The following is a 57,671-nucleotide window of genomic DNA, read 5'->3' on the forward strand; positions in this document are numbered from 1 at the left end:
CATCGTTTCTACCACCAGTTGCTTGAATTCTGGTGTATATCGTTTATTTGGTACTCCTTTTGGCATAAAAATCACCCCACTTGTTATTCAGTATATCATACTGTCTAACAAATGGGGTGCAGTTCATTATGACAAAGGATTTGGGCTTTCTTACTTTATTAAGATTTTATTTGTTATGTTTTCTTCCGAAAACAGCAATTCCCCTTAAGAAATCAAAAAAGGCAAATCAATATTTTCTTAAGGGGAAATTGCTTTTGTGATCTTCCTTTTTTGCTTGATGGAAAATATGATAATATTGGAAAAAACGATTTCAGGCATTAATTGTTGAGATTTTCATAGTCGTTTCTTCCAATACATCTAACAAAACTTTTACTGTATCCAGTGCTGTTAACACTGTCACGTTATTCTCGCAGGCACAAGCTCTGATTGCAATGCCGTCCGCATCCTGTGTTCCTGCTGTGATGGATCTTGTATTGATCACGTAGCTGACATAACCGGAACGGATAGACTGCAGTACCTCATCGCTGCCTTCACTTGGTTTGTGGAGTGCATGTGTACGGATACCATGCTGTTTTAAGAAATCTGCTGTTCCTTTTGTAGCTTCCAGATTGAATCCCATCTGATAGAAACGGCGGATCAAAGGCAGACCTTCTTCTTTATCCGCATCTGCCAAAGAAACCAGCACTGTGCCATAATTCTGCAAATGCATGCCGGAGGCAACCATTGCTTTATACATTGCCCGATGGAGTTTGGCATCATAACCAATGGCTTCCCCTGTGGATTTCATTTCTGGTGACAGATAAGCATCCATACCGTGCAGTTTGGAGAAAGAGAATGCGGGAGCTTTTACATACCAACGTTTTTTCTCATCGGGATACAGCTGGCAAATGCCCTGCTCTTCCAAAGAAATACCCAACATAACTCTCGTAGCGATATCTGCCAGAGGATAGCCTGTGGCTTTGGAAAGGAAAGGTACTGTACGGGAGGAACGAGGATTTACTTCAATGATATATACATCATCATTGCCATCTACAATGAACTGGATATTGAACAGACCTCTGATACCAATACCCAAGCCCAGCTTTTTCGCATATCCCAAAATAACGCCTTTTACTTTATCAGAGATGCCAAAAGGCGGATATACGCTAATGGAGTCACCAGAGTGTACCCCCGTACGTTCTACCAGCTCCATAATGCCCGGAACGAATACACGAGTACCATCACAGATAGCATCCACTTCTACTTCTTTGCCTTGGATATATTTGTCGACCAATACAGGTTTATCTTTATCCACTTCTACTGCTGTTTCCAGATAGCGGCGCAGCTGTGGCTCATTTGCCACAATCTGCATAGCTCTGCCACCCAATACAAAGCTTGGTCTAACCAAAACAGGATAGCCAATTTCTGCAGCAGCGGCAACGCCATCTTCAATATTTGTAACCGCTTTCCCTTTGGGCTGAGGAATTTCCAGTTTTTCCAGCAACGTTTCAAAGGATTCTCTGTTTTCTGCCCGTTCAATGGCAACACTGTCTGTACCAATGATCGGCACGCCTCTTTTTTGGAGAGGTTCTGCCAGATTGACAGCAGTCTGTCCACCCAGAGAAGCAATAACTCCTTCTGGTTTTTCCAATGCGATAACGTTCATAACGTCTTCTACACACAGTGGTTCAAAATACAGTTTGTCAGAAGTGGTATAGTCTGTGGAAACGGTTTCCGGGTTATTATTGATGATGATGGCTTCATATCCCGCTTCCTGAATGGTTTTTACAGCATGAACAGTGGAATAGTCAAACTCTACCCCCTGACCGATACGGATAGGACCAGAACCCAATACCAGTATCTTTTTCCGATCAGAAACAACAGATTCATTTTCATCTTCATAAGTTGCATAGAAATAAGGAATGTAGCTGTCAAATTCCGCCGCACAGCTGTCGATCATTTTATAATGAGGAACAATGCCTGCTTTCTGACGCATCTGGAACACTTCCTCTTCTTCCATCTGCCACAGTTTTGCAATGGCAGCATCGGAAAAGCCCATTTTCTTCGCAGCATATAAAGCCGCTTCATCTCTTACATGTTCTCTCAATTCTTTTTCTTCTAAAATGATATTCTGCAATTTGCGGATGAAGAAAATATCAATTTTTGTTGCTTCCGCAATTTTTTCCGGCGCACATCCCTGACGCAGTAATTCTGCAATGGCATAAATTCTGTCATCGGTGCCTTTTGGAATGTATGCCATCAATTCTTCCTGACTCTGAGCATCAAATTTCGCCATATGCAAATGATTCACACCAATTTCCAAAGAGCGGATGGCTTTCAGCAAACTTTCTTCCACTGTTCTGCCGACGCCCATAACTTCACCGGTGGCTTTCATCTGCGTGCCCAGACGATTATCGGCATCTGCAAATTTATAGAACGGAAATCCTGGCATTTTTGTAACCACATAGTCCAATGCTGGTTCAAATGCCGCAGGGGTATTGGCAAGAGGAATCTCATCCAATGTCATGCCTACACCAATTTTTGCGGAAACTCTGGCAATGGGATAACCGCTGGCTTTGGAAGCCAATGCAGAAGAACGGGAAACGCGTGGATTGACTTCAATCAGATAATACTGGAAAGAATGTGGATCTAATGCAAACTGTACGTTACATCCGCCTTCAATCTTCAGGGCACGAATAATCTTCAGGGCACTGTTTCTCAGCATCTGATATTCTTTATCTGTCAAAGTCTGAGAAGGACATACAACAATGGAATCCCCTGTATGGATACCAACAGGGTCTAAATTTTCCATATTACATACAGTAATAGCGGTATCGTTTTTATCACGAATTACTTCGTATTCGATTTCTTTATAGCCTTTGATGCTTTTTTCTACCAGAACCTGATGGGTAGGTGACAAAGCCAAAGCGTTTTTCATCAATTCACGGAAACCTTGTTCATCGTCAGCAAATCCGCCGCCAGTACCGCCCAATGTAAAAGCAGGACGCAATACAACAGGGTAACCAATGGATGCAGCAATTTCCAGACCTGTTTCTATGGAATCCGCAATGCCGGAAGGCAATACAGGTTCCCCCAGTCTTTCGCAGAGTTCTTTGAATTCTTCTCTATCCTCTGCCTGACGGATACTGTCGCTGCTGGTACCCAAAAGTTCCACCTGACATTCCTGCAGGATGCCTTTTTTCTCTAACTGCATAGCAAGGTTCAAACCTGTCTGTCCGCCAATGCCCGGCAGAATAGCATCCGGTCTTTCATGGCGTACAATTTTTGCCACATATTCCAATGTCAAAGGTTCCATATATACTTTATCCGCAATAGTGGTATCGGTCATAATGGTAGCCGGATTGGAATTGCAGAGCACGACTTCGTAGCCTTCTTCTTTCAGGGCAAGACATGCCTGTGTGCCCGCATAGTCAAACTCCGCCGCTTGTCCAATGACAATGGGACCAGAGCCAATGACCATAATTTTATGAATATCAGTTCTTTTCGGCATGTGCCTTTCCCTCCTTCATCATCTGTATAAAACGATCAAACAAATATCCGCTGTCCTGTGGACCAGGTGCGCTTTCCGGATGATACTGTACGCTGTAGATAGAATCTTTTTCACAGGCAACACCTTCTACGGTTTTGTCCAGCAAGTTCATATGGGTAATGGTCAAGTCTGTACCTTTCAAACTGCTTTCATCCACTGCATAGGAATGGTTCTGAGAAGTAATTTCCACTTTTCCAGTTGCAATGTTCTTTACAGGGTGGTTGCCGCCATGGTGACCAAATTTCATTTTATAAGTTTTTGCGCCATAAGACAGGGAAATGAGCTGGTGTCCCAGACAAATGCCAAACATGGGCACACTTCCCCGCAGCTGCTGAATCATTTCAATAGCTGGCTGCACTGCGGCAGGGTCCCCCGGTCCATTGGAAAGGAATACACCATCCGGCTGGAGTTTACGAATTTCCTCAGCAGATGTGTTCCAAGGAACAATAGTCACATGACATCCTCTCTTTTTCCACGCCTTCAAGATGCTGTGTTTAATGCCGAAATCAACAGCTACAATATGGAATTTCGGTTCTTCTGTTTCATATTCCCAGCTTTCCTTACAACTTACGATTTCTGCCATATTTCCGGGAATGGTGGTTTCTTTCAAGATTTCCAGACCTTTTTCCAAAGGTGTATTTACGCTGGTAATCAATGCTTTTCTGCTGCCGAAATCTCGAATAGATCTTGTCAGTTTTCTGGTATCAATGCCAGAAATCCCCGGCACATCAAACTTTTTCATCATTTCAGACAATGTTGCTTCTGCACGGAAATTGGAGGGATGGTCTTCATATTCCCGCACAATCATAGCGCCAATGGTCGGATGGAATGTTTCATAATCATCCGCTGCCATACCATAGTTCCCAATCAAAGGATATGTCATGACAACCCCCTGATAGGTATAAGACGGGTCAGAAAAAATTTCCTGATACCCAATGACGCCTGTATGGAACACCAATTCAAAGACTTTGTCTGTATCTGCACCAAAGCCATAACCATAATACTGGCTGCCATCTTCTATAATCAATTTTCTGTCATACGTTCTAATCATATGTGCTCCTTTCTTCCCATACTCCATGTCCATAAAACAAAATCAATCTTTTTTCTGGGAAAGCGCAAAAGCTGCGCCGATAAATCCATAAAACAGCGGATGCGGACGGTTGGGACGGCTCTTGAATTCGGGATGATACTGGACGCCAATGAAAAATGGATGGCCTTTCCATTCTACCGCTTCCACCAGATTTCCGTCAGGAGAAATGCCGCTGCAAATCAGTCCTGCATTTTCCAGTGTTTCCCGGTATTGGTTCTGATATTCATAGCGATGGCGATGACGTTCCTGTATCTCTCTTTTGCCATAGCATTTTTCCATCAATGTATCTGGCTGAATGATGCAGGGATATGCGCCCAGACGCAGTGTACCGCCTTTGGCAATCTCGTCACTTTGTCCCGGCATGAAGTCAATAACTTTCTGTGGACAATCTGGTGCAAATTCCCCGGAATTTGCCTGTGAAAGCCCGGCTACATTTCTTGCAAATTCAATGACTGCAATTTGCATGCCCAGACAAATGCCGAAATACGGAATTTGTTTTTCTCTTGCTACACGAGCCGCTTCGATCATGCCAGAAATACCACGGTCACCAAATCCACCGGGAACAATGATGCCATCCAGACCAGAAAGCTTGTCTTCCGCATTTTCTTTGGTAATTTCTTCTGCATCAATCCACTGAATGTCCACATGGGTGTTCCAAGCATAGCCTGCATGGCGCAGGGCTTCTGCTACGGAAAGATATGCGTCATGGAGCTGCACGTATTTCCCTACCAATCCAATACGAACATGATATGGTCTTTCTTTGATGCGTTTGACGGTTTCCTCCCATTCTGTCAAATCGGCAGCAGGTACTTCCAGTCCCAGTTCTCTGCAAACAACAGCAGAAAAATTGGATTTCTCCAGCATCAGCGGTGCTTCATACAATATGGGCAGTGTTCTGTTTTCAATGACGCAATCGGGTCTTACATTACAGAACATGGAAATTTTCTGGAAAATGGCTTCTTCCAGTGGTTCATCGCAGCGCAGTACAATAATATCTGGATGAATCCCCATTCCCTGCAATTCTTTTACAGAATGCTGAGTAGGTTTAGATTTATGTTCATCAGAACCACGCAGGAAAGGCACCAAAGTTACATGGATAAACAGGCTATTTTCCTTTCCTACTTCCAGAGAAACCTGTCTTGCCGCTTCCAGAAACGGCTGGGATTCAATATCACCAATGGTGCCGCCAATTTCTGTAATGACAACATCCGCATCAGTCTTTTTCCCTACCTGATAGACAAATTCCTTGATTTCATTTGTGACATGGGGAATGACCTGAACGGTGGAGCCAAGATATTCCCCGTTTCTTTCTTTATTCAATACATTCCAATAAACTTTCCCTGTGGTCAGATTGGAATAACGATTCAAATCTTCATCAATAAAGCGTTCATAATGTCCTAAGTCCAAATCCGTTTCCGCGCCGTCTTCTGTGACATACACTTCACCGTGCTGATAAGGACTCATGGTACCTGGGTCTACATTAATATAAGGGTCTAATTTTTGGGGTGCCACTTTCAATCCTCTGGCTTTCAGCAGACGCCCCAAAGAAGCCGCAACAATGCCTTTTCCCAAGCCGGACACGACGCCGCCTGTTACAAAAACATATTTCGTCATGTTCTCCGCTCCTTTTTTCTTCTTTGCGCAAACATACCAGCCGATTTTCTGACGAAAACCAGCTGGCTCTATATCATACATTGATTTCAGTTTTTTCCTGTTTCAAATCCTTGAATAAGGGTGTGATTTTTTCTACAAAAGCATCCACTTGTTCAGGACATCTTCCGATATAATCTTCCGGTTTCAGCAGTTCTTCCAAGTCCTGCCCATTCAATTGGAATGCCGGTTCTGCTGCAAGTCTTTCCAGCAGGTCACAGGATTCGCCTTCTTTCATTCTGGCAGTTGCCTCCATGGAACATCTGCGAATGACTTCATGGAGTTCCTGTCTGTCGCCGCCACGTTTTACGGCTTCCATCAAGAGGTTCTCTGTTGCGATAAAAGGAAGGTATTCCCGAACGGTTTTGGCAACAATCTTTTCATTGACATGAAGTCCGTCTGTAACATTCTGTGCCAAACGCAAAACCGCATCGGCACACAAGAAACCTTCCGGCATGGAAATACGGCGGTTTGCGGAATCGTCCAATGTCCGTTCCAGCCACTGTACAGAAGCAGTCATTGGCGCATTTGCTGCATCTGCCATCAAATAACGGGACAGGGAACAAATTCTTTCGCAGCGCATGGGATTGCGTTTATATGCCATGGCAGAAGAACCGATCTGATTCTTTTCAAAAGGTTCTTCAATCTGTCTGTCATGCTGCAGCAAACGAATATCATTAGCCATGCGGTAACAGCTCTGTCCGATTGCAGACAAACACTGCAAAATGCGGCTGTCCAGCTTTCTAGGATAAGTCTGTCCGCATACATCGTAACATTCAGAAAAACCAAAGGTCTTACCGATGCGTCGATTCATTTCGTCAATTTTTTCTGTATCTCCGCCGAAGAGATCTAAAAAGCTGGCTTCTGTTCCCGTGGTACCACGGCAACCCAAAAACTTCATATGCTCCAGTACAAAATCAAGTTCTTCCAGATCCATCAGGAAATCCTGAAGCCAAAGGGTTGCTCGTTTCCCCACTGTTACCAGCTGCGCCGGCTGATAATGGGTATACCCAAGGGTTGGTAGAGCACGATACTGTTTTGCGAAAGCTGCCAGATTCTGCATCACAGCCAGCAGCCCTTTCCGAAGATGCAAGAGTGCATCCCGATATAAAATCAAATCACCGTTATCGGTAACGTAACAACTGGTAGCCCCCAGATGAATGATGCCGGCAGCCTTTGGTGCTACTTTTCCGTAAGTATAAACATGTGCCATAACATCATGGCGAACTTCCTTTTCTCTGGCTGCAGCGCAGGCAAAATCGATGTTTTCCACCTGTTCTTCCAATTGCTGTACCTGTTCTTCTGTAATGGGCAGTCCCAATTCCATTTCCGCCTTTGCCAAAGCCACCCATAATTTTCGCCATGTCTGGATACGAGTTTCCATGGAAAAAAGCTTCAGCATTTCCGGAGAAGCATAGCGGCTGGACAAAGGGGATTCATAACGATCATACATAATCAAGCACTCCTCTTTCTTATTGCTGCAAATGTTCTTCCAACCGTTTCATGACTTCTGCATAAGCGTCTTCTACGCCGCCCAAATCTCTGCGGAAACGGTCTTTGTCCAGTTTTTCTTTTGTTTCTGTATCCCAAAGGCGGCAAGTGTCAGGGCTGATTTCATCTGCCAGTACAATACTGCCATCAGAAAGCTTCCCAAATTCCAGTTTGAAATCCACCAGTGTCACGCCGCAGGTTTTCCAAAAAGCAGAAAGATGTTTATTAACGGCAAAAGCATAAGACTTGATGGTTTCGATTTCATCCCATGTGGCAAGTCCCATAGCAACCGCATGATATGCGTTCAGAAGGGGATCTCCCAGAGCGTCATTTTTATAAGAAATTTCAATGGTAGGTTCCGCAAATACGGTGCCCTCTTCTACACCATATCTCTTGGAGAAAGAACCTGCTGCAATATTTCGGATAATGACTTCCAGGGGAACAATATCCACACGTTTTACCAGAGTGTCCCGTTCATTGCATTCTTCAATGAGATGTGTCGGAATGCCTTTGCTTTCCAGATACTGCATCAAACGGTTGCTCATCTGATTATTGATGATGCCCTTGCCGGAAATGGTACCTTTTTTCAAGCCATTGAAAGCTGTGGCATCATCCTTATAAGCAATGTATAACACTTCTGGATCATCAGTCCGATATACTTTTTTTGCTTTTCCTTCATACAGCAGATCTTTCTTTTCCATTTTTTGTTCCTCCAATTCTTATTTACCGCTATCTCCATAGTTTGCCAGTACACGTGCGGAAGGGTCATCTACCTGACAGCCTTCCCAATCACGGTTTGGCATCCAAAAATCAACGATCATTTCTCCCTGACCGGGATAATATTTTTCAAAAATTTCCCGATACAGCAGGGATTCTTTTGTAAATGGTGCCGCATGGGTATACTTGCGGGCTTTTTCCTGAAATTCTTCTTCTGTATATTTCTCTTCTGCGTAAGCTTTCAAATAATCTACCATAGAGTGACCAACCGCATCAGAAAATGCTGCTTTTTCTCTCCACAAAATTTCATGAGGCAGATAATCACCTTCAAAAGCATGGCGCAGAAGGTATTTTCCTTTGCCATAAGTATTGATTTTCTTTTCCGGATCAACGGACATGACATACTTTACGAAATCCAGATCCCCGAAAGGCACCCGGGCTTCCAGAGAATGTACCGAAATGCAGCGGTCTGCCCGCAGAACATCGTACATATGCAGTTCATGCAAACGTTTCTGCGCTTCTTTCTGGAAGGCATCCGCATCAGGTGCATAGTCTGTATATTTATATCCAAAGAGTTCATCGGAAATCTCACCAGTCAGCAATACGCGAATGTCTGTGTTTTCATGGATGGCTTTGCAAATCAGGTACATGCCCATGCTGGCACGAATAGTAGTAATATCAAAGGTACCCAATGCCTGAATGACTGTTTCCAGAGAATCCAGAACCTGTTCTTTTGTCATATAGAATTCTGTATGGTCACTGCCGATATAGTCAGCAACCTGTTTTGCATATTTCAAATCAATGGCATCTTCGCTCATGCCGATGGCAAATGTACGAATAGGCGTTTTTGATTTTTTGGCTGCAATGGCGCATACCAAAGAGGAATCCAGACCGCCAGAAAGCAAAAATCCTACTTTTGCATCTGCTACCAATCTTTTTTCCACCCCTGCAACCAACTTATCATGGATGTTTTTGCAAACAGTTTCCAAATCGTCATGACAAACTTTATCTACTTTTGCAATATCGCAATAGCAAATGAATTTACCATCCTTATAATAATGCCCCGGCGGAAATGGCATGATACGTTTTGTCAAGCCCACCAGATTCTTCGGTTCACTGGCAAACACAATGACACCGTTTTTATCATAACCATAATATAAAGGACGAATCCCAATAGGATCTCTGGCAGCAATAAAAGATTTTGCTTCTGCATCATAGAGAATCAAAGCAAATTCTGCATCCAGCATGGCAAACATATCTGTGCCAAATTCCCGATACATGGGCAGCAGCACTTCACAGTCTGATTCACTCTGGAAAGTGTATTTTTCTGCCAAAACCTTTTTGATTTTCTCGAAACCATAAATTTCCCCATTGCAGACAACATAACTGCCATCCAATGCAAAAGGCTGCATGCCAGATGGAGTCAAACCCATGATTGCCAATCTGTGAAATCCCAAATATCCATTTCCTGTATCTACAATGCGGCTGTCATCAGGACCACGAGAGATGGTACGGTCAAATCCTTCCTGAAATAATGCCAAATCCACACTGCTGCCGCAATATCCCATAATTGAGCACATCAGCCTTACCTCCTTTTTTATCCACAGAAAACGAAACCAGAAACGGTTTCGCTTTCTGCTTCTCTTTCCTCTTTTGTTTTTTATTTCACGCCAAACAGCAATTCACCATATGTAGGGAATGGCCAATATTTTCTTGCAGTGATGGTTTCTGCTTCGTCACAAGGCACCCGCAGTTCCCGCATTTTTACCAGTACCTGATCCCGAATAAAAGCGGATTCTTCACAAACTGTTTCTGTTGATTTCAAGGAAATCAGAGATTTTTTCAGTTCCTGTATTTTCAGTGCAATTTCATCTGTCAAAGCAGACAGGGTTTTCACTCTCTCGCATTCAAATGCACAGGTAATCTGTTCGTTCAAAGCTTTTTTCGCGGCTGCTGTTTTAGCAAGTTCCATTGCATATGCAGTGATTGCCGGCAGAATTTCTTTTTCCGCCATATCCACCATGGTATTTGCTTCGATGACAATGGACTTACAGTAGTTTTCCAGTACAATTTCATAACGCGCACGCAGTTCTGGTTCTGTGTAAATCTTCTGCCCTGTCAGCAGTTCCACATTTTTCCGATCCAGAATATGAGGTACGCAGTCGGGTGTAGAAGGATAATTGCTCAGACCTCTTTTCAGCGTTGCTTCCTGAATCCATGCATCATCGTAGCCGTTGCCGTTAAAAATGATACGTTTATGTTCTTTAATTGTATTTTTCAGCATTTCCTGCAGGGCTGACTGGAAGTCAGGTGCCTGTTCCAGATAGTCGGCATAAACCCGTAGGCTTTCTGCTACAGCACTGTTCAGCATGATATTTGCGCAGGCAATGCTGTCCGCAGACCCAACCATACGGAATTCAAATTTATTGCCTGTAAACGCAAAGGGTGATGTACGGTTACGGTCTGTGTTATCTTTTGTAAATTTGGGCAGTACGTCAACACCCAATTTCATTTTTGTCTTTTTCACACCGCAGTAAGGTGTATCATTTTCCAGAGATTCCAAAACTGCATTCAGTTCATCGCCAAGGAAAATGGAAACGATTGCTGGAGGTGCTTCCTGGGCACCCAGCCGCAGGTCATTTCCGGCTGTTGCAACGGAAATACGCAGCAAATCCTGATAATCATCCACCGCTTTGATGACCGCACACAAGAACAGCAGGAACTGTGCGTTATCATGCGGTGTTTCACCGGGAGAAAGCAGGTTTACGCCTTCATCCGTGGAAATAGACCAGTTATTATGCTTGCCGCTGCCGTTGACACCAGCAAAGGGTTTTTCATGAAGCAGACAAACCAAACCATGTCTTGCCGCAACTTTCTGCATAATTTCCATTGTCAGCTGGTTGTGGTCTGTTGCAATATTAGTTGTTGTATAGATAGGTGCCAATTCATGCTGTGCCGGAGCAACTTCATTGTGTTCCGTCTTTGCCAGTATACCAAGCTTCCATAATTCTTCATTCAGATCTTCCATGAAGGCGGCTACTGTAGGTTTGATGGCACCAAAGTAGTGATCGTCCAATTCCTGACCTTTCGGCGGTTTTGCACCAAACAAAGTCCGTCCAGTAAAAATCAGGTCGCGGCGTTTTTCATACATTTCTCTGTCTACCAGGAAATATTCCTGCTCCGGTCCTACAGAAGTACGGACACATTTTACATGGTCATTGCCAAACAGACGCAGGATACGCAGCGCCTGACGGTTTAATGCTTCCATGGATCTGAGCAATGGTGTTTTCTTATCCAGTGCTTCCCCTGCATAAGAACAGAAGGCAGTGGGAATGCACAGGGTTTTTCCTTTGATGAAGGCATAAGATGTAGGATCCCATGCGGTATATCCTCTTGCTTCAAATGTGGCACGCAAGCCTCCTGAAGGAAAAGATGATGCGTCCGGTTCACCTTTGATCAGTTCGGAACCAGAAAATTCCATAATCACTCTGCCATCAGGCGCTGGTGTAATGAAGCTGTCATGTTTTTCCGCTGTAATGCCAGTCAGTGGCTGGAACCAATGGGTGTAATGGGTTGCACCATTGGCAATTGCCCAATCTTTCATGGCTGTTGCCACAGCATTGGCAACGGAAAGATCCAACTTCGCTCCCTCATCAATTGTTTTTTTCAGGGACTGATATACTTCACTTGATAATCGTGCTTTCATTACCCTGTCGTCAAAGACCAGGGAACCAAAATAATCCGATACATGTTTCATAGAAAAACCCCCTCTTTTGTAAAATAAAAAAGGCAAAGGGGACTCTGAGGGTATGACCTCAAAGACGCCTTTGCCTTTGACTCATATTTTATACACCCATAATTCATTTTTGTCAATGGGTCTTTTATAAATTTTTTCAAAAAATTATTATGTTTTCCATAAAATTACAAAAATTCAAATTTGACCATGTTATGCGCACATATTTTTCTTTATACAATTTTTTATGGAAAATCTGTGGGAACTGTGTTATATTACTTTTTATAAATGTTGCAAAGTTCGAAAAAAATGTTGAAAATGAGAGGAAAGCAGGTGGAATTCATGAAATATTCCAAGCAGGAAGTATTACAATATGTCCAGGAAGAAGATGTCAAATTCATCCGTTTGGCATTTTGCAACGTTTTTGGCAAACAGAAAAATATCTCCATCATGCCAGATGAACTGCCTCGGGCTTTTTCCTATGGCATTGCCATTGACGGTTCTGCCATTGCAGGCTTCGGCGATGAAGCCGAATCTGATCTGCTGCTCCATCCAGAACCTGATACCCTGATGGTACTTCCCTGGCGACCAGAGCATGGCAGAGTTGTTCGCATGTTCTGCAGCATTTCCTACCCGGACGGACGTCCTTTTATCTGTGATACTAGAAGCCTGTTGAAAAAAGCCATTTCTGATGCGGAATCTGCTGGCATTTCCTTTGCCTTCGGTCCTGAAATGGAATTCTATCTTTTCCAATTAGATGCGGAAGGACAGCCCACAAAAACGCCATATGATAACGCGGGATATATGGATATTGCACCAGAAGACAAATGCGAAAATGTTCGACGGGAAATTTGCCTGATTCTGGAGCAAATGGGCATTTATCCTGAAAGTTCTCACCACGAAGAAGGTCCCGGACAAAATGAAATTGACTTCCGTTATTCCGATCCTCTCACTGCCGCTGATAATACCCTAACCTTTCAAGCTGTTGTAAAAACAGTTGCAGAACGGAATGGGCTTTATGCGGATTTCAGTCCAAAACCATTGCGCCATCAGCCCGGGAATGGATTCCATATCAATATTTCTGTCAAAGGCGGAAACTGTGAAGATCCCCTATCCCATATGATTGCTGGTATTCTGGCACATATTTCAGAATTGACTGTTTTCCTGAATCCCACAGTTGCTTCTTATGAGCGTTTTGGCGGTCCCAAAGCGCCTGAATACATTTCCTGGTCAAACCAGAACCGCTCTCAGCTTATTCGTGTTCCTGCTGCCGTAGATGCATATCGTCGTGCAGAGCTGCGTTCTCCAGACCCTACGACCAATCCATATCTGGCATTTGCTCTTTTGATCTACGCCGGACTGGATGGCATCCAGCAAAAACTGCCGTTGCCTGCGCCTACGGACCTGAACCTGTTTACGGCTAGTGCGGATATTTTGGCTGGTTTGCAGAGACTGCCACTGACTTTACGGGAAGCGGCAACATTGGCAGCCAACAATTCCTTTGTATCACAGTATCTGCCAAAAACCATCGTGCAGACATATTATAACCAGCGATAAGAAAAGGACTTTTGAAAGGAGGGGAGCATTTTGAGTTTAAAAGAACGTGTTTACAGCGTATTGGTCATATCTGCAAAAGAAAAATTCAATGCATCTCTGCAATCTCTGCTCCCTGAATCCAAATATGCTCCCGTACAGATGGTTTCCAGTGTTAGCTTGGCAAAACGAGTTTTGCTGGAACGCAGTTTTGACTTTGTGTTCATCAATACACCCCTGCCCGATGATTTCGGCACAAGATTTGCCATTGAGATTTCTGGAAACAAAGGCACCGTCATTCTTTTACTAGTACGGAACGAAGTCTATGAAGAAGTTTGCGATAAAGTAACGGAATACGGCATTCTAACATTGCCAAAACCCGCTTCCAAACAGATGGTTGCACATACCTTAAATTTCATGGCTGGTATCCGGGAGCGTCTGAGAAAATTGGAAAATAAATCCCTTTCCATGGAAGAAAAAATGAAAGAAATCCGTCTGGTAAACCGTGCCAAATGGGTACTCATTGACGAATTGAAAATGTCAGAAGCAGATGCCCATCGCTATATTGAAAAACAGGCAATGGATCGCTGTGTTTCCCGCAGAGAAATTGCCGAGGAAATCATATCCACTTATCTTTAATCAAAACAATCCTATCTATAAAATCAAACAGGCAGACATGGATACGCCACATCTGCCTGTTTTTTATATTTTTTCAAAAAATTATGGCTGTTTTATTTTAGGAAATTATACTTCTTCTGTCAGGGTAACCGCTGTAATTTCTTCAGGATTTACCTGTTCCATTTCTACAACTGTTGCTTCTTTCACATCAGATTCCTCTTCTGTCAAATGTTCATTTTCCACAACTGCTACTTCCCAAGCAGAACCATTCCAGTTATATGTGCTGCCAGCTGTAAAAGTATCTGTACCTACTGCACCTTCTGCGATAGTAACAACAGAAGTTGCGTCTGTACCTGTTACTTTACCCTTTGCTGCTGTTGTGATGGTTCCATTTACAGCCAGAACTGCATTTTCTTTTAACAGCAGTTCACTGCCTGTACTGTTGGCAGAAACAACTTTCAATGTACCATCTACTGTCATATTGCCATTCAAAATCATTTCAATACCAATGGCTTCTGTTGCAGAGTCAAACATAGTATACCATGTCTGGCCGGCAGGAATGGTAACGTCCCCTTCAATTTCCATTGTAGGGTGTGTACCGGAATAGCTGTCTGCAAAGCCGAATGTAACTGTGGCACCATTTGTCTGAATACGTGCATCACTAGATACTCCAACAAATGTTGTTGCTTCTTCGCCGCCATCTGTTGTCATAGACTGCAATGCACCGCCAGACTGTACTTCGATTTTTGTTACAGTAGGAAGCATACTGTCTGCACCATTATTGTAGTTGGCATTGATTTTCAGCACAGCGCCATCTGCAACAATCACTTGACCTGTGCCTGCCAATTTGCCTTCGTATGTATCAAAAGAACCATTGTTTGTCATAGTACCGTTATTTGTAATGGTGCCTTTATTGATAAGAGTTACTTTTTCTCCAATGGAAAAACTGTCGTTCAGGTTCAGCTGTGCGCCTTCGTTTACTTCAATTGTTACCTGACGATCCACATTTACTGCTTCATCCAAAGTAATGTCACCGCTTACTTTCACAGTTTCAACACTGGGATTTGCCAATGCCGCTTTCAGTGTATCGCTGTTGTTCGCTGTTACTTCACCAACGATAAATCCATACTGCAATGTAAGTGCAGAACCATCTGTTCCTTCCAATGTAAATGTAATTGCATCCTGGATTTTTCCAGCCTGGAATTCATCGACAATGACGGATACCAATGTATTTCCTTCTGCTTCAGATGCTTCTGGATTTTTTACCCAGTTAGAACCTTTCAAAGCGGGGTCAAGGTTGTCGCTCCATGTGTATGTTTCCTGATTATAAGTAATGGATTTTACAGTAGCGCCATTGTCAAAACGATACAATGCACCCAGATAACGTGCCATATCATTCATAGACGCACCAGACAGTACAGTTTCCATGGTGTCATATCTGCCAGATACCACAGCGTTTTTGCCATCGACAGTATGTGTCAGCTGACTTGTGTACTCATAGTCATCGTACTGATAAGCAATAGCGGATTTTGTTGCTTCCATCAGTGCTTTTGCTGTTTCATCCTCTTTTACTGTGAAACCATAGCGCAACGTAATGGTAGAACCGTTGGAACCTTTCAGTGTCAACTGGATTGCATCCTGAATCTTTCCAGCCTGGAAATCATCTACAATGATAGACACCAATGTATTTCCATCTGTTTCTGTTCCATTAGGATCTTTTACCCAGTTAGAACCTTTCAATGCAGGATCAAGATTGTTGCTCCATGTAAATTCTGTATCTCCATAAGTAATGGATTTTACGGTTGTACCATTGTCGAAACGATACAATGCACCCAGATAACGCGCCATATCGTTCATAGCAGCACCAGACAGAATATCCTCAGCTGCATATTCACCCATAACAATTGCATTTTTGCCATCTTTTGTATGTGTCAGCTGACTCGTATAGGTATAATCTTCGTACTTGTAGCTGATTGCAGAACTGGTTGCTGTAAGGAGTTTATCTGCAACAGATACACTGCTGCCTCCGCTGGAGCTGCCGCCGCCACCACCGCTGGAACCTGTGCTTGTGCTGGGCTTATCTACGCCATCAGCCACTTCTGTGTCTTTTACATCTGTGCTGCTGGAAATGGTAATACCATCGGCATTTGCTTCCAGTTTTTCAATCTGACCGGAACCTGTGATAGAAACTTTTGCATCTGCTACTACTGTTTTCACAGTTGCATCTTTTGCCACTTCAACTTTTGAAGATGCCGCATCTTCAGAAATAACTAATTTCTTCACATCTTCTTTTACAACAACACTTGCTTTTGCATTGATTTCTACTCTGTTTGTGGGCACTCCAATGGTCACTTTATTGCTTGTGTCAATTTCATTTGTAATAGAAATGGTATCTACAGTACCTGTAAAGTCTTTCCCCTCAATGTTGCAAGCTTCTTTTACTTCAATAACAGAAATATCTGTATCACCCTTCAGCTGCAATCTGACATTTTCTTTCTCTACAGAAACTTTTCCTTTGACACTAACATTATCAAAGTAAATGGAATCATCTCCGCCACCTCTTACAATCACATCACCTTTGACCGTCGTATCATTCACATAAACTTCGCCTTCACCAACAGCTTTGTCAATGATCAAATTGCCTTCGATGGTCTGACCTTCAATGACTGTATCATCTTCTGTTACAACAACATCTTTTGCTTCCTCATCTGTTTCTTCTTTTTCCATTGTTCTGTCCAAAGAAGATACTGCTTCTGCTCTAGTGATGGTGTTTGTCGCATCAAATGTACCATCTGTACGTCCGGTCATAAATCCTGCCGCACTAACAGCACCAACGGAACCCTTTGCCCATGCAGGAATACGAGAAGCATCGGTAAATTTATCTGCTGCTTCTGTATTTGCAGTTAATTCTTTCGCCTTTGCAATCATAACAGCCGCTTCTGCTCTGGTAATAGTTGCATTGGGTTTGAATGTTCCATCTTCATAACCGGCACAATATCCAGCTTCCACTGCAATAGCCACTGCATCATAGTACCAAGCATTGGCGGAAACATCGCTGAATGTCACATTGCCTTTCTGTGTAAAGCCAAGGGCTTTATTTAACATAATCACAAACTCTGCACGCGTAACGCTATTGTCAGGTTTGAATGTTCCATCTTCATAGCCGGAAATCAATCCTTTTTCCTGCCACTGTGTAATGACTTTTTCTGCCCAATGACCTGAAATGTCAGTTGCAGGCGCAGCAAATGCCTGTGCAGGCGCAAACGCTAATGCCGCAGCCAAAGCCATAGATAATGTCATTTTTCCAACTTTTTTGTTCATTTTTCCTATCACCTCTCCTAAACTTTTAAAAACCTAGTTCTCGACTATTATATCATGCAAAAAATATTATGCAATACAAATTATATAATTTCCATTATTTACATGTATTTACTATGTTTACATCAATATTATTCAAGTTAGCTCTGGGGTAACATTATGAAATTAATTTAAAAATACCGTTTTTATGCTAAAAAATTAACAGTACACACCCAATATAAAATTCAATATTTATGTATTTTTTTACATTCTATCAAAAACAGAATTTCATGTGTCCATATACAAAAAAACATTTCTTTTACCATTTCTGTATAATATACTTTCAAAAATAAATTCCAGTTTTTCAAATAAAAAGAAAACAGATGGTGAATGCATTCCATCCACCATCTGTTGGGAAATACTTATATGTTATTCCTCTTTTACATGTCGCATTTCTTCCAATGCCGCAAAAGCTGTGCGCATTTCCTCCCGCACCAATTTTGTTTTTCTTTCATATACTTTACGATAAAAAGCAGTCCGTTTGGGGTCCGGCACAAAAGATTTATTTTCTATCAGATTCGCTTCAAACGCTTCCTGTAAATCAGGAATATCCCCTATGGCATAAGCTGCTGTTGCCGCATTGGTCATAACAGCGCCCTGCGCTGTCTTTAATGTTGTTACACGACAATTCAGCATGTCCGCTTTGATCTGGTTCCATAAATCCGAACGGCTTCCGCCTTCTGTTACAACAATACGATTCAAATCAACGCCAGCTGCACGATATACATCTGTAACACCAATATAATCATAAGCAATGGCTTCCAAGACCGCGCGCCACAACACCGCTTGATCTGTATCCATGGTCATATTCAGAAAACAACCACTTGCCGCTGAAATATCACCAAAGCCACCAGTCAGATATGGCAGGAACAAAACGCCATTGGCACCTGCCGGAACCTGTTTTGCCCGTTCTGTCAGCACATCAAAATAAGCACCTTCCCCTTCTTTTCCGCAAATATTGTCCCGGAACCAGCGCAGTGCCAAACCGCCTGTACGGATAAATCCCCAATAAAAATATGTATTTTCCAGTGTACCACTATTGAAAATCAAGTCTGTTCCCGGTCTGCTCAATTCTGGCTTGATACCATCTACTGCAATACAGAACATAGCACATGTCCCAGCAACATCTGCCGCTCTATTGACAGCTGTAACACCGCATCCAATCATGCTCTGCATGGTATCCCCTGCACCAGCACAAATGGGAATACCGACTGGCAGACCTGTTTTTTCTGCGTATTCTTCTGTGAGATGACCAATAATATCCCAAGGTTTCACGATTCTTGGCAGATATTCTTTGGACAGCCCCAATATTTCCAGCTGTTCATCGCTCCATTCCTTTTTTTCAACCTTATACCCAAGTCCCCAGCCGGACATAGTACCCCAGTCAATGAAAGCGTCCTTTGCTTTACATCCAGCAAGATGAGACAAAATGTAAGGAGCATTATGCAGGAATTTCTTTCCTCGTTTCTGAAATTCTACATTATTTCTCAGGAACCATCTTGCAAATAACGCTGGAAACATACAGTTTGGCAAAGGATTACCCGTTTCTTTCGCCCAGATATCCAATCCCAAAGCCGCCAGTTCCTCCGCATCTGCCTGTGTACGAGAATCCAGATAATTGATATATGGTGTTATGGCGTTTCCGTCTTCATCAACACCCACAATACCCAAAATGACACCATCCCCAAAGATTGCCCGAATGTTCTCCGGTGACAGTCCTTTTTCCCGCATTTCTTTTGTACAAGCCGCAATACTGGTCACTGCTGCCTCCACATACTGATCTGCATCCATTTCCACCCAACCAGGATGTGGATAGCGAAGCACTGTCGGTGTGCTGTGCTCTGTGATGCACTGCATGTTGCTGTCATAAACAGCTGCTTTCACACTCTGGGTTCCTGCGTCAAAACCAAGGTAATACTTTTCCATACAATTTAGCCTCTTTTCTGTATTGGGGGCAATAAAAAAACCCCGTATATTTCTGACTGCCATAAGCAAGTCATCTTACAGGGCAATGTTTCTTTTCTGCACGAAAAAAACCGCAGAACAAAAAAGCATATCTTCTCTCATCCAGACTATACTGTCGGCTTCGTAATTTCAACGAATCCTGCCACCAAAAGCGGCTCGCGGGCTATCACCGCCGGTAGGGAATTTCACCCTGCCCCGAAGACACTTTTTTCCTACGCATACATTATACCGCTCTTGCACATAGTCTACAAGCGCAAAGGTGACGATAATCCACCCCTTTTTTCTGTCATGTTTACTAATGGCATAAAAAACAGGCAGCCACATATATGGCTGCCTGTTTATCAGGAAGTCATCCACGAAACTTCCTGAAAGAAAGGGATTTCCAAACTATTTTGCAATTATGCAAAGGGATTTTCTGTAGGATAAGGCAAAGATTTAGGCTGGTTGTAAGCGATATCTGTTACGCCCAGATATTTGAATACTTCAAACAGCGCTTTGCCGTGGTGACCGAATGTAACTGCACCATGGTGAGGATACTGTTTTTCGATCAGAACATGACGATAGAATCTGTTCATTTCGGGAATTGCGAAGATACCGATAGAACCGAAGGAACGTGTAGGAACATCCAGAACTTCACCCTGTGCTACATAAGCGCGCAGCTGTGTGGAAGCTGTTGTCTGCAGACGGAAGAATGTGATATCCCCTGCTTTGATGTCGCCTTCCATGGTACCTCTTGTGATATCGGGTTCACCATCGGGTTCCAGCTGACGTTTCATAATAAGCTGATAGCTCATATGAGGATTGCACAGCAGGCTGGAGCATGTGTTGCCGCAGTGGAAGCCCATGAATGTTTCATTCAGGCGGTAATCGCATTTGCCTTTGATATCTTCGTTGTAGATCTGTGCAGGTACGGAGTTGTTGATATCCAGCAGTGTTACAGGTGCGTTGGATACACACAGACCAATGTATTCGCTCAGTGCACCGTAAATATCTACTTCACAGGAAATGGGGATACCTCTGCCTGTGAAACGAGAGTTTACATAGCAAGGAACGAAGCCGAATTCAGTCTGGAATGCAGGCCAGCATTTGTTTGCAAATGCAGCGTATTTGGAGCAGCCCAGATTATCTTTCATCCAGTCTTCCAGTGTCAGTTCATACTGAGCCAGTCTAGGCAGAACACCTGCATAAGGATTTTCGTTGCCCAGTTCTGCTGCCATTTCTTCTACTTTAGCAGGGATACGAGGGTCGTCTTTATGTTTGTTGTAAGCTACCAGCAGATCCAGTTCGGAATGTTCTTCCACTGCTACACCCAGATCATACAGGGCTTTAATAGGTGCATTACAAGCCAGGAAGTCATTGGGACGAGGACCAAATGCAAAGATTTTCAGACCTTTCAAACCAACCAGAGCTGTTGCAACGGGAACAAATTCACGAATCTGCTGTGCAACTTCTTCTGCTGTACCGCAAGGATATTCAGGAATGTATACTTTTTTGCCTCTCAGACCCAGGTTGTAAGAAGCATTCAGCATACCACAGTAAGCGTCACCACGACCATTCATCAGGTCGCCATCACCTTCTGCTGCACATGTGTACATCAGAGGACCATCAAACATATCAGCAATCATTGTTTCAGGTGTTTCAGGACCGAAGTTACCCAGGAAAACAACCAGTGCGTCAACGCCAGCAGCTTTTACATCTTCTACTGCTTTTTTTGCATCCAGTTCTGTTTCTACACAGATGGGGCATTCATACAGATCAGCACCATAAGCATTTACAACATTGTGACGGCGCATTTCAGACAGTGCAACTGGGAAGCAGCTGCGGCTAACGGAAATGATACCCATTTTTACTACAGGAATATTCTGCATATTAGATTACCTCTCTTTCAAAATATGTCTTCTCTTTAAATTTCATTTGCAATGTCAATGTTGACTCCGTCCAGGCCAACGAATGCGCCATCAGCGGCTTCGCTGGCATCGGCATGGGCGATGAGCCATTTATTTCTTGCGCGCAGGAGGGGATCTTCTGCGTTCAGTGTTGCAATTTCAGGTTTATCTGTGTTTGTGCCTTTGGGCAGTACCACAGCTACGCGGAAGCCTGCATCTTTCTTTGCATTGCAAGGTGCGTAGTGCAGTGTTGTTGCATATACTTCCACTGCTGTTCCGGCAGGCACCAGAAAAGCACGAATGGTTGCTGTATCCAGATGATAGTCTGGCGTAATATCAGTCTGTTTGCCAAGCAGAAGAATCATATCTTCACAAGGAATATTGATTTCGCTGTCGCGATGATATTCCACACAGTTCAGTTTTGTATTTGTACCATTGCAGAAACCAATCTGAATGGGCATACCGCCATATACATTATCTTCCAGTTCTTTTTTAGCGGGTGTGTTTTCCAAAGAATCATCACCGGGAACATAGATGACACCATCTGCGGGTTTTTCTGTTTTGGAAAGAGCTGTCAGCAGTTCATCCAAATGCAGTCCTTCCACTACCTTTCCGTACTGACGGAAAGATGCATCGAATACAGATTCGATTTTCATATTTTCACCTTCTCTTTATAATTCTGCCAGTTCCTTCCAGCTATCCTTCAATGCAGGATACAGACCACGGTAGATTTCATAAAATTTATCATATTCTGCCACATGTTCTGCAACAGGGTCCTGAGAAGCATTGACGCCAACAATCTGTCTGCATGCTTCTGGTACAGAAGGATACAGACCTGCGCCAACACCTGCCAAGATTGCTACACCCAAAGCGGGACCTTCTTTGCTGATGGTGGTTGCCACAGGGCATCCCAGAATATCTGCCATCATCTGACGCCAGAAAGCGGAGGAACCGCCGCCGCCACAAGCCAGAATCACATCAGACTGTACACCCATACCACGAAGGATTTCTGCACAGTCACGAAGGCTGAATGTAACCCCTTCCATAACGGCACGCACCAGATCATATCTTGTATGCATGCCAGACAGACCAACGAAAGCACCACGGCAATCAGGGTCCAAATGAGGTGTTCTTTCACCCATCAGGTAAGGCAGATAGATCAAACGGTTGGAACCGATAGGTGTTTTTGCAGCTTCTGCTGTCATCAGATCGTAAGGATCTACGCCCTGTTTTTCTGCTTCCACTTTATCTGCATCACAGAAATTGTCGCGATACCATTTCAGAGACTGACCAGCTGCCAATGTAACGCCCATCACATGCCATGCGCCAGGCACTGCGCAGCAAAAAGTATGTACTCTGCCCTTAGGGTCGATGGAAAGTTTATCTGTGTGGGCAAATACCACGCCAGAAGTACCGATGGTAGCAAAAGCTCTACCATCTTCTACAACACCTGTACCAACAGCTGCCGCTGCGTTATCGCCAGCACCGCCTACAACGATGGTACCTTCTTTCAGTCCTGTCAAAGCAGCCGCTTCAGCAGTGATGGTACCTGTTACTTCAGGACTTTCATATACTTTTGCAAGCATTGCAGGATCAATATCCAGTTTTTCCAATACTTCCTGAGACCAGCAGCGATTCGGCACATCCAGCAGACCCATACCGGAAGCATCAGAAACTTCTGTCGCAAATACATTACAAAGTTTATAACGAATATAGTCTTTTGCCAGCAAAATGTGGCGTGCTTTTGCATAAATTTCAGGTTCGTGTTTTCTTACCCAAAGGATTTTACCAGCAGTAAAACCTGTCAGTGCAGGGTTGGCTGTGATTTCGATGTAGCGTTCTTTGCCGCCCATCAAAGCATGAATTTCTTCACATTCCACAGCGGTTCTCTGGTCACACCACAGGATAGAGGGACGAAGGACTTCGCCATTTTCATCCAACAGTACCAAAGAATGCATCTGACCGGATAAACCAATGCCACGAATTTCTCCTGCGTCAATGCCGCTCTTTGCAAGAACAGCGCGGATGCCGTCTACAACAGCTTTCCACCAATCCGCAGGATCCTGTTCTGCCCATCCATTTTTCGGCTGTGCCATAGGATATTCCCCTGTATAGGAGGCAACCCCATGACCTGCTTCATCAAAAAGCACCGTTTTGGTACCAGAAGTACCAATGTCGATACCAAGCAAATAATTCATTGTAAAGCCTCCTTAAAATCAGGATTTGGAACGTTTTTTACTTACAACGTCAAATACTACGGCAAACAGCAGTACCAGACCTTTGATCATTTTCTGCCAGTTTGCGTCGATACCCAGAATAGACATACCATTGTTCAGGATACCCATGAAGATCGCACCGATTACGGCACCGCCTACAGTACCAGTACCGCCGTATGCGGAAGCACCACCGATGAAGCAAGCGCCGATGGCATCCATTTCGTAGTTAGTACCAGCGGAAGGAGCTGCGGAGTTGAAACGTGCTACGCAGACCAGAGCAGCCAGTGCGGACAGGAATGCCATATTTACATATGCGCCAAACATAATCTTACGTGTGTCGATACCAGACAGCTGAGTTGCTTTTGCGTTGCCGCCCAGTGCATACAGGTGACGACCAGGAACAGTACGTGTTGTCAGGTAGTCATATACCAATACAACGATTGCCAGCAGGATCAGTACAACAGGGATACCTTTGTTTTTGCCCAGCAGATAGCATGCAGCCATAATAACAACTGCGATGATTGCCAGTTTGATGATCAGCATTGTTGTATTACCTGTTTCGTAGCCTTTTCTGCGTTTTTTCGCCTGTGCATACAGAGAAATTGCAAACATGACTACACAGCATACAGCACCAATTACCAGAGAGATGATCAATGTGCTGTTAGCATCGCCGCCGGAGATGTAAGATGTGAAGTATTTCAGATAGTTATCGGGATAAGGAGAAATGGTAGTACCATTCAGAAGGACTGTTGCCAGACCACGCCATACCAGCATACCAGAAAGGGTTACCAGGAAAGGCGGAATATTCATATAGGCAATCCAGAAGCCCTGCCAAACACCGATTGCAAGACCAACTAACAGACATGCAATCATTGCAACATAAATATTCACGTGCATATTTACGATAAGGATACCGGAAACAGCACCTACCAGAGCAACGATGGAACCAACGGACAAGTCGATGTTACCACCAGTCAAAATACACAGCAACATACCGGTTGCCAGAATTACAACGTAACTGTTCTGCATGATCAGGTTGGACACGTTTGTCGGCGCAAACATGGAACCTTTGCCATTAATTGTGATTAAGATTTGGAATAAGACCGTGACGATTACCAATACAAACAGCATGGTATTTTTCTTCATGGCCGCTTTTACTTTATTCATACGGAGAACGCTCCCTTCATTTTCTTATTTCTTCGCACTGGACTGCAGGATTTTAGACATAATCACTTCACTGGTAGCTTCTTCAATAGGCAGTTCAGCTACCATACGACCTTCGTTCATAACATAAACACGGTCACTCATACCCAAAATTTCGGGCAGTTCGGAAGAAATCATGATAACGGATTTTCCTTCTGCAACCAGATCATTGATGATACAGTAGATTTCATATTTTGCCCCAACGTCAATACCTCTTGTGGGTTCGTCCAGAATCAGAACATCAGGGTCGGCAAACATCCATTTTGCCAGCAATACTTTCTGCTGGTTACCGCCGGAAAGATTGCCAACATTCTGTTCAATACTGGGGGTTTTTGTGTGCAGTGCATTTTTATAATCTTCTGCTACACTACGTTCTGCGTCAAAGTCAATGACACCATGACGAGATACTTTTTCCATACGTGCCAGTGTTGTATTCACACGAATAGGATTTGACAAAACCAAACCATTGCCTTTACGGTCTTCTGTTACATAAGCAAGACCTGCTTCAATAGCCTGTTTGATTGTTTTCAGATGTACTTCTTTTCCGTGCAGTTTTAAAGTACCGCTGATGTCTGCGCCGTAACTGTGACCGAACATACTCATGGCAAGTTCTGTACGTCCTGCGCCCATCAGACCGGAAATCCCGACAACTTCGCCCTTGCGGACATTCATGGAAACATTGTCGCAGACCTTTCTGCCTTCAAACTGGGGATGATATACTGTCCAGTCTTTGACTTCCAGCATAACCTCACCAATATGTGATTCTCTCTTAGGGAAACGGCTGGACATATCACGACCTACCATTCCTTTGATAATACGTTCTTCAGAGAAGTCGTCTACGCCTTTTACCAATGTTTCAATGGTGGAACCGTCACGGATGATGGTGATTTTATCTGCTACATAAGAAATTTCATTTAATTTATGAGAAATAATAATGCTTGTCATTCCCTGGCGCTTGAACTGCAGCAGTAATTCCAAAAGCGCCTTACTATCAGATTCATTTAATGATGCTGTGGGTTCGTCCAAAATCAGCAACTTAACATCTTTAGACAATGCTTTCGCGATTTCTACCAGCTGCTGTTTGCCGACACCAATATCTTTAATCAATGTGTTAGAAGATTCATGCAGACCTACTTCCTTCAGCAGTGCATCTGCTTTGTTATAAGTTTCGTCCCAGTCAATGTGGAATTTGCCACCCCGTTCATTGCCCAGATACATATTTTCACCGATAGATAAGTATGGTACCAGTGCCAGTTCCTGATGGATGATAACAATACCTTTTGCTTCACTGTCTTTGATGACTTTGAACTGACAAACCTCACCTTGATAAATAATATCGCCCTCATAAGAGCCGTAAGGATAAATACCGCTGAGCACGTTCATCAATGTGGACTTGCCCGCGCCATTTTCACCTACCAAAGCGTGGATCTCCCCTTCTTCCACCTGCAGATTAACATTGTCCAGGGCTTTTACCCCAGGGAATGTTTTTGTGATATTGCGCATTTCCAATATAGTTTTTGCCACTGAAACCCCTCCTTTCATATTCTTTTGCAAAATAAACGGGCGGCAGTTACTCTGCCGCCCGCCCTCATCAGCGGCTTTTACCCTGTTGAGAGTCTTGATTGGGTCTTAAGCAATGTCTGCTTCGGTATAGTAACCGGAGTCAATCAACATTTCTTTGTAGTTATCAACTGTTACTACAACGGGGTCACACAGGTAAGAAGGAATTACGCCTGTGCCATTGTCGTATGTTTCTGTATCGTTGATTTCAGGTTCTGTGCCTTTCATGATAGCATCAACCATACCTACAACTTTTTCAGCCAGTGTACGTGTATCTTTGAATACGGACATAGACTGCAGACCGGAAACGATGTTTTTCACATTGGGTTTATCACAGTCCTGACCAGTGATGATAGGCATGTTGTCTGCTGTGTAGCCAGCTGCCTGCAGCGCATTCTGTGCGCCGTAAGAAGTGGAGTCGTTAGAGCAAAGAACTGCATCCAGTTTCACGCCGTTAGGACCATAGCCAACGGAAGAAATGATGTTTTCGAAACGTTTCTGAGCTTCTTCAGTAGACCAGTTAGCTGTTGCACACTGAGCTTTTTCTGTCTGACCGGAAGGAACTACCAGTTTACCGCTGTCGATGTAAGGCTGCAGAACATCCATAGCGCCGCCGAAGAAGAAGTTTACGTTGTTGTCGTCAGGTGCACCTGTTACCAATTCAATGTTGAAAGGACCTTCTGCGTTTTCCAGATCCAGAGCGTCAACGATGTACTGACCCTGCATCTGACCTACTTTGTAGTTGTCGAATGTTGCATAGTAAGAAACTGCTTCGGAATCCATGATCAGACGGTCATAAGCGATTACAGGGATGCCTTTTTCAGCTGCGCCCTGCAGAGCTGTTGTCAAGGAAGAACCGTCGATTGCAGCTACAACCAGAACTTCGCAGCCGCCTGCGATCATGTTTTCAATCTGAGATACCTGTGTAGGAATGTCGTTGTCACCTGCATACTGCAGATCAACTTCATAGCCTGCTGCTTCCAATTCAGCTTTCATGTTAGAGCCGTCCTGGTTCCAACGCTGCAGGGACTGTGTAGGCATAGATACGCCGATTTTGCCGCCTGTGCCACCTTCAGCTGCATCGCCTTCAGTTGTGGTAGTATCGCTAGAACCACCGCAAGCTGCCAAGCCGAAGACCATAACCATTGCCATCAAGGAAGCGAAAAATTTCTTTTTCATGTTTGATACATCTCCTCTCCATATTGATAACCTTTTTTAAGAAAGCCAAAATAGTTTTATAAATGTGCTTTCTCTAAGTTATGTGCATATTGTATCAATTCCTATTCCCAATGTCAATATACCTAGCGGAAGTTACCATATTTCGTGTATTACAATAAAAACTTATTCATTTTTTTGTTCACTTTTCTAAGACAATTCTAACTTGTATTCTAATATGCACAAAAAAAACCAGTCTATATTTATTCAAAAAAAGCCTCGTTATTTCCTATGTTTTAAATAAAAAAAATGCACTGTTGAAAAGATATTTCTTTCTAAACAATGCATTCTTTTTCTCATTTCTTTTTAAATCTGTTCCAAAAAATCAGCAATAAAATGTAACGCGACGCCAATGCAGTTTGCTTTTCCTTGACATCTTCCTAAATGAATATATCGTTCTTCATCAGGGAAGAATGATTTCTCCTTCAAACGTTTGCGAATCATTGGCATATGATCTTCCAAATATGGTGTCAAGATACCACCAATTACAATTTCACAATCCAATACCATATGGATATTGTGAATAGCTGTTACAAGATGGGAAACATACGTATCCCAGATTTCCATATAATACGGGTCTTCTTCCTCCAAATGCTGGAAGAAATCCTTAATGTCCATTCCAAGATCATCGCTCAACACCGAAGATGAACAATAAGATTCAAAACAGCCTTGACGTCCACAATTGCAGTTTTTTCCGCCTGGATGGATGCACATATGACCAAATTCTGCACTACGTCTGTTCAAACCTTCAAACGGCTTTCCATCAATCATGAGTGCACCGCCAACACCCTTACCCAGGAACACATATGCCATTGCAGAAGGTCCGTCATAATTCCACCATTCTGCCACACCACCCGCAGAAGCATCATTCTGTACATATACAGGATATGGAATCACTTCTGTCAAAAGCGAAAGTTTCATATGGTGCAGCTGTAATACTGGCGCAATTTCTACAATTCCCTCTTGTTCATTAATGATGCCAGGCATAGTAATGCCAACGCCCAATAAACGTTCTCTGGAAAAACCGAACCGATCCAAAAATTCCTCCAATTTTTTCGCATATACCATCCGATATTCTGGTGTATTGCTGAAGGGATACTCCAGTTTTTCATAAGCTAGTTCTTCTGCCTTCAGATTAATCGCAATAAAACGAATATGCTTCGGCGAAAGTTCAATGCCCACGGAAAAATACACGTTTTTATTCAGTTTGATCAGACGCGCCTTTCTGCCGCCTGTTGACTCATCTGCCCCAGCATCTGTTAAAATATTCTCGTCAAAGAGTTCCTTGAGGTTTTGTGTCACCGTTGGTAGACTCATATGCAGCCGTTGTGCAATTTCCTGTTTTGTCAGCGGTCCATCCGCATCATAAATGATGCGAAAAACCTGATTTCTATTTTGCTTGCGTAATTCGGTTGTTGAGATACGTTTTCGTTCCATTGAATGTTCACCCACTTTTCCACATTCGCCCCAAAAAGAAAGACCATCACCATAACGCCATGAAAAAAGAACATTTTCTTCATTCTTTTTGCAATGACATCGGAAGCAATGGTCAGAAATATCATATCCAATTGACTGTCTGCGCTCACATGCCATTGTACCCATGGCCTGTACATTTGTTTCTATATATTAACATACAGCGGATATATTTGCAACTACTTTTCTAAAACTATTTACATTATGGTAATTGATAAAATCCATCTTTCAGAAAATACAGAAGTGAACCCAATAATTTTCCTAGAGCGAATGAAACAACAAACCATGTAATGCCCTTGTTCAACCTTGCCCTACGCATAAGAATCGGCATTACATTCAGCACTTCGGCCAGTGCCATAGCCAGTACGCCAACAAAAATGCCGCAAAGCAATGCATGTATCAGCGCAGGAACTCCCTGTAAGCCAATTTTCCAATCCAAACAAGACATAAGGCAGCCAAACAGCCCACCCAGCAATATAGTATCTTCGTAAAAAGGAATATACTGTTTTGTATTGGTTCTTTGTGCCATTCGCGGCACAATTCCAATGGCAGCAATAAATGCAAAGGTACCAGCAGCCACCACTACACCAGATGCGAAACCTGCAAGCACCAGCAACGGTATCCTCATCATTGTTTTTCCTCCCGTTTTTTCCGTCCCAACCGCTCAATAGTACTGGTGATGGTTTCTTTTTCATAAGTCGTCATTTCTACTTCAATGGGTGTTGGATCTTTCGATAATGCGAATTTTGAAAAATGGTTGAAGAAGACCAGGATACCTACTACTAAACCAATACTATACGGTATTGTCACCAATTTAGGCAATTCTGTATTCTCACCATAAGCCATGGCATAATAATTTTGAAAAATTAAAGGAAGCTGCGTGTCTGAATGAAAACACATGATGGTTGTTGCTGCGCCGCAAAACAACACCGCAGAAACAAAGAGGATTTTACTCCATAAAATCAATTTGTTTTCTTTTTTGGGATAAGGTGCGTAAGAAAGCAAGATGTCTGACTCCCCTACGTTGGACACCGTTGCTTTTGGGTATAATGCAGTAATCGCCTGTACCAATTCCAATACGGAAATCAAGTACATATTCTCTGTATTCTCCGGCACTTGAAATACAGGAAGCTTTTCTAACGCTCCTTGGCATGAATCTCCTGCATAAACTTCTGCCACATCTGATAGGTAGATGATCTTTCTGCCAACCATCTGCACCTTTTCCATAGGCTTGATGTAAATATCCATACTGCATTCCTCCTTATAAATACAGTATGGATGCCCTCATCAAAAACTATTCATCGGATTGATTTCGCTTTAAGAAGAAAAAATCTCTCCAAAAAATCTTTTGGAGAGATTTTTTAATAGCAATATACAGTCAAATGATTTTATCTGACAGTTGCAAAACCGATTTCTGCCAGATAATTCAGGACTTCACCGCAGTTTTTCACAGGATATGTTTTATCCGCAAAAGAAATCATACCAAAGTTGGTATCTTCCCCTGCGTCATATACAGTTACTCCTACAGTTACCGCAGGGTCTCCGCCTGTAACTTCTACCAAAAACTGAGGATTTTCCAGAACCGCTGACAAATCTTCTCCTGATGCATCTGCCACTGTAGAAGCAATCAGTTCTGCCAGCATAGTCTTACTGTCGCCATCCAATTCCTGTTTTTCGCCGGATTCGTCAGTCACAGCAACGGTATATTCACCTGTTTCCACAATCGCCTGCAATGCAGCAATGCCGGATTCTGCGGTATTTTTTCCGCTGTTTTGATAAACCAGAATCACAACAATCACAACCACTACTAATCCGATCAATGCGCGCAAACCACTTTTTTTCATAGTGCTTCCCCCTTTCCTACAGTTCACCTTTCAGTCGCTTCATATGCTCTTTCATACGGCGTTCTACGCCATTATTGCTCATATCATAATAAACCGTTCCAACCAGTTCATCGGGCAAATACTGCTGTTCTACATAATGATTGGGATAATCATGGGCATATTTATATCCAATGGCATTGCCCAAATCATGACTGCCGCTGTAATGCCCATCCCGCAGATGGGGCGGCACCCCTTTAATCTGCACATTCCGCACATCAGCTAATGCCTTATCAATTCCTAAATATGCTGCATTGCTCTTTGGTGCACAGGATACATAGGTCACTGCCTGTGCCAAAGGAATCCGTCCTTCCGGCATCCCGATAAAGTTCACCGCCTGCATGGCTGACACTGCAACCTGTAACGCATGTGGATCAGCATTCCCCACATCTTCCGCCGCGCAAATGACAACGCGACGAGCAATAAACTTCGGGTCTTCCCCAGCATAAATCATTTTTGCCAGATAATACAGTGCCGCATCAGGGTCAGAGCCTCGCATGCTTTTGATAAAAGCAGAAATGGTATCGTAATGATTATCGCCGCCTTTATCATACTGCAACGCTCGTTTTTGGATGCAATCCTCTGCTACAGAAAGGGTGATATGGATGATACCATCATCGCCCGGATCTGTTGTCAGCACTGCCAGTTCCAAAGCATTGAGCGCTGCTCTTGCATCACCATTTGCTGTATTGGAAAGAAAATCCAGTGCATCCTCATCCATTTGTGCATGGTAACTACCCAGACCTTTTTCCTCGTCTGCCAACGCACGCTGCAAAAGAGATGCAATATCTTTCTGCTGTAATGGTTCCAAAGAAAAAATCACAGAACGAGAAACAAGCGCACGATTCACTTCAAAATAAGGATTTTCCGTTGTGGCACCAATGAGCACCAGCGTACCATCCTCCACATGGGGCAGAAGTGTATCCTGCTGTGTTTTATTGAAACGATGGATTTCGTCGATAAAAAGGATGGTCTTTTTGCCAAACATACCAAGGCGTTCTTTTGCCGCTGTCACCGTATCTTTGATGTCTTTGATGCCGGCAGTGGTAGCGTTGATCTGGACAAACTCACTTTTCGTAGTATTGGCAATAATTTTTGCCAGTGTGGTTTTTCCTGTTCCCGGCGGACCGTAGAAAATCAAGGAACCCAGTCTGTCGCCCTTAATGGCACGGTAAAGCAATTTATCTTTCCCAACAATCTGCTCCTGCCCCACAAATTCTTCCAAAGTTGTTGGACGCATTCTTGCAGCAAGTGGTGCATCCTGTGTACCTCTCTTTTGTAGATTATATTCAAAAAGGTCCATGTTGCTCACCTCTTTTTATTTTGTCAGGAACAAGCAGGCATCCCCAAAGGAGAAGAAGCGATACCGTTCTTTGACAGCTTCTTCATAGACACGCATGATGAAATCTTTCCCCATCAGAGCAGAAACCAACATAATCAATGTGGATTCCGGCAGATGGAAATTGGTAATCATGCAATCCACTGCTTTGAATGTATAACCAGGATAAATGAAAATCTTTGTCCAGCCGCTTCCTGCATGAACAACGCCGTTTTCATCTGTGACAGATTCCAGTGTTCTGGTGCTGGTGGTACCAACAGCAATGATTCTGCCGCCATTTTTTCTGGCTTCATTCATAATTGCCGCCTGATCTTCTTCCACCACATAATATTCAGAATGCATTTCATGATCCAGAATATCTTCCGCTTTTACAGGACGGAAAGTACCCAGACCAACATGGAGTGTCACATGAGCAATCTTTACACCCATTTCTTCGATTTCTTTCAGTAGTTCCGGTGTAAAGTGGAGACCTGCTGTAGGAGCTGCCGCAGAACCATCGTGTTTTGCGTATACAGTCTGATAGCGTTCCTTATCCTCCAGTTTATGTGTGATATAAGGAGGCAAAGGCATTTCACCCAGCTCATCCAAAATATTTTCGAAAACACCTTCGTAATAGAATTTAATGATACGGTTGCCGCCTTCGATGGTTTCCAGTACTTCCGCTGTCAATCTGCCATCACCAAAGGAAATCTTATCCCCGGGACGGGCTTTTTTACCGGGACGCACCAGCACTTCCCATGTGTCGATACTTTTGCGCACCAAAAGCAGCACTTCAATATGTGCGCCGGTGCCTACACGTTCCCCATGGAGTCTTGCAGGCAATACTCTGGTATCATTGATAACCAGACAATCTCCCGCTTTCAGATATTCTTTGATATCCCGAAAATGTCTATGGGAAATAGATTCTGTATTCTTATCAGCCACCAACAGCCGGGAAGAAGAACGATCTTTCAAAGGTTCCTGGGCAATCAGTTCTTCCGGTAAATCAAAATAAAATTCACTTGTTTTCATGTTTCTTCCTCATTTTCTTAATAAATAATTTAGTGCATAATCTATGCCGAAAAATTCCAGCATCTTTTTTCGATAAATCTTTGTCGCATCATCGGGCAGGAAATCAAATCCTTCGATGTCATAGTCATGGAGCACATAATGTTCCTCCATATCCTGAGACAACACAGTCACTTCAGGGTCTGTATAAGGACGGCGGATATCTGTCACTTCCGCATCTGGGTCGGAAATCACACGCATGATATCTGCAATCTGATGGTCTTTCAGTTTTTTTACATACATTGGCTTCCCTCTTTTCTCATTCCTTAATGTTCCAGCAAAAAGTCAATGGCATATTGGTCGCCAAAGTATTCATACATCTTTTTCCGGTAAATATATTCGGAACCGGCACCGGCACGGTGGAATCCCTGAATATGATAGTCATAAAGGCGATAAGTTTCTTCTGTTTCCTGAAACATTGCCTTTACCTCAGGTACCTTAGACCAGTTGACACAATCCTCAAAACTGGAATTGTATGTACGAATCTGCACAATCCGCACACTGCCGTCATCGGAAATCAGGTTCATGATCTCACGAATCTGTTCTTCCGTCAATTTCTCTGCATACATCTATACCCGCTCCTTCCAGATCATTTTCAACCATTTGCCAGAGTGTATCCTTTCGGCAGCCCAAAAGCGCATCTTTTACTGCCGCCAAGCTGACGGGAATGAGACGATGCATGCCGCCGCAGCGAAGCCCCTCGTCCAGATAAATCCAAAGTACGCCCTCTTTTTTCTTCCCGTTTAAATCACAGTCGGAAAAGCAGAGGGTATTCCCCTCATCATCCCGCCATCCCTTCTGGGAAATCAGAAAGGTCTGCCAGTCCATATCCTCACCCCTCAATGGTTACGCCTGTATAATAATGTTTGATGATTTCTTCATAAGAATAGCCCTGTTGTGCCATACCCTGGGCGCCATTCTGGCTCAAGCCAACACCATGACCATTGCCACTGCCTTCAAATACAAAAGTGCCATTTTCCACAGTGCTGATATTTACATCATAAATCTGATAATCTCCTGTAGAAATCACAGGGGTATTCTGATTGGAGTTTGTATTTTCAGAAACGCTCAAACCATCCAGTTTCAGATTCTTTCCATTCATAGCGGAAAGCGTGCCTTCTGTTTTTGCAGTGATGCCGTTTATCACTGCAGAAGAAGTCAAAGAACCTGTGCTGCTGCTTATTGTCGCCTGACGCTGCACGGTTCTGCTTCCAGAAGAAGGATCTCCGCCTTTTCCGTTGATGGTAAACATTTTACTGGGCAAGCTGCCGCAGGCACCGGAAAAATAAGTACGGATATTTTCTTTAGTCAATGTCACACTGCCAGAAGTACCGACAATCTTCATTTCCTGCACACGACCACCTGCGGAAATCTTTGTAATGACAATATCCTGTGCACTGCCGATATTTTCGCTTTTGGAAGAAAGCAGACTATCCAGCTGGGACAATGTCAATGTCTTTTCCCATGTATTGTTGCCGTACTCTCCAACTTCAGGCACTGCACGCAAATAAGGCACAACCGAATTCCAAACGTTTTCACTGTTTTCTGTATAACCGCCTGTGGAAGCAGAAAATACCGCTTCAATAGGTGTACCATTATAGCAGATGATTTCTCCTTCTGTATCGTCTACGGCCTGATTGGTTTTTGCATTTTCTCCACTATATCCTTTATAAACCTGACAGTTTGTGGTGTCACACAATTCATAGCCACTGCTTTTATGGGCACTAAGCTTTGTCATCGCATAGGTTCTGGCAGCCAATGTCTGGGCTTTCAATGCTCCTTCACTATAGGAAGCAGGCATTTCCGCCGGAATAACACCATAGAGGTATTCTTCCAAATCTACCACGTTCACCGCTGTCATCACTGTACCGTTCACCGCGAAGCGCAGATATCCACGATACTGTTTGCCATTGATGGTAAAAGTTTCATCAGTACCGCCAAAGCCATAGTCCACATCATTGCTGACCATCAGCAGATTTTCGCCGCCGCCAGAAAGGCAAATACCATTAAAATCACTGATGCGTTCTGCAGATTCTTTAGATGCACTTTCTACCTCGGAACGGGAACTATTCTGCACATATACCGTCCATTCGTCGTTACCAAGATAACCGCAGGCTGCATCAAAGCCAGTACGACGCAGACTATATGCCAAATCTTCCGCATCTTTCTGGGACATGCTGTCGGAAATCCGAATCACTTCTCCCTTTACCATTTTGGCAGTAAAACCGCCGGAAGAAGAGATGGTTCCGTCTTCCCGGAATTTATCATTCTGCAATGTTCCCACTGCCAATTGGCTGCTTCCAATGGAAGCGGATGTGACATTTTTACAAACAGATTCCAAACCAACTTCCACCATCTCAGGTACATCATAAGCAAAGGCTGCCTGCGGCATATTCATACATACAGCCCCCGCCAGTACAGCCCCGAACATACATTGTTTCCATTTTATCATTTGTTGCCTCCAAATATTTCTTCCGTACAATCGGAAAAGATTCTCTTTTTGACATTATACCATAACTTGACCCATCATTCCACAAATTCAAAAGCAGTTTTTCCAGCACATAAAAAAGGATAACCCTTCCTAAGGAAAGGTTATCCCCATTCAGATTTTCACAATTTTATTATTTTTCCAGCATTTCACGAACTTCTGCAATGGTTGATTTTTTGCAGATTTCATCTGCCAGAGCCTGACAATGTTCATAGTTCAGGTGTCTGATCTGGTAGCGTGTAGATGCGATTTCAGAAGCTGCCATACTGAATTCATTCAGACCCATACCCAACAGGATGGGAACAGCTTTTTCATCGCTGGCAAATTCGCCGCACATACCAACCAGCTTGTCATATTTATGACCAGCCTGGATCACTGTACGAATTGCACGCAGTACAGCCGGATGGAAGGAGTTATACAGGCGAGCAATTTTCTGATTGCCTCTGTCAACTGCCAGCAGGTACTGAGTCAGGTCGTTTGTACCGATGCTGAAGAAATCAACAACTTTTGCCAGATCTTCTGCGCAAAGAACAGCAGCAGGTGTTTCGATCATGACACCAGTCTGAATGCTGTCATTGAAAGGAATGTTATCACGACGCAGTTCTTCTTTACATTCCTGCAAAATAGCGTTTGCTGCCATAAATTCGTCTACAGAAATGATCATAGGATACATGATACGGATATCACCATATGCGCTGGCACGCAGGATGGCACGAAGCTGTGTTTTGAAAACATCCTTCAGATCCAGAGAGATACGGATTGCTCTCCAGCCCAGGAAAGGATTTTCTTCTTCATCGAATTTGTAATAAGAAAGTTCTTTATCGCCGCCAATATCCAGTGTACGGATGATGACGGGATGTTTCATGGTTTCGATGGCTTTTTTGTAAGCATCATACTGTTCCTGTTCTGTAGGGAATTTGGTGTTTTCCATGTACAGGAACTCACTGCGGAACAAGCCAATGCCTTCCGCACCACGAGTAACAGCATTTTCTACATCCACAATACTGCCAACATTTGCAAACAGTTCCACAGTTCTGCCGTCTGTAGTTGTAGCAGGCAGATTGTTCATGCTTTCAAATTCTGCTTTCATGGCTTTGTATTCTGCTGCTTTTTTGCGATATACTTCTTTGGTTTCTTCATCGGGATTTACGATGATTTCTTTGCCTACCGCATCCAGAATGATATAGTCTTCATTTGTCACATTTTTGCGGAAATCAGCTACACCTACAAAAGCAGGAATTTCCATGCTTCTTGCCATAATGGAAACGTGGCTGGTAACGCCGCCAGCTTCTGTGATGAAGCCTTTGATATAGCGGAAATCCATGTTGGCTGTATCAGAGGGTGCCAGATCTTCCGCAACAACAATCACATCTTCATTGATGCCTTCGAAAGGATTGCTCTTGATTCCTTTCAGACCGCACATGATACGTTTGCCAACGTCTTTGATGTCAGCAGCTCTTTCTCTGAGATACTCGTCATCCAGACTTTCAAACATAGTCACGATTTCCGCAACGGTTTCTTCGAGAGCAAGCTGTGCATTTTTATTTTCGCTGTTGATCTTCAGTTCCACAGAATCATGGAGTACGGTATCTTCCGCAACATCCAGATGTGCCGCGAAAATATCGGAATCTTTTGCCAGAACCCGCAGGTCTTCCACTGCATCTTTCACTGCTTTCTGAAATTTCAGCCATTCCATTTCTCTTTCGGAATCTTTAATGCTTCTGCTGTCAGCTGTCAGATCTTCCTGAACAGCCACAAAGGCTTTACCCATGACAATGCCTTTGGATGCCGCTTTTGCCACAGTATATGTCTTCATCATTTCGCTCACTCCCCTTCACCGTTTTTCTTTTCTTAGTCTTCCAGTGCTTCGATGAATTTTACAACTTCTTCTACTGCTTTTGCTTCATCTTCACCTTCTGCGATAACTTCCAGTTCTGTGCCTGTTTTTACACCCAGTGTCAGTACGTGGATGATGCTTGCGGCGCTAACTTTCTTTTCGCCGTTGGACAGGAAAATTTTGCTGTTGTAATTTTTGCAGAATGCAACCAGATTGGATGCGGGACGAGCATGCAGACCTGTTTTATTTGTAACAACTACTTTTTTAGATACCATAATATTTTTTCTCCTTCTTCTTTAAAAATTATATCTTACAGATACGCTTTTATATTATCATACTTTTCTACTACTTTGTCCAGAATTGCTGCATCTGTTACGCCGGAAATTTCGGAAAAAGCAGCGCGAACGCCATTTTCTTTGATCTTTGCCTGCAGTTCTACGCTCTGCTGGTCAGCGGCGTTATCATAATGCAGTGCTGCACCGATACCGATGAGCAGGTGTTCTACGGGCAGACCATAGCCAACAGCAGTCATAGTAGGTTTTACCAGACGGTCTGTTGCGCTCAATTTACGCAGAGGTTCTCTGCCAACGCGGGCAACATCGTCTTCCAGGTAATGATTGCGGAAACGACCAATGATCTTTTCGATATAAGCCATATGCGCTTCTCTGTCGAAGCCATATTTTTCAATCAGACCAGCGCCGCTTTCCTGCATAGCTGCTTTTACAGTTTCGTAGATTTTTTCATCGCCGATGCTTTCATCTACTGTGTGGTATCCTTTCAGATAACCCAGATAAGAAGTGATGGCATGTCCTGTATTGAGTGTAAACAGTTTTCTTTCGATATATGCCATCAAATTATCTGCCAGATTCATACCTTTGATCGCAGGAATTTCGCCTTTGAAAGAAGCCTGTTCTACGTTCCATTCATAGTAGTTTTCTACAACTACATCAATGAAGTTTTCGCTCTTTACAGGAGGAACGATACGGTCTACGGAACAATCCGGGAAACCAACATACTGGTCTGCATAAGCCTTCCCTTTTTCATCCAGAATTTCATAAACAGCTGCTTTCAGCTGAGAACTTGCTTTGATGGCATTTTCGCAGGCAATGATATTCAGACAGTCTGTGATGCCTCTTTCCATACGCATAGTGATACCTTTTGCAATGGCAGGTGCGATTCTAGGCAGAACCACCAGACCTACTGCTGTTGTAATCACTTCAGCCTGTGTGATTTCTTCCAGAACTGCATCAGTTGTAGAGTTAACACCGCTGATATTTGTGTTTTTTTCTTCTCTGCAAGTAACGTCCATTACGTGTACAGTATAAGTGCCGTCTGCATTGATTTTATCAATGACAGCTTCGTTTACATCTGCAAATACAACATGGTAGCCTGCTTCTGCCAGCAAAGCCCCAATAAAACCTCTGCCGATATTACCTGCACCAAATTGAATGGCTTTTTTCATTCCAAATTCCTCCTCCCGGACAAGCCGACCGCAGTATGCACCACAGCCGGCTGTAACATCCGTTTACCTTCTCAATTATTTATTACTGAAACATTTTCAGAATTTCTTCCGGAGTTGTTGCTTTTTTCAGTTTATCCAGATTTTCTTCTTCTTCAATGACTGTACCGATTTTTGCCAGCAGATCCAGATGTTCGTTGCCAATACCAGCAATACCGAATACCAGATAAGCTTTTTCATCGCCGAAGTCAACGCCTTCGGGATACTGCAGCATTACAATACCAGTTTTCTTTACTTCGTCTTTTGCTTCAGATGTGCCATGAGGGATTGCTACGCCCAGACCCATGTATGTGGAAACAGTTTTTTCTCTTTCCAGCATAGCGGGAATATAGCTTTCGTTTACATAGCCCAGTTCGTGAAGCAGTTTACCAGCAGCTGTAATCGCTTCTTCTTTGCTTACAGATGCCTGACCTGTTTTGATGCCAGCTGCAACCATGATGCCATTGTTTGTTGTTGTGGTTTCTTCCGCTTTCACTTCAGCTGCGGGCTGTTCGCCTGCACCGGAAGCCTTTGCTTCCAGAGAAGCATACAGTGCATCCAGGTTAGGGTCAGCCAGGAAGTTACCGATAGTAATCAGTTCAGCCTGAGGTGCGCTTGCTTTTGCACGATCCTGCAGAACTGCCTGACATACAACTACATCTGCATCAGCGGGAACATTATCTACGGAAGTATTGATAACTGTGATACCCAGATTCAAAGGTGCAATTCTGTTTCTGAATTTTGTAGCACCCATTGCGCTGGAGCCCATGCCTGCGTCGCAAGCGAATACGATTTTCTTGATTTCGCCGTTTGCTTTTGCCAGACCTTTTGCTTCAGCTTTCATGTTTTTCATTTTATCTGTTGCTTCATCCAGGTTTTTGTTACCGGACAGTTTTACGATAGGAGATGCTACAACGAAGGAAACTGCTGCAGCCAGAACAACACCGATGAGAACTTTCAGTGTTTCACCCTTAGGTGCTACTGCCAGGAACGCAATGATGGAACCGGGAGAAGCAGGACCTACCAGACCTGCACCCATGATGCTGTAATAGAAGATTGTTACGATGGATGCTACGATAGGTGCAATGATGATCACGGGGTTCATCAATACATAAGGGAAATAGATTTCATGAATACCACCAAAGAAGTGGATGATAACCGCACCGGGTGCAGAACTCTTTGTCACTTTGTCTTTGGAGAATACCCAGTATGCCAGCAATACACCCAGACCAGGACCGGGGTTTGCTTCCAGCATGTACATAATAGATTTACCTGTTTCTGCAGCCTGTTCGATACCGATTGGTGTGAAGATACCATGGTTGATAGCGTTGTTCAGGAACAGTACCTTCGCAGGTTCTACGAAGATTGCTACGAAAGGCAGCAGTTTGTTTGTTACCAGAATTTCAACACCTGCTGTCAGGATTGCAAGAATCGTAGCCATAACAGGCCCAATCAGATAATAGCCAATGATTGCAAGAATCATACCAAAAATCCCAACAGAGAAGTTGTTTACCAACATTTCAAAGCCGGCAGGAATTTTACCTTCCACTGCTTTGTCAAATTTTTTGATGACCAAGCCGGCAAAAGGACCCATTGCCATTGCACCGATAAGCATGGTCTGTTCGGAACCGGCGATAACACCCAATGTTGCAACAGCACCCATAACGCCGCCACGGTCGCCGCCAACCATTCTACCACCCTGGAATGCAATCAAAGTGGGAATCAGGTATTTCAACATAGGATCTACCAGTGTTGCCAGTCTTTCATTTGGAATCCAACCTGCTTCGATGAACAAAGCTGTAATAAAGCCCCAAGCAATGAACGCCCCAATATTAGGCATAACCATTGCACTCAGGAATTTCCCGAATTTCTGAATGCTATTTTTCATTAAGAACCCTCCATCCTTGTAGTGATTGTTTTTTGATAATATTGCATCAATCGTTTTTCCAATGACTCAATGATGCTAATCCTTCCCTTTTTCTGTACGGCGGAAAAGAATGCTTCATCCTCCAGCAGTCCACTGCTGATCTCACTCATCAATCCTGCCTCTAAAGAATCCCCTTCTTTTGGAACCAACATGACAATGGCTCCTTCAATGACGCCCTCTGACTGAAAGAGCGGTCTTTTCAGTCTGATGTATCCAAAGCAGCAATGCTTCACTCCACCGGTCTTGCAATGCAGCAGCATCATCTGAAAATCCCGAATATATGTAGAAGAAATCTGTTCCCGTTTTGCAAGGCTGTCGGCAATCAGTTCCCTCGCTTCTTTCGTTTCCGTGAACATGCCAGATGCTACATACAGCAATTCCTGCTTATCCTGTGCATAGGGCAAAACCAGAAGCTGCACATGATCCAGCAAATATAAGATTTCCTCTCCCAGTCTTGTCATAAATACCAGCCCATCTTTTGAAAGACTTGCTGCCGGTTTTTTCTGTGGAACCACCGCCTGCTGTGTCGGCAACAATCGCAGTTCATTGCGCAGCAGAATCTTGTCCTGTTCCAAAAGAATGGGGTTCACACAAACATAAGGAAAATCAATGTCTAAATGTACTGTTGAGATCAAAAGGCGTATTCCTTCTCTTTGCAGCTTTTGTATATCGATGCGAAATGCAGATATAATCTCCCGTACTTCCAGATTATGAAATTCCTTTGTCAGCTGCACCGCTAACATTTTGGATGTGCCCAAACCTGTGGGACACACCACGACAACGGGTATTTTTCCCTGCTGTGACTGCTGATCTTCCACAGCAGCACAGATATACATGGCAATGAAAGCAATTTCCGCTTCCGGCACTTCTGCTACACCAACGGCATGACGCAGAAGCTGACAGCCTTTTTCCGTTGCCCGATAAATTTCACCATAATTCTCTTTTATGGTTTCCAATTGCGCGTTTCTGACTTTCACATGCAGACGCAGGCGGCTAGACACCGCCGTGATATGCTCTGTCAGGTCTGTCAGAAGCTGTTCGTTTTGGCTCAGGGAAATCCCCATTTCCCTTTCTATAATATCCACCATATTTTTCACCAGCTGGCGCATATTCATACGTTCGGCAAGTGTATGATCCATCTGACCGGTGAGCCAGATCTGTGCGCTGATGCAATGCATGGTGATAAAGCCAATTTCTTCCTGTGGGATTTCAATGGCAAAACGCTCGGCAATGCGTCTGCCAATTTCTTCCGCCACAGAGTATTCAGGATAACGCTTCAAGGATTCTAATCGCTGGGCTTCCATTTCGATTTTTTCAAAATTCCGAAGCCGCTTCACCGCCAGAGCAATATGCACCAGCAAACCCATATAAGCGCTGTCCGTATACTTGATATGCATCTGCTGTTCTACTTCTGACAATACCTTTTCTACAATCTCAAAAGTTTCATCATCAATGAAGTGGAACAATCGGCTTTGTGCCGCAGCAGAAATACCAGATTCTCTTTTTTCTTTCTTTTCCCGGAAAAGTCCCAATATTTCATCTTCCGTCATAAATTCATAAATGGCATTGGCAATTGCCTGTCGGTAATGGTCTTCGCTTCCTTCTGTGTAGATGCCAAGCCCCGGCTTACGTATCACATGAATTTGATACTGCCGCAGCCATTCTCCCAGATGATCCAAGTCGTTGCTCAGGGTGCCGTCTGAAATCTTATACTTTGATGTGAAATAGTAAAACTTCAGCGGTTCTTTGGCAAAGAGCAGTTCTCCCAGAATCAGTCTGCGTCGTTCTTCTTTGGAATATGCCTGCACAATGTCTGTTTCATTGAGCAGTTCCAAAATCCGACTTCTGGTTTCCATGCTTTCATCCAGCACCAAGCCTACCCCTGGCTTCCGCAGGAATGTAAAGTCATGTTCTGCCAGCCAAGCTTCAATCTTCGGCATTTCCCGCAGCACTGTACGAGAACTGATCTTCAGCTTGTCAGATATGGCAGCCACCGTAACAGGATTTGCTGCCGTAAATTGTGTTAAAATCTGAATGATTGCTTTTTGGCGTGAGGTCAATCCGGATTTTTGTTCCCCACCCTGGTTCACTCGTGACATTTTTAAAAACCAACCTTTCGATGTTTTCATTTTAATACTTCTGATAAATCCTTACAACAAAAGGATATTTCACGTTTGTCCCCAATAGTTTATGACATTTTTGCCGGAATTTCCTTGTATACTTGTCATAAAGTCCTTTTTTATTTGTTTTGCATAAAATATTTATTAAAATTCTGTGCATCTTGCATGACAACAAATTTCTTTTCCGATGTTAAAAAAAGAATTTGTCAATTTTCTTAACTTATTTTTTACATTTTGAAAAAATCGTTTTTTTATCTGTACAATTACACATAAAAAGTCTAATGGAATTTCATTTTTTCGTCAAGAATACTTACTGACAAAAATGAAACAAAAACAGAAAAAAACGGACAATTTATGACATTCATAAATTGTCCGTTTTGATGTTTAGACCAATGAATCTTATTCTACTGTTACGGATTTTGCCAGGTTTCTGGGCATATCTACGTCACAGCCTCTTTCGATGGCTACATAGTAAGAGAAGATCTGCATAGGGATAACATTCAGAGATGCTGTAAATTTGTCATTAATCTGAGGGATGTAAATAACTTTGTCAGCAACTTCTGCGATTTCTGTATTGCCTTCTTTTGCAATGGCAACAACATAAGCGCCTCTTGCTTTTACTTCTTTTACATTGCTTACCAGTTTTTCATACAAAGGATCCTGTGTTGCAATGGCAACAACCAGTGTACCTTCTTCAATCAGGGAAATGGTACCATGTTTCAGTTCACCAGCTGCATATGCTTCACTATGGATATAAGAGATTTCTTTCAGTTTCAGGGAACCTTCCAGAGCAACGGCATAGTCGATACCACGGCCGATAACAAATACGTCATTTGCGTGTGCATGTGCTTTTGCCAGTTCTTTCAGTTCTTCATCCATTGTCAGCAGTTTTTCGATGTAACCGGGAACCAGTTCCAGTTCTGCTGTCAGTTTCTTCACTTCTTCCGCAGACAGGTGACCTCTTGCCTGACCAAATTTCATTGCCAGCAGGTACATCAGGGCTACCTGTGTAGAATAGCCTTTTGTTGTAGCAACAGCGATTTCGGGACCAGCCCATGTATACAGTACGTCATCACTTTCACGGGCAATGGAGCTGCCTACAACGTTTACGATTGCCAGGATACGAATACCCTGTCTCTTTGCTTCACGCAGAGCTGCCAGTGTGTCAGCTGTTTCACCAGACTGGCTGATGATGATGCAGATATCGTTTTTGTCCAGAATAGGATTTCTATAACGGAATTCGGATGCCAGATCCACTTCTACAGGGATTCTTGCGTAATCTTCGATAACATATTTGCCAACGATTGCTGCGTGCCAAGCACTACCGCAGGCAATGATATGAATTCTGTTGATATTTCTGATATCTTCATCTGTATATTTGATGTTATCCAGTTTGATTTCACCATCTACAATTCTGGGGCTGATGGTTGCTTTGAAAGCTTTAGGCTGTTCCATGATTTCTTTCATCATGAAGTAATCATAACCGCCTTTTTCTGCTGCGGAGATATCCCATGTTACATTGTAGATATCTTTTTTGATTTCATTTTTGTCCAGATCCAGAATGGTGATGCTGTCTTTTTTCAGCACAACGATTTCGTTATCGTTCAGCAGATAATAGTCTTTTGTGTATTCCAGCAGCGCAGGAATATCGGAAGCGATGAAGTTTTCATTTTCACCGATACCAACCAGCATAGGGCTGTCTTTTCTAACTGCAACGATTTCATCAGGTTTTTCATTGCACAGGATACCCAGTGCATAAGAGCCTCTGATTCTGCCGATTACACGAATCAGTGTATCAACCATATCGCCGTCATAGTAGTAATCAAAAAGCTGTGCAACAACTTCTGTATCTGTTTCGGAAGCGAAAACATAACCTTTTTCTTCCAGTTCTGCTTTCAGCTGCAGATAGTTTTCAATAATACCGTTATGTACAACGGAAATTCTGCCGTTCATGCTTGTATGAGGATGGGAATTCACATCGCTGGGTGCGCCATGGGTTGCCCATCTTGTGTGACCAATACCAACCTGACCTTTTACACCGCCCATTGCCTGAACTTTTGCGTCCAGATCTGCCAGACGACCTTTTGTTTTTACAACATGAATACCATCGCCAAATACAGCGATACCAGCAGAGTCATAACCTCTATATTCCAGTTTCTTCAGCCCCTTAATCAAAACGGGAGCTGCCTCATTCTGACCAATATATCCAACAATACCACACATAAATTGATTACCTCCAATATTTTATTCGCACGTTATCTTTCTTTTGTCCCTTTGATTTCTCAAAAGTTTTGTAAAAGACCTGCGTCCCTGTGCGAAAGGGCGGGAAGCATCCGCCGAAAACTTCGATCACTTCCACCTCGTCAACCGCATCTGCACTGCGGCTCTGGCGCTTCATACTGCCAAAACACTACCCTCCTTTTTATAAACTCTGTGCAGAAGGCATATTACCCCCTCGGATAATATCTAAAGCATTATACCATTAAACCTTTCGATGGTAAAGGAAAATTTTCTTAATCTTCCATCAGAAGTGCCTTCCTTCTTTATTCTATGCGAAAAAAACAGTGATACAGCCCTATTTTTGTTCACGAAAAAAAGCATGTGCTTTAGGGGCGTCTTCATAAGAAAACAAAGAAAGCCAAAATCCTTATCATGACAAAGGATTTTGGCTTTTTTCTTATTTTATGAAGATTTTCGTTGTTATGTTTTCTTATGAAGACAGCTGTCGCAATTCCCCTTAAGAAATCAAGGAAGCAAAAAACAATGTTTCCTTAAGGGGAAGTTGCTTTCACACATGCTTTTCATCTTTCGTTATTTGAAATCCATCAACCTTTATATCCAGTTGTCGTATCAATGCCGATGGTTGCTGTAGATTCATCCCATGTTACACCGAAGTCAACCAGTTTCGCAATATCACGAAGTTTATAATAGGTATAATCATGGATGGTATATGCTGTTGCATTCTGAGGGTCGCCGTCTACATACAATTTTGCGGTAGAAGGTGTTGCAGTGGTATCACTGCCCTGCTTTACAGTCGTTTCGGTGCCATTGATGGTATAAGGAATTCCTGTCTGCAAATGGATTGCCTGATCCGCTTCCACCCAAACAGTATCGAATTTCTTATCTGTAGCAGTCAATGCTTTTGCAATATCACGCAGTTTGAAATAGCTGTAGTCATCAATGGTGTAAACTTCCATTTCTACTGTCTTGCCGTCAATCTGCAAGTTCGCTCTGCCGGCATAGGCTGTTTTTTTACCAGCATTTGTCTGAGAAGGTTCCTGTTTGTCTGGAACAGAAACCGCAGGCGTGTCTGCATCTTTTTCTGCATAATAGGATTTCAGAGCTGTGGCACAGCCTTGTCTGTCATTAAGCAGATCCCGCAGACTGAAGAAGAAACTGCCGTCTACATTCTTGTATTTTTCATTGATCTGCATTTCTTTTACGATTTCAGAAGCAACAGAATCTTTGTAAATGCCCTGACCAATATAAAGGTCAACGTCCGTACCTTCCACCAGATCATTCCACCATTTCACCAGGGTTTCATAGTCAGCGGCACTATTGCCTGTTTCCCAGTAAATCTGAGGCACAATGTAGTCCACCCAGCCTTTTTCTACCCATTCTTTGGCATCGCCATAAACGGTGTAGTAACCTTCAGAACCCTTTGTAGCAGAACCGGCAGGATCAGAAGAACTGTTTTTCCAGATACCCATGGGGCTGATACCAAATTCCACAGAACTGTCAATGCTCTTGATGCGCTTAGAAACCATTTCAATGAGGTCATTGACATGTTCACGGCGTTCATTGGCAGCACTGCCTTCTCTGCCTTCCCCTTCCGGCAAAGGATAATTGGAAGGATAGAAATAATCGTCAAAGTGGATAGCATCCACGTCATAGTTTTCCACAACTTCCGCAACAGTATCGGTGATATACTGTTTCACTTCTTCTTTTGCAGGGTTGTAATACATGGCATTGTTATAAGTCAAAATCCAGTCTGGATGCTGTCTTGCCATATTATCTGCGGAAAGTGCAGACAAATCCACACCGGAAGTGGTGATACGATAAGGATTCATCCAAGCATGGAATTCCATACCGCGTTTATGGGTTTCCTCAATCATAAATTCCATAGGGTCATAACCGGGGTCTTTCCCCTGTGTGCCCGTCAAAACAGCACTCCATGGGTTCAGATCTGATTCATAAAAAGCATCACCTTTGGGACGAATCTGCACCACAACGGTGTTCAGCCCCAGTGCCTGTGCCTGATCCAGTTTCTGAATAAATTCTGCTTTCTGTGCTTCTGCGTTATTTTGTGTGGAAGGATAGTCCGCACTGTACACAGTGGAAATCCAAACAGCACGCATATCATCATCTGCTTTAGGGGTCGCTCCATAAGCTGCAAGGCTTCCAAGACTCCCCATAACCAATACCGCACCTAGTACAGCTGCGGTCAATCGTTTCATCCATTTCTTCATTGTCAAAACTCCTTTTATTCTAGATCATATTATTCCGCATTTTCACGAAATATTCTGCATATTTCATCAGAAAAATGATAAGTTGTTACAACCGACTTGCACCAACTTATTGTATCACACTTTGGTTATATAGAAAATTACGTTTTTATTACAATACAGGAAAAAAACTGTTGCATAATAGATTGTTTTATATTAGCATATAGAGAAAATTTATCAAATGGGGTGATATTTATGATGCGTTACGGACTAATTGGTGAAAAATTAGGACACAGCTTTTCCAAGATCATACACGAGAAACTGGCTGATTATACTTATGATCTGATTCCGCTTTCTCTGGAGGAGCTGGATGTCTTTATGCGCGAAAAAGCATTTAGCGCCATCAATGTGACCATACCATATAAGGAAACTGTCATTCCATACTTGGACGAAGTAGACCCGAAAGCTGCAAAAATGGGCGCAGTCAATACTGTTGTGCAGCGAAACGGGAAGCTTTTCGGATATAACACAGATTACTTCGGTTTTCGGTACATGCTGGAACATAACCATATCCAGATTGCAGGTAAAAAGGTGCTTGTACTGGGCAGAGGCGGCGCCTCTAAGGCCGTTATTGCGGTTCTGGAAGATATGGGAGCAGCAGAAATCCACACCATATACTACAAAATTGCGGAAAACACCATTTCATACGAAACATGCTACGCTTTACATACAGATGCACAGGTAATTGTCAATACAACACCTGTTGGCATGTATCCCAATTCCGGGAAAACACCCATCTATCTGGCACCCTTCACCAAACTGGAAGCCGTTGCCGATGTTGTTTACAATCCTCTGCGCACCAGACTAGTTTTAGATGCGCAGGAAAGAGGGTGTCAAGCCATTGGCGGACTGGAAATGCTTGTTGGACAAGCGAAATATGCCGTTGAAATCTTTTTAGATCAGTCTTTGCCTGACAACGCCATCGAAGTGGTGCATAACGAATTGATGGCAGAACGCAGAAATCTTGTGCTCATTGGTATGTCCGGCTGCGGGAAAAGTACTATTGGCAAACTTGCCGCAGAAAAACTCGGAAAGACTTTTGTGGATACAGATGCAGAGATTATCAAACGCATTGGCATGTCCATTGCTGATTACTTTGCGGCATATGGTGAAGATTCCTTCCGTCAGGTGGAATCTGAAGTCGTACAAGAACTTTCTACAAAGAATAATCTGGTCATTTCCACCGGCGGCGGTGTCATTAAAAATCCAGAAAATATCCAGTGGCTAAAAGGTAACGGAACTGTTATTTGGATTCAGCGCGATCCAGAATTGTTGGAAAGCGGCAATGGTCGCCCTCTGGTCCCCGATCAGGAAGCTGTTCGAAAACTTTTGAAAGAACGTCTGCCCCTTTACACAGCTGCGTCAGAAGCCATCATTGAAAATAATGAAAATGAAGAAAAAGCTTTACAGAAAATATTAACAGCTTTTCAGCAAGCATAATATTGCAGAAATATTCTTCTCATACAGCAATAAAAACGCCCTGTCTAATCAGACAGGGCTTCTTTTAATCAAAGATAAACAATTCCTCAATGGGTGTTTCCACCACCCGGGATATATCAATAGCAAGTTTCAGTGAAGGATTGTACTTCCCTGCTTCCAGCCGCATGATAGTTTCTCGCCGAACGCCTACCTTCTCTGCTAACTGCTCTTGGGTCAGGTCTTTCAGCAGGCGATATTTTTTTAAATTACAGACAAATTCCGCCATATTATCGTTCCTCCAGCCAATATAATTTCACAGCATACGCCAGAATCAGCACCACATAAGCAATGACTACCAGAATAAATGTCACTTCCAGATTACTCATGAACAAGCCGATAATCCAAATGGCTGCAAGAAGGAACAAAGCAAGATGACCAATAAAAGCAAGGGCTGTTTTCCGATCTTCCTGATAACGTTCGTCTGCCTGATCCCCCTGAATCTTCCCTAAAAAGAAAAATCCAAAGAAAGAGAAGAAACCCAGGTAAGCAAAACTGGTAATATCCCCTGTCATAAAATAGCGACTGGCAAAAAATCCCAAAAACCCAATGAATCCTAAATAAAAATTTTTCCGAATCATAAAAAGCACCTCTTTCATAAGTGATATATTTATCTCTTTCTGATACAAATATATCACTCAAAAATAAGATTGTCAATATAAATAGTACAAATATATCACTTTTTGAGATTTATTTATCACATTTTAAAATCGAAAAAAGTCCATGACACCGTCATGGACTTTTTCTTGGGTTCGTTCAATTAAGGCTGTACCACAGCACGTCTTTTGAATACTTTCGCAGATTTTTTTTCGGCAACTTCGAAAATGGCAGAAATCTTATCCACAAATGTCAGTACATAAGATTCTACGTAGCGGGGAGGCACCGGTGTGCAGGGCCACATATGTTTCAAAATCGCGTCTGTTTCCACTTTATTTAATTCTGTAATCTTTTTCGCGTTGTCATAGGCAACCCGAGGGTGCCAAGCAGCATGATTGGAGCGAATTGCTTTTTTGGTTCTCCAATCATAGAAAAACAAATCATGCAGCAAGCCCGCTCTTGCAGCAGAACGATAATCCCAACCCATACGGTAGCAAATCAAAAAGCTGTAATAGGATACATTTATGCTGTGCTGTAAACGGCTGGTATCGCAGTGCTGTACGTGGTTATCCATTTTCTGTACCATTTCATGCCCCAAGAGATCCTCGACGCATGCTTTGTACTCTGCCAGCAAAGAATCCTCATCCGGTCTGCTAAAGTCTTTTCTTGAACCAATCGCTTTGTGCATTTACGTCTTTCCTTCCTTGTAAATTCATGTAAACTTAATTTACATAATCATTATATCACGAAAGGTGCTTCAACGCTACAAAATTCAAAATTTTTTTTGAAAAATAATAAAACAAAATTTACTTTTGCTCTTTATGCACTATTTCTCTTTTGGTCTAGCAATAAGTGCCGCCAAAAAGGCGAAGATAATCACTGCTGTAAGCCCACCAGCAGCAGCTTTGATTCCTCCAGTAAAAATTCCGAAAATACCCATAGCATCTACTTCGTTTTTCACTTCCAACGCAAGGCGATTGCCAAATCCTGTCAACGGCACCGTTGCCCCTGCTCCTGCAAAATCGATCAGTTTTGGGTAAATGCCAAGACCACCCAGTACACAGCCAACACATACGAAAAGAACCAATATTCTGGCAGGTGTCAGCTTTGTTCGATCAATAAGAATCTGTCCCAATACACAGATCAGCCCGCCCACAAGAAAGGCTTTTAGATACATCATGTGCAGCTCCCCTTTCCGCTTTCTATGACGACCCCATGAGCCACAGCAGGGATGGTCAGACCCAGCACCGCGGAATCCGCACTAAGCAAAGCCCCAGTCGGGATAAAAAGCATCCGATTGATTTCCCCGCTGCAAAGTTTTGGATAAAAATAGCCGCAGAATGTCACTGCAGAGCAGGCACATCCACTGCCGCCAGAATGGGTATCCTGCGTTTCTCTGTCAAAAATGAGTATCCCGCAGTCTGTATAATTTTCTGACATATCATACCCTTCTTTTGCCATCAGCTCCACAACCAACTGATGCCCCACATAGCCTAAATCTCCTGTCACAATCACATCATAGTCCTGCGGGGTGCGTCCTGTTTCTTGAAAATGCGCCATCAACAGATCCACCGCTGCAGGTGCCATGGCTGCTCCCATATTCTGCGCATCTGTAATTCCCATATCTATGATCTTTCCAGTAGTAACCATGGTAATCTGCGGTCCTTCTCCTTCTTTCGCCAAAACCACCGCTCCATCCCCTGTGACCGTTCTGGTGGCTGATTGGGGGCGTTGAATGCCTAATGGCAACGGGAATCGGAATTGCTTTTCTGCCGCACAGAAATGGCTGGAAGCGCCACCTAAGACATATTCAGCAAAGCCACCGTCAATGAGCATGGCACCCACGCTCATAGCTTCTCCCATGGTAGAACATGCACCAAAAAGCCCCAAAAAAGGAATGGGCAGGTCTTTGATGCCAAAGGTCGTTCCCATACACTGATTCAGCAAATCCCCGCAAAGAACATACTGTATATCTTCATGGGTCAATCCTGCTTTTTTCAGCACCAATGCCATATTTTCCGCTACAAAACAACTTTCGGCTTTTTCCCAGGAATCTTCTCCCATCATGGAATCCTCAGCGATTTCATCAAAATATTGTCCCAGAGGTCCCTCTCCCTCTTTTTTTCCGACAGTAGACGCTGCTGCCCGTATCACAACTGGCTTGGAAAATGCCACCGTTTGTCTGCCAATACGTTTTGTCATGAAATCACCTCCCCAGAAAATAATAGCAAATACCAACGACAACAGAAGTCAATGTACCATACACAATCACTGGACCCGCAATGACGAACATTTTTGCGCCCATGCCCATAATCAACCCTGCATTGCGGTATTCGATTGCCGGAGAAACCACAGAATTGGCAAAGCCTGTGATAGGCACTTCCGTTCCCGCACCACAGTATTTTCCCAATTTTCCATAGATACCAGCCGCTGTCAAAACAGCAGAAAGAAATATCAGAGAAATGGACACCAACAGAAGTGCATTTTCATATTCGATGCCGAAAGATAAATAACGCTCCTGCAAAAACTGTCCAAAAGTGCAAATCAAGCCGCCTGAAAGAAATGCCATCAGGCAATTTTTTGCCATGGGACTTTTCGGCGATGCCTTTTCCACCATGGCAGCATATTTTTTCTGCGCCTGTTCATCTGTACGCATATACTCACCTCGTTTGTTTTCTCATTAGTATTGCTTCTTTCCCGAAAAACATACGGTTCCAATTCTTTTTTACAAAAACTTCAAAGAAATTTTACGACAATACATGAAAAAAGAATGGATTTCGATTATAATGAAAAAAAAACAAAAAGGAGTGAATGAATTGGATCAACTGAGAAACAAAAAAGGATTCATTTGTGATATGGATGGTGTCATTTATCATGGCAACCAGATCTTACCCGGTGTAAAGGAATTCATTGACTGGCTCTACAGAGAAGATAAAAAATTCCTGTTCCTGACCAACAACAGCGGCAAAACACCACAGGAACTGCAGGAAAAACTGTCCCGTATGGGACTGCATGTAGACAGCAGCCATTTCTATACAAGCGCGTTGGCAACAGCAAACTTTATCGCAACGCAGACACCAAACGCAAAGGTATTTGTCATTGGCGAACCCGGTTTGTACAATGCTTTATATGAAAAAGGAATCATTCTGGATGATACATCACCTGACTACGTTGTTATTGGGGAATCTTACAGTTATAATTATGAAAACATCTGCCGTGCCGTACGTCATATTCAGAACGGCGCACGCCTCATCGGCACCAACTCCGACTTAACTGGTCCTACAGAACAGGGTATCATTCCCGCTTGCCGTGCATTTGTAAAACCCATCGAAATGGTAACAGGAAAAGAAGCTTATTACATTGGCAAACCCAATCCTCTCATGATGCGTACAGGTCTGAATATGCTGGGGGTACACTCCAAAGAAGCTGCCATCATTGGTGACCGTATGGATACAGACATCGTTTCTGGCATCGAAAGTGGTCTGGATACTGTTCTGGTGCTTTCCGGCGTTTCTACTATGGAAACTGTGAAAACTTTCCCTTACCGCCCTCGTTTGATTCTGAAAGGTGTTGGAGAAATTCCCACACTTGCAGCAAAAGAAGAAAAAGCTGAAAAAACAAAATAATTTCAAATGAAAAAAACACCCTCTTGAGAGATCATTCTCCCACAAAGGGTGTTTTTTTTGATTGCATTTATGCGTGATGTACACGAATAATGGAGGAAATTTCTTTTACCATAGACATCGTCTTGATGACAGTGATAGAATCCATAAACTGTTTTTCCATTACGTCATATGTTACAATAACAACTTCCGCAGTATTGCCTTCTTTTGCTTTCTGCAGCAGCATGGAAATGCTGACATTATTGCTGCCAAACAGTCCAGCCAAAGCCGCAAGGGTACCTGCGCGGTCTTCCAGTTTCATACGGATGTAATAACTGCTTCTGGTTTCGGACATTTTTTTCACAGGCAGACTCTGATAGCAAGAGCAGCCAATACGACCTGTGCAGTGATACTGCATGTTACGAGCAATATCCATGATATCCCCTACCACTGCAGAGCCTGTAGGCAGCGCACCTGCACCTCTGCCGTAGAACATTGCGTCATCCACTGCGTCACCATGCACGAAAACAGCGTTAAAGGAATCTTTGACTGCTGCCAAAGGATGCTGCAAAGGAATCATGGTAGGATGTACCTTCACTTCAATGCCTTCCGGTGTCAGTTTTGCAAGACCCAGCAGTTTGATTTCATAACCAAGTTCATGGGCATAACGAATATCTTTTGCTGTGATTTTGGAGATACCTTCTGTATAAACATCATCAAATGTAACAGAGCTATGGAAAGCGATGGAAGCCATGATTGCCAGTTTACGACCTGCGTCATAGCCTTCAATATCCGCTGTGGGATCAGCTTCCGCATAGCCCAAATCTGTAGCTAATTTCAGCGCATCATCAAATTCCATGCCATCTTCTGCCATTTTGGTCAGGATAAAGTTTGTGGTACCATTGATGATACCCATTACTTCTGTGATATCATTCCCCAGCAGGCACTGCTTCATGGGGCGAATGATGGGAATACCACCGGCAACAGCTGCTTCAAAGAGCAAGTCACACTGATGCTCTCTTGCAATTTCCAGCAATTCATGCCCATGAGTTGCCATCAAGTCTTTGTTTGCAGTTACGACATGTTTGCCTTTGGATAGTGCTTCTCTGATGTAAGTTCTGGCAGGTTCAATGCCACCCATGACTTCCACCACAATAGAGATGGAATCATCATCGATGATATCACTCCACTGATCTGTCAGCTGGTCTGCCGGAACTTTATCTGCGTATTTTGCTTTATTTCTTACCAGAACTTTTGCAACTTCCAGTGTAGATCCAATTTTTGCAGGCATATTCGGTTTCTGTTTTGCCAAAATTTCATATACACCGCCGCCAACAGTACCCATACCCAGCAGCGCGATTTTCTTGATGCTTTCGTCCATGGTTTCCCCTCCTGTAAATAACAATAGAATATGACAATATCTGTCGTGATATTAAGATTTTAACACGATTCTAACTGATGTCAACCATTTTTGTCTTTTTTGAGCAAACATTTATCCGTATGACAAATACAGTCGCGTTTTTTGCAGAATTTTCGTCAGTATTGCCTTTTTTTGAACTGTATACTTTTTTGATGTATGTTTTGGCAAAGAACTACATTTTATCCCCTGTACATTTGTTCATTTGAAATGTGATATGCTCACAGAACAAAACGCAATACACTGCTATACTATAAACAAAGGAAGGTGATCTATATGTCATACAAATCATTTTTACAGCGCAATTTCGGAATGTTCTTTTTTGTCACATTAGGTTTGATTGCTGGCTTTCTTTATTATAAATATGTAGGCTGTGTTTCCGGTACATGTCCCATCACTGCCAATCCCATCATGTCTGTGCTCTACGGCGGTATTCTAGGTGGGCTATTCCATAGCATCATTACAGAAATTTTCATTCCCATGTCGAAAAGAAAACATTTGGACAAATAAAAAAAAGTGATTCATTTAGGGGCATCTTCATTAGAAAACAAAGAAAGCTGAAATCCTTATAACACAAAGGGTTTCAGCTTTCTTATTTTTACGAAGGTTTTATTTGATGTGTTTTCTTATGAAGACCGCCGTCGCAATTCCCCTTAAGAAATCAAAGAAAAGAAAAACAATGTTTTCTTAAGGGGAATCTGCTTTGAATCACTTTTTTCGTGCTTATTTTTCCAATTCGCCTCGATACTGACCAATGGCACCCATATTTTTTACATTCTGGAAGCCTTTCTGCTCCAAAAAACCCATTGCCATTTTGCTTCTACCGCCACTGAGGCAGTACAGATACAGAGGCGTATCTTTTTCATATTTTACTGCATTGATCTGGGAAGTTGGGATATTGATGCTGCCGGGTACATGTCCCTGCATGTATTCATCAGGTTCTCGTACATCAATAACAACCGCATTCTTTGTCTCCTTTGCCTCCTGCAGCAATGTCATAAAGTCTGGTTTTTTTCCAAACAGTCCAAACATGTGTTTCTCATCCTTCTTTCTTTTGTATCACAAATTCATTATTTTGCAATCAGACCAAAATAAAGCAGTACCACAATACCTAAAATGATACGATACCAACCAAAGACTTTGAAGTCATGTTTCTTGATATAACCCATGAGGAATTTGATTACAAGAATAGATACCACAAAAGCTACAATCATACCAGTCAGCAGGATAGCAACTTCCATACCGGTAAAATGGAAGCCAAACTGTACGATCTTCAGCAAACTTGCGCCGAACATAACGGGAATTGCCAAAAAGAATGTAAATTCTGCTGCTACGGTTCTGGATACGCCCAAAAGCAGTGCACCAACGATGGTCGCACCGGAACGGGATGTACCGGGGAAAATTGCCGCGATGAGCTGGAATACCCCAATCAACAGGGCAAGCTGGAATGTGATTTCTTCCAAGCTGTTGACACGTGCTCGTTTTCCTTTATGACGTGTTTCAATGATCAAAAACGCGATACCAAAAACAATCAGTGCAATGGCAACGGTGGTATAGTTGTAAAACAATGCTTCAAACTTCTCATTAAACAACAGCCCGATAACTGCCGCCGGCACACAGGCAACCAAAATCTTCAGCCACAGCATGACAATATCCATGCGCAGATAAGAAATCAGCCCTGTCCGAATTCTTCTGGGGTCATAGGGCGGTTTCTGGAAAGGAAAAATGGAATTCCAGAATATGACCACAACTGCCAGAATGGCGCCAAGCTGGATCACAACCTCAAACATACTGTAGAATTCTTCCGATACCTGCAAAGGCATAAATTCATTGAACAGAATCATATGCCCCGTACTGCTAATGGGCAGCCATTCCGTGATGCCTTCGATGACACCGAAAAGCGCTGCTTTGAATAATTCAATCAAGTTCATACGCTACCTCTCTTTTTCATTATTTTTGCGTTTTCTATTATACTTGGTTTTACCAGAAATATCCACTAAACATAAGATTTTTCTTTCTTAAGATTTCTTTATATCTGATGCAAAGTCAGCTTGTTCCAGTAAAATCGATACCGCAGCGTCATATTCCGCCAAAGAATTGGCTTTCCTGATTTTTTTGATGCGCTTTTCTTCTCCTGTAAAAAGATTTTCCCAATACGCCCATAATTCCTTCATTTTGAACAACACGTTCCGGTCACCGGACATGATTTCTTCATATCCATGACAGATACGATTGTGAAAAGAGAGAAATTCTTCTTTTGTACATGGACTACCGCCTTGTATCTGTCTAACCAACGCCGGATTCGCCATAAGCCCTCGTCCCAGCATCACAGATTGAATCCGTGGGAAACGCTGACAAATTCGCTCATAATCAGCAACGGAAAAAATGTCTCCGTTATAACAAAGAGGAAAAGGACTTTTTTTCGCGGCTACCTCAAAAGCGTCCAGACGGGGCTCATATTTATAGTAATCTTCCCGAATGCGGGCATGGAGAATCCACTCTTTCACTGGATATGGGTGAAACAATTCCAGCAATTCCACAATTTCCATGGGGTCACGCATGCCCAATCTTGTTTTGAGGGAAACAGGAATAGGTGTCTGTTCATAAACCTCATCCAGAAAAGCTCGCAATTTTTCTTTTTCTCCCAAAAAGCCAGCGCCTTTCCCTTTTGTCACCACTGTCGCCGAAGGACAGCCCAGATT

The 57,671-nt window shown here is 43.1% G+C and carries 48 protein-coding genes and 1 riboswitch (1 of these 49 running past the window's edge); of the genes, 6 read left to right on the forward strand and 42 right to left on the reverse strand.

Annotation, left to right across the window (positions count from 1 at the left end; genetic code table 11):
* Positions 1-208, forward strand: a 208-nt coding sequence (locus INF29_RS14500; RefSeq protein ID WP_207728118.1) for a hypothetical protein, incomplete at its 5' end; no start/stop codon positions are given.
* Positions 209-310: 102 nt separating this feature from the next.
* Here INF29_RS14500 and carB read toward each other — a convergent pair.
* The 7 genes from carB to INF29_RS04085 all read right to left on the reverse strand — a co-directional run bounded on the left by carB (position 311) and on the right by INF29_RS04085 (position 12,234).
* Positions 311-3,490 carry a carbamoyl-phosphate synthase large subunit gene (carB, locus tag INF29_RS04055; protein WP_193484810.1) on the reverse strand — a complete coding sequence of 1,060 codons (3,180 nt, stop codon included), beginning with the start codon at positions 3,488-3,490 and terminating at the stop codon, positions 311-313.
* Positions 3,474-4,580 carry a glutamine-hydrolyzing carbamoyl-phosphate synthase small subunit gene (carA, locus tag INF29_RS04060; protein ID WP_207728119.1) on the reverse strand — a complete coding sequence of 369 codons (1,107 nt, stop codon included), beginning with the start codon at positions 4,578-4,580 and terminating at the stop codon, positions 3,474-3,476. Before carA ends, carB begins: the two co-directional genes overlap by 17 nt.
* Positions 4,581-4,622: 42 nt before the next feature.
* Positions 4,623-6,233, reverse strand: a complete 1,611-nt coding sequence (locus INF29_RS04065; protein ID WP_193484812.1) for a CTP synthase — start codon at positions 6,231-6,233, stop codon at positions 4,623-4,625.
* 73 nt (positions 6,234-6,306) lie between these two features.
* Positions 6,307-7,725, reverse strand: coding sequence for an adenylosuccinate lyase (gene purB, locus INF29_RS04070; RefSeq protein WP_334298133.1), 1,419 nt, complete (start codon positions 7,723-7,725; stop codon positions 6,307-6,309).
* A 16-nt stretch (positions 7,726-7,741) separates the two neighbouring features.
* Positions 7,742-8,461, reverse strand: coding sequence for a phosphoribosylaminoimidazolesuccinocarboxamide synthase (purC, locus tag INF29_RS04075; protein ID WP_072851130.1), 720 nt, complete (start codon positions 8,459-8,461; stop codon positions 7,742-7,744).
* A gap of 18 nt (positions 8,462-8,479) precedes the next feature.
* Positions 8,480-10,057 (reverse strand): asparagine synthase B, encoded by a 1,578-nt coding sequence (gene asnB, locus INF29_RS04080; protein ID WP_193484816.1) that lies wholly within the window; start codon positions 10,055-10,057, stop codon positions 8,480-8,482.
* An 80-nt stretch (positions 10,058-10,137) separates the two neighbouring features.
* On the reverse strand, positions 10,138-12,234 hold the full coding sequence (locus tag INF29_RS04085; protein WP_193484818.1) for a glutamine synthetase III family protein: 2,097 nt from the start codon (positions 12,232-12,234) through the stop codon (positions 10,138-10,140).
* A 318-nt stretch (positions 12,235-12,552) separates the two neighbouring features.
* Here INF29_RS04085 and INF29_RS04090 point away from each other — a divergent pair, with 318 nt between their 5' ends.
* Both INF29_RS04090 and INF29_RS04095 read left to right on the forward strand, forming a co-directional pair.
* Positions 12,553-13,767, forward strand: coding sequence for a glutamine synthetase family protein (locus INF29_RS04090; RefSeq protein WP_193484820.1), 1,215 nt, complete (start codon positions 12,553-12,555; stop codon positions 13,765-13,767).
* A 30-nt stretch (positions 13,768-13,797) separates the two neighbouring features.
* A complete protein-coding gene (locus INF29_RS04095; RefSeq protein ID WP_072851122.1) occupies positions 13,798-14,382 on the forward strand; it encodes an ANTAR domain-containing response regulator in 585 nt (194 codons plus the stop codon).
* A gap of 105 nt (positions 14,383-14,487) precedes the next feature.
* Here the strand turns inward: INF29_RS04095 and INF29_RS04100 are convergent, their stop codons facing one another.
* The 25 genes from INF29_RS04100 to INF29_RS04220 form a co-directional block, all read right to left on the reverse strand.
* Positions 14,488-17,682, reverse strand: coding sequence for an S-layer homology domain-containing protein (locus INF29_RS04100; protein WP_193484822.1), 3,195 nt, complete (start codon positions 17,680-17,682; stop codon positions 14,488-14,490).
* A gap of 405 nt (positions 17,683-18,087) precedes the next feature.
* The gene (locus INF29_RS04105; RefSeq protein ID WP_193484824.1) at positions 18,088-19,644 is read right to left on the reverse strand and encodes an FGGY-family carbohydrate kinase; all 1,557 of its coding nucleotides are present in this window, start codon (positions 19,642-19,644) and stop codon (positions 18,088-18,090) included.
* A 125-nt stretch (positions 19,645-19,769) separates the two neighbouring features.
* Positions 19,770-19,890: riboswitch (FMN riboswitch) on the reverse strand.
* 191 nt (positions 19,891-20,081) lie between these two features.
* The gene (locus INF29_RS04110) at positions 20,082-21,551 is read right to left on the reverse strand and encodes an L-fucose/L-arabinose isomerase family protein (protein WP_087989708.1); all 1,470 of its coding nucleotides are present in this window, start codon (positions 21,549-21,551) and stop codon (positions 20,082-20,084) included.
* 35 nt (positions 21,552-21,586) lie between these two features.
* A complete protein-coding gene (locus tag INF29_RS04115; protein ID WP_087989707.1) occupies positions 21,587-22,225 on the reverse strand; it encodes a DUF4867 family protein in 639 nt (212 codons plus the stop codon).
* A 15-nt stretch (positions 22,226-22,240) separates the two neighbouring features.
* Positions 22,241-23,767 (reverse strand): xylulokinase, encoded by a 1,527-nt coding sequence (gene xylB / locus INF29_RS04120; protein WP_193484825.1) that lies wholly within the window; start codon positions 23,765-23,767, stop codon positions 22,241-22,243.
* A gap of 18 nt (positions 23,768-23,785) precedes the next feature.
* Positions 23,786-24,952, reverse strand: a complete 1,167-nt coding sequence (mmsB, locus tag INF29_RS04125) for a multiple monosaccharide ABC transporter permease (protein WP_072852114.1) — start codon at positions 24,950-24,952, stop codon at positions 23,786-23,788.
* Positions 24,953-24,976: 24 nt separating this feature from the next.
* On the reverse strand, positions 24,977-26,512 hold the full coding sequence (mmsA, locus tag INF29_RS04130; protein ID WP_072852111.1) for a multiple monosaccharide ABC transporter ATP-binding protein: 1,536 nt from the start codon (positions 26,510-26,512) through the stop codon (positions 24,977-24,979).
* A gap of 105 nt (positions 26,513-26,617) precedes the next feature.
* Positions 26,618-27,727 carry a multiple monosaccharide ABC transporter substrate-binding protein gene (gene chvE, locus INF29_RS04135; protein WP_072852109.1) on the reverse strand — a complete coding sequence of 370 codons (1,110 nt, stop codon included), beginning with the start codon at positions 27,725-27,727 and terminating at the stop codon, positions 26,618-26,620.
* Between the two features lie 342 nt (positions 27,728-28,069).
* Positions 28,070-29,365, reverse strand: coding sequence for an ROK family transcriptional regulator (locus INF29_RS04140; protein WP_193484826.1), 1,296 nt, complete (start codon positions 29,363-29,365; stop codon positions 28,070-28,072).
* Between the two features lie 73 nt (positions 29,366-29,438).
* A complete protein-coding gene (locus tag INF29_RS04145; protein WP_072852107.1) occupies positions 29,439-29,867 on the reverse strand; it encodes a stage V sporulation protein AB in 429 nt (142 codons plus the stop codon).
* Positions 29,864-30,484, reverse strand: coding sequence for a stage V sporulation protein AA (locus tag INF29_RS04150; RefSeq protein ID WP_087989704.1), 621 nt, complete (start codon positions 30,482-30,484; stop codon positions 29,864-29,866). Before INF29_RS04150 ends, INF29_RS04145 begins: the two co-directional genes overlap by 4 nt.
* Positions 30,485-30,624: 140 nt before the next feature.
* Positions 30,625-31,080, reverse strand: a complete 456-nt coding sequence (locus INF29_RS04155) for a hypothetical protein (RefSeq protein WP_193484827.1) — start codon at positions 31,078-31,080, stop codon at positions 30,625-30,627.
* A 16-nt stretch (positions 31,081-31,096) separates the two neighbouring features.
* Positions 31,097-32,419 (reverse strand): replication-associated recombination protein A, encoded by a 1,323-nt coding sequence (locus INF29_RS04160; RefSeq protein ID WP_193484828.1) that lies wholly within the window; start codon positions 32,417-32,419, stop codon positions 31,097-31,099.
* A 15-nt stretch (positions 32,420-32,434) separates the two neighbouring features.
* Positions 32,435-33,466, reverse strand: a complete 1,032-nt coding sequence (gene queA, locus INF29_RS04165; RefSeq protein WP_072852100.1) for a tRNA preQ1(34) S-adenosylmethionine ribosyltransferase-isomerase QueA — start codon at positions 33,464-33,466, stop codon at positions 32,435-32,437.
* A 9-nt stretch (positions 33,467-33,475) separates the two neighbouring features.
* Positions 33,476-33,745, reverse strand: a complete 270-nt coding sequence (locus tag INF29_RS04170; protein ID WP_072852099.1) for a hypothetical protein — start codon at positions 33,743-33,745, stop codon at positions 33,476-33,478.
* A gap of 23 nt (positions 33,746-33,768) precedes the next feature.
* The gene (locus INF29_RS04175) at positions 33,769-34,071 is read right to left on the reverse strand and encodes a hypothetical protein (protein ID WP_087989700.1); all 303 of its coding nucleotides are present in this window, start codon (positions 34,069-34,071) and stop codon (positions 33,769-33,771) included.
* On the reverse strand, positions 34,034-34,330 hold the full coding sequence (locus tag INF29_RS04180; protein ID WP_193484830.1) for an ADP-ribosylation factor GTPase-activating family protein: 297 nt from the start codon (positions 34,328-34,330) through the stop codon (positions 34,034-34,036). The genes INF29_RS04175 and INF29_RS04180 overlap by 38 nt, the downstream gene beginning before the upstream one ends.
* 4 nt (positions 34,331-34,334) lie before the next feature.
* On the reverse strand, positions 34,335-35,954 hold the full coding sequence (locus INF29_RS04185; RefSeq protein WP_193484832.1) for a SpoIID/LytB domain-containing protein: 1,620 nt from the start codon (positions 35,952-35,954) through the stop codon (positions 34,335-34,337).
* Between the two features lie 169 nt (positions 35,955-36,123).
* Positions 36,124-37,809 carry a phosphoenolpyruvate--protein phosphotransferase gene (ptsP, locus tag INF29_RS04190; RefSeq protein ID WP_242949248.1) on the reverse strand — a complete coding sequence of 562 codons (1,686 nt, stop codon included), beginning with the start codon at positions 37,807-37,809 and terminating at the stop codon, positions 36,124-36,126.
* Between the two features lie 32 nt (positions 37,810-37,841).
* Positions 37,842-38,102, reverse strand: coding sequence for an HPr family phosphocarrier protein (locus INF29_RS04195; protein ID WP_072852095.1), 261 nt, complete (start codon positions 38,100-38,102; stop codon positions 37,842-37,844).
* Positions 38,103-38,137: 35 nt separating this feature from the next.
* Positions 38,138-39,289: a mannitol-1-phosphate 5-dehydrogenase gene (locus tag INF29_RS04200; RefSeq protein ID WP_193484834.1), complete on the reverse strand. Its 1,152-nt coding sequence runs from the start codon at positions 39,287-39,289 to the stop codon at positions 38,138-38,140.
* Positions 39,290-39,371: 82 nt separating this feature from the next.
* A complete protein-coding gene (locus tag INF29_RS04205; protein ID WP_087989697.1) occupies positions 39,372-41,213 on the reverse strand; it encodes a PTS mannitol transporter subunit IICBA in 1,842 nt (613 codons plus the stop codon).
* Positions 41,213-43,351, reverse strand: coding sequence for a BglG family transcription antiterminator (locus INF29_RS04210; RefSeq protein WP_193484836.1), 2,139 nt, complete (start codon positions 43,349-43,351; stop codon positions 41,213-41,215). The genes INF29_RS04205 and INF29_RS04210 overlap by 1 nt, the downstream gene beginning before the upstream one ends.
* Positions 43,352-43,771: 420 nt before the next feature.
* Positions 43,772-45,595, reverse strand: coding sequence for a glutamine--fructose-6-phosphate transaminase (isomerizing) (glmS, locus tag INF29_RS04215; RefSeq protein WP_193484838.1), 1,824 nt, complete (start codon positions 45,593-45,595; stop codon positions 43,772-43,774).
* Between the two features lie 602 nt (positions 45,596-46,197).
* Positions 46,198-47,841 (reverse strand): glycoside hydrolase family 10 protein, encoded by a 1,644-nt coding sequence (locus INF29_RS04220; RefSeq protein ID WP_193484840.1) that lies wholly within the window; start codon positions 47,839-47,841, stop codon positions 46,198-46,200.
* 231 nt (positions 47,842-48,072) lie between these two features.
* Here INF29_RS04220 and INF29_RS04225 point away from each other — a divergent pair, with 231 nt between their 5' ends.
* Positions 48,073-49,317, forward strand: a complete 1,245-nt coding sequence (locus INF29_RS04225) for a shikimate kinase (RefSeq protein ID WP_243184086.1) — start codon at positions 48,073-48,075, stop codon at positions 49,315-49,317.
* 64 nt (positions 49,318-49,381) lie between these two features.
* Here the strand turns inward: INF29_RS04225 and INF29_RS04230 are convergent, their stop codons facing one another.
* From INF29_RS04230 to spoVAC, 6 genes are all read right to left on the reverse strand, one after another.
* A complete protein-coding gene (locus tag INF29_RS04230) occupies positions 49,382-49,582 on the reverse strand; it encodes a helix-turn-helix transcriptional regulator (RefSeq protein ID WP_087989693.1) in 201 nt (66 codons plus the stop codon).
* 1 nt (position 49,583) lies between these two features.
* Entirely contained in the window at positions 49,584-49,934 is a 351-nt protein-coding gene (locus tag INF29_RS04235; RefSeq protein WP_193484842.1) for a DUF3796 domain-containing protein, read from the reverse strand.
* A gap of 179 nt (positions 49,935-50,113) precedes the next feature.
* Positions 50,114-50,638 carry an HD domain-containing protein gene (locus INF29_RS04240; RefSeq protein ID WP_242949263.1) on the reverse strand — a complete coding sequence of 175 codons (525 nt, stop codon included), beginning with the start codon at positions 50,636-50,638 and terminating at the stop codon, positions 50,114-50,116.
* A gap of 138 nt (positions 50,639-50,776) precedes the next feature.
* Positions 50,777-51,130, reverse strand: coding sequence for a stage V sporulation protein AE (gene spoVAE, locus INF29_RS04245; protein WP_072852695.1), 354 nt, complete (start codon positions 51,128-51,130; stop codon positions 50,777-50,779).
* Entirely contained in the window at positions 51,127-52,152 is a 1,026-nt protein-coding gene (gene spoVAD / locus INF29_RS04250) for a stage V sporulation protein AD (RefSeq protein WP_193484844.1), read from the reverse strand. Before spoVAD ends, spoVAE begins: the two co-directional genes overlap by 4 nt.
* A gap of 4 nt (positions 52,153-52,156) precedes the next feature.
* Positions 52,157-52,606, reverse strand: coding sequence for a stage V sporulation protein AC (gene spoVAC, locus INF29_RS04255; RefSeq protein WP_087989692.1), 450 nt, complete (start codon positions 52,604-52,606; stop codon positions 52,157-52,159).
* Between the two features lie 160 nt (positions 52,607-52,766).
* Between spoVAC and INF29_RS04260 the strand changes: the two genes are divergently transcribed.
* Positions 52,767-53,576, forward strand: coding sequence for an HAD-IIA family hydrolase (locus tag INF29_RS04260; protein ID WP_072852689.1), 810 nt, complete (start codon positions 52,767-52,769; stop codon positions 53,574-53,576).
* A 67-nt stretch (positions 53,577-53,643) separates the two neighbouring features.
* Here INF29_RS04260 and INF29_RS04265 read toward each other — a convergent pair whose 3' ends face one another.
* On the reverse strand, positions 53,644-54,933 hold the full coding sequence (locus INF29_RS04265) for a homoserine dehydrogenase (protein WP_193484846.1): 1,290 nt from the start codon (positions 54,931-54,933) through the stop codon (positions 53,644-53,646).
* 312 nt (positions 54,934-55,245) lie between these two features.
* On the opposite strand from INF29_RS04265, the gene INF29_RS04270 reads away from it, so the two are divergent.
* Positions 55,246-55,479, forward strand: a complete 234-nt coding sequence (locus INF29_RS04270; protein ID WP_087989690.1) for a hypothetical protein — start codon at positions 55,246-55,248, stop codon at positions 55,477-55,479.
* A 213-nt stretch (positions 55,480-55,692) separates the two neighbouring features.
* Here the strand turns inward: INF29_RS04270 and INF29_RS04275 are convergent, their stop codons facing one another.
* The 3 genes from INF29_RS04275 to INF29_RS04285 all read right to left on the reverse strand — a co-directional run.
* On the reverse strand, positions 55,693-56,001 hold the full coding sequence (locus INF29_RS04275) for a rhodanese-like domain-containing protein (RefSeq protein WP_204219471.1): 309 nt from the start codon (positions 55,999-56,001) through the stop codon (positions 55,693-55,695).
* Positions 56,002-56,039: 38 nt separating this feature from the next.
* Positions 56,040-56,900, reverse strand: a complete 861-nt coding sequence (locus INF29_RS04280; protein ID WP_193484848.1) for an undecaprenyl-diphosphate phosphatase — start codon at positions 56,898-56,900, stop codon at positions 56,040-56,042.
* An 87-nt stretch (positions 56,901-56,987) separates the two neighbouring features.
* Positions 56,988-57,671, reverse strand: the 3' portion of a protein-coding gene (locus tag INF29_RS04285; RefSeq protein WP_193484872.1) for a tRNA dihydrouridine synthase. Its footprint extends 270 nt past the window's final position; 684 of the gene's 954 nt are visible here — the last part of the coding sequence; the start codon falls outside the window, past its right edge; it ends in the stop codon at positions 56,988-56,990.

It is taken from the genome of Anaerotignum lactatifermentans (genome assembly GCF_014982935.1).
GTDB classification, from domain to species: domain Bacteria; phylum Bacillota; class Clostridia; order Lachnospirales; family Anaerotignaceae; genus Anaerotignum; species Anaerotignum lactatifermentans.

Coding starts and splice junctions, on each gene's coding strand:
- carB (WP_193484810.1), bottom strand. CDS start 3,490: ATGCCGAAAAGAACTGATATTCATAAAATTATGGTCATTGGCTCTGGT.
- carA (WP_207728119.1), bottom strand. CDS start 4,580: ATGATTAGAACGTATGACAGAAAATTGATTATAGAAGATGGCAGCCAG.
- INF29_RS04065 (WP_193484812.1), bottom strand. CDS start 6,233: ATGACGAAATATGTTTTTGTAACAGGCGGCGTCGTGTCCGGCTTGGGA.
- purC (WP_072851130.1), bottom strand. CDS start 8,461: ATGGAAAAGAAAGATCTGCTGTATGAAGGAAAAGCAAAAAAAGTATAT.
- asnB (WP_193484816.1), bottom strand. CDS start 10,057: ATGTGCTCAATTATGGGATATTGCGGCAGCAGTGTGGATTTGGCATTA.
- INF29_RS04085 (WP_193484818.1), bottom strand. CDS start 12,234: ATGAAACATGTATCGGATTATTTTGGTTCCCTGGTCTTTGACGACAGG.
- INF29_RS04090 (WP_193484820.1), top strand. CDS start 12,553: ATGAAATATTCCAAGCAGGAAGTATTACAATATGTCCAGGAAGAAGAT.
- INF29_RS04100 (WP_193484822.1), bottom strand. CDS start 17,682: ATGAACAAAAAAGTTGGAAAAATGACATTATCTATGGCTTTGGCTGCG.
- INF29_RS04105 (WP_193484824.1), bottom strand. CDS start 19,644: ATGGAAAAGTATTACCTTGGTTTTGACGCAGGAACCCAGAGTGTGAAA.
- INF29_RS04110 (WP_087989708.1), bottom strand. CDS start 21,551: ATGCAGAATATTCCTGTAGTAAAAATGGGTATCATTTCCGTTAGCCGC.
- INF29_RS04115 (WP_087989707.1), bottom strand. CDS start 22,225: ATGAAAATCGAATCTGTATTCGATGCATCTTTCCGTCAGTACGGAAAG.
- xylB (WP_193484825.1), bottom strand. CDS start 23,767: ATGAATTATTTGCTTGGTATCGACATTGGTACTTCTGGTACCAAAACG.
- mmsB (WP_072852114.1), bottom strand. CDS start 24,952: ATGAATAAAGTAAAAGCGGCCATGAAGAAAAATACCATGCTGTTTGTA.
- chvE (WP_072852109.1), bottom strand. CDS start 27,727: ATGAAAAAGAAATTTTTCGCTTCCTTGATGGCAATGGTTATGGTCTTC.
- INF29_RS04140 (WP_193484826.1), bottom strand. CDS start 29,365: ATGGGTACAATGGCATGTGAGCGCAGACAGTCAATTGGATATGATATT.
- INF29_RS04145 (WP_072852107.1), bottom strand. CDS start 29,867: ATGATGAGGATACCGTTGCTGGTGCTTGCAGGTTTCGCATCTGGTGTA.
- INF29_RS04150 (WP_087989704.1), bottom strand. CDS start 30,484: ATGGATATTTACATCAAGCCTATGGAAAAGGTGCAGATGGTTGGCAGA.
- INF29_RS04155 (WP_193484827.1), bottom strand. CDS start 31,080: ATGAAAAAAAGTGGTTTGCGCGCATTGATCGGATTAGTAGTGGTTGTG.
- INF29_RS04160 (WP_193484828.1), bottom strand. CDS start 32,419: ATGGACCTTTTTGAATATAATCTACAAAAGAGAGGTACACAGGATGCA.
- queA (WP_072852100.1), bottom strand. CDS start 33,466: ATGAAAACAAGTGAATTTTATTTTGATTTACCGGAAGAACTGATTGCC.
- INF29_RS04170 (WP_072852099.1), bottom strand. CDS start 33,745: ATGTATGTAAAAAAACTGAAAGACCATCAGATTGCAGATATCATGCGT.
- INF29_RS04175 (WP_087989700.1), bottom strand. CDS start 34,071: ATGTATGCAGAGAAATTGACGGAAGAACAGATTCGTGAGATCATGAAC.
- INF29_RS04180 (WP_193484830.1), bottom strand. CDS start 34,330: ATGGACTGGCAGACCTTTCTGATTTCCCAGAAGGGATGGCGGGATGAT.
- INF29_RS04185 (WP_193484832.1), bottom strand. CDS start 35,954: ATGATAAAATGGAAACAATGTATGTTCGGGGCTGTACTGGCGGGGGCT.
- ptsP (WP_242949248.1), bottom strand. CDS start 37,809: ATGATGAAGACATATACTGTGGCAAAAGCGGCATCCAAAGGCATTGTC.
- INF29_RS04195 (WP_072852095.1), bottom strand. CDS start 38,102: ATGGTATCTAAAAAAGTAGTTGTTACAAATAAAACAGGTCTGCATGCT.
- INF29_RS04200 (WP_193484834.1), bottom strand. CDS start 39,289: ATGAAAAAAGCCATTCAATTTGGTGCAGGTAATATCGGCAGAGGTTTT.
- INF29_RS04205 (WP_087989697.1), bottom strand. CDS start 41,213: ATGAAAAATAGCATTCAGAAATTCGGGAAATTCCTGAGTGCAATGGTT.
- INF29_RS04210 (WP_193484836.1), bottom strand. CDS start 43,351: ATGTCACGAGTGAACCAGGGTGGGGAACAAAAATCCGGATTGACCTCA.
- glmS (WP_193484838.1), bottom strand. CDS start 45,595: ATGTGTGGTATTGTTGGATATATTGGTCAGAATGAGGCAGCTCCCGTT.
- INF29_RS04220 (WP_193484840.1), bottom strand. CDS start 47,841: ATGAAGAAATGGATGAAACGATTGACCGCAGCTGTACTAGGTGCGGTA.
- INF29_RS04225 (WP_243184086.1), top strand. CDS start 48,073: ATGATGCGTTACGGACTAATTGGTGAAAAATTAGGACACAGCTTTTCC.
- INF29_RS04230 (WP_087989693.1), bottom strand. CDS start 49,582: ATGGCGGAATTTGTCTGTAATTTAAAAAAATATCGCCTGCTGAAAGAC.
- INF29_RS04235 (WP_193484842.1), bottom strand. CDS start 49,934: ATGATTCGGAAAAATTTTTATTTAGGATTCATTGGGTTTTTGGGATTT.
- INF29_RS04240 (WP_242949263.1), bottom strand. CDS start 50,638: ATGCACAAAGCGATTGGTTCAAGAAAAGACTTTAGCAGACCGGATGAG.
- spoVAE (WP_072852695.1), bottom strand. CDS start 51,130: ATGATGTATCTAAAAGCCTTTCTTGTGGGCGGGCTGATCTGTGTATTG.
- spoVAD (WP_193484844.1), bottom strand. CDS start 52,152: ATGACAAAACGTATTGGCAGACAAACGGTGGCATTTTCCAAGCCAGTT.
- spoVAC (WP_087989692.1), bottom strand. CDS start 52,606: ATGCGTACAGATGAACAGGCGCAGAAAAAATATGCTGCCATGGTGGAA.
- INF29_RS04265 (WP_193484846.1), bottom strand. CDS start 54,933: ATGGACGAAAGCATCAAGAAAATCGCGCTGCTGGGTATGGGTACTGTT.
- INF29_RS04270 (WP_087989690.1), top strand. CDS start 55,246: ATGTCATACAAATCATTTTTACAGCGCAATTTCGGAATGTTCTTTTTT.
- INF29_RS04275 (WP_204219471.1), bottom strand. CDS start 56,001: ATGTTTGGACTGTTTGGAAAAAAACCAGACTTTATGACATTGCTGCAG.
- INF29_RS04280 (WP_193484848.1), bottom strand. CDS start 56,900: ATGAACTTGATTGAATTATTCAAAGCAGCGCTTTTCGGTGTCATCGAA.